Origin of the sequence: Thermoflexibacter ruber (assembly GCF_900113045.1) — a bacterium.
GTDB classification, from domain to species: Bacteria; Bacteroidota; Bacteroidia; order Cytophagales; family Thermoflexibacteraceae; genus Thermoflexibacter; species Thermoflexibacter ruber.
Genome location: NZ_FONY01000004.1, coordinates 1 through 57,671, shown reverse-complemented (window position 1 = coordinate 57,671; position 57,671 = coordinate 1). Strand labels below are relative to the sequence as shown.

Here is a 57,671-nt window from a genome sequence, read left to right as displayed (position 1 = left end):
TAAAAAAATCTCAATGAGATATGATTTATTCATCGGCTTCATTATCAGACAAATAGTATTTACAAAGCAATACAAAGCCGTAAAATTACGTATTTCATCTCACTATCAACTTTAATGTTTGTATTTAATTCTGTTAAAAACTTCTATGCAAGCTCTGCTGTTGTGGTAAGGGCATTTCCAAAGGGTAACTTTGTCGCCGTTTTTGTTATTGGCAGAGATGAACCATTCACCATTTTCTTTGTCAATCAAATTTTTCTTAGTAAATTCCCAAGAGGCGAGGGATTTGTCTAAAAAATGCTTAGCTCGGGTGATTTGCCAAGCACTGAAGAAACCCACCATAGCCTCTGCCTGTACCCACCAACTTTTGTCATCGTTGCGATGTCCTGTTTTGCGGTCAAGTTCATACTTCATGCTGCCGTCATTTTCTAAGCCCATAGCTGCCGCCAATGCCATTTGGGTACAGATTGGCTTTACTTTTTCTACCAATAATCTGTCCCCAAGTGCCTCTGCTGCCTCCAGCAACAGCCAAGAACACTCTATATCATGTCCGTAAGAGTCTATTTGGGAGGTAGGTGTCCATTTTTCATCAAAAAATAGCATGAGATGATGCGAACTTGGGTCTATGATATGAGATAAAAAATTGTCTATGAGGTGGTATAACTGCTTTTGCAAACCTTCCTCTTTCCAAACTTTATACAAATTGGTGTAGGCTTCTAAAATATGAAGATGCGTATTCATCGTCTTTTTTGCTCCACCACTGCTCAAATGTAGCTTGTCCGTAGCTTGCCAATCTCGGCTAAAAGCATCTATATAGCCCAAGTTTTCTTTGTCAAAACTGTATTTTTCCATGACTTGATAAATACCTAATGCCTTATCTAAGACTTCTTGCTTTTGCACTGCTTTGAAGTACTCGCTGAGGGCATACACCGCAAAGGAGTGAGCATACATTTGCTTGCTTGTGTCCAAAGGATTCCCTTGATTATCTACTGTCCAATATACTCCATGTAAATCCTTGTCTATAAAGTAGTTAATTAAGTTTTGGTAAGCAACTTCCGCTAAAGGCAAGTATTTGGCATATTGTTGCTTGTCAAAGTTGTAGGCAGCGGCAAAAGTCCATAAGATACGACTGCCCAAGACAGTGCCTTTGGGTGCATTGGGAATGACTTGATTATCTTTATTTACTCTGTGATGAAAGGTGTTATTTTTTTCGTCAAAGGTATTTTTTGCCCAATAAGTCAATATGTTGTCGAGTTCTTGGCGAACTTCTTTGGCATAGCGAGCAGACTTTGCTTGTGTTTCCATTTCCATATCTTGAATGATGAGTGATTAGCCAAATTTAGGGAAATATTTTTGAAAAACAATCTTACAAAAGTTGCTCACCTACCTTTGCTCTTTGCTTGTCCAAATCCGTACACACTCTATCTAATTTATGAACATTTTGTAAAAATCATCATAATGTAAGCTGTTGATTTTAAAAATTTTACGATTTTGGTATAGGATTAGTAAAAATAAATTCGTACACTACATAGGGGTAAAACTTCCCCAAGTTGTCTTAGGTACAAAATCAGAAAACTTAAACAGATTATTCACTTAAACCTTTTTTAAACAAATTAATTTATATGAAAACTATTCGTTTTTTTATGTTTGCTCGCATGTTTACTCTTTTGGGGCTTTTATCAGTAGTATTATTTTCTGGCTGCCAACGATTTGAAGATGTAGGTGCTTTCCAAGAAGAAAGAAAAACCTATGATTTGAGTGGTTTTACTAGAGTACATATCGGGAGTGGTTCTAAAGTTACTATCCAACAAGGAGCGGCTTATGGTGTATTTGTGAGAGGAGATAGTCGCAACTTAGATGACCTCAGAGTAAGGGTAGAAAATGGGATTTTGAAAGCCGACTACTATCCTCATAATCATAGGAATCGCCAGTATAGGACTGAATTTACTATCACTATGCCAACATTGGAGGGAGTTGATTTTTCAGGGGCAACTATTGCTGATGTAGGAGGTTTTGAAAATAGCCAAAAAATGTATGCACGTTTATCAGGTGCTTCAGAAGGAGTCCTTAGCATTAGAGCAAATGAGATTGAAATAGATTTGTCAGGTGCTTCACGTCTTTCTGGGGTAGGTGCTTCTCAAAAAATGAAGGCAGATATTTCAGGAGGAGCAGAGTTATCTTTCTTTGGCTTCTCAGTAGAGGAGGTACAAATTTCTGCTTCAGGTGGTAGCAATGCTAAAGTAAATGTAAGTAAAACCCTTCGTGCAGAAGCAAGTGGCGGTAGTCATATTCGCTACATTGGCAATCCTTCTTCTGTAAGCAATAATTCCTCTGGTGGGAGTAGTATCTCAAGAGAATAGGCAGTATCTGCTAAGTTCAAATGAAAAATACTGTGGTTGTAGAGTTTTTACTATGTGATTTTCAATATAATACCTTTGCAGCCTTAGATTTTTGATTTAGCTAAATTACTATGGCTGGTGTATGGAACACAGATAATACTGATGAGGCACAGATTTTTGGATAGTTTATTTAGTCAAAATCTGTTTAATCCCTATAATCTGTGTTCCAACAAACCAAGATAACTTTCTAAAAGTCCTCAAAATATGGTAAAACTTACAGAGTAAATAAGCAACAATCTTTTAATTCCCTGTAAATACATTAAGCCACCCTTTGCAAGTTTTTCCGTCGGGCGAACTGACTAAGTAATAATACACCCCTGCAATGCCTTCCCCTTTCCAATCATTTTGGTAGTTATCGCTTTTATAGACCAATTTTCCCCATCGGTTATAAATTTCTACTTTTAAGCCTAAAATAGGAGAATTGAAAAATAGGGTTTCATTTTTTCCATCGCCGTTGGGCGTAATTACGTTAGGAAAAATAAATTCCTCTATTGCTAAGTTCTGCACAAATTGGCTGGAGCATCTCCCCTCGCTGACAGTAAGTGTTACGCGATAGTTTCCGCTTTGAGTATATTTGAAAGGAGGTGGCTCTTTTCCTACAAAGGTTTGCCCATTGCCTAAGTTCCACACAAAGTTTGCCTCCTCAGGGCTGGTATTGACTAAGCGAACCGTAGGAAAAGGAGAACAAAAATCTTCATAATTGACGGCGAAACTTGCTGATGCAGGATTGATTACACGAACTAAAGTAGAAAGCTCCTGAACGCAACCTTCTCTGCGCGTAATACTTACCGTATAACGAGTGGTCTGTGTTGGGCGTGCTATAGGGTTGGCAATATTCGGATTACTTAGTCCTGTGGCTGGACTCCACCGATAGGCAATCCCTCCTGTTGCTACTAACTGCAAGCTTTCGTTGGTACAAAGTACGCTGTCTTTTGTTATGGTGGGCATGAGGTCTGCTAACACAGAAACATTTACCATTTGTGAAAATTGACTTACGCAGTTTGCTCTCCTTGCTGTCAAAGTGATTTGGTAAGTTCCACTTTCTTGGTATTTGAAAGGTGGAGGATTCTGCCCTGCAAAAGTTTGCCCATTACCAAAATTCCACTCGAAAGCAGTAGCATCTGTACTTGTGTTGGTAAGGCGGATAGTAGGGGAGGGGTCGCAAATATTCTCTGTATTGACCGTAAAGCTAGCAATAGGATTAGCCACTGTTACCGTTACAGCCGTATCCCTGCGACAGTTTTCTCTGTTAATGATAGTTACTTGGTAACGAGTGGTTTGGCTTGGCTGTGCTACTGGGTTTGCTATATTCGGATTACTCAGCCCTGTGGCAGGTTGCCAAATGTAGCTATTTCCTCCTGTTACATTCAGTTGCACGCTTTGCCCTCTGCATATAATCGTATCTCTGGTAATCGTAATAGGGGGTAAATCTGCTTGCACCACTATATTTACGTCCCGAGTAGCCCGATTCGTACAAGTACCTATCCTTGCTGTCAAGGAGATTTGGTAAAAACCACTTCTTGTATATTTGAATGGAGGAGGAGTTCGCCCTATAAAAGCCCTACCATCTCCCAAATCCCAAATATACTCCGTAGCATCTGGGCTGGTATTGGTAAGCCTCACTGTAGGAGAGTTATCGCAAAGGTCATCAAGGGCTAAGTTAAAACTTGCCACTGGATTAGCCACCGTAATTAGTACGGAAGTATCCTTAGAACAACCCTCTGGATTAGAAATAGTTACAGTGTAGCGTGTAGTTTGGGTAGGGTTGGCAATAGGATTAGCGATATTAGGATTACTTAAACTTGCCGCAGGTGTCCAACGATAGGTTGTGCCTCCTGAGGCTTGTAGTTGGATAGAGGTACCTCGGCAAAGAATAGTATCCCTGTTGATGGTGGCGTTTACCACAGGCAGAACGGTAATCGTATCATAAGCAAACAGGGTAGCACAAGTAAGTTTGCTACTTACTTTTTGCTGTACGATGTATCTCCCCGGTTGAGTAAAAGTATAAACAGGCTCGCTGACTTGGGTAACAAGCAAACCGTTACCGATATTCCACTCAATTTCTTGGGCATTAACGCTTCGGTTCTGGAAGCGAATACGCAAGGGGGCGCAACCGCTTCTTCTTTCCACACTTGTTGCCGCATCTAAGGGGCGCAACCCTGCTTGGAGAATTTCTATGTCTATTTTAAAAGCTGCATTATTACAGCCTTCGGTATCTCCACCTGTGGGAGCGGCATTATTTACCCTTGACCATGCACCCGGAGTAGTAAAAAAACGATTAGAGCGGCATACGCAAGCGGCGTGATACACTACTCCTTTTTTATCAAAGCGACAAGTTCCTCCGTCTATATGGTCGCCTTCGCCACCTACTCCTCCAAAAAATGTAGCATATAGCAAGGATTTTGCATCTTTTTCTATGAGCATCAAATGAAAATCTTGCCCATCGGTAGTTCTTCTTATGGCATCAGCAGTAGTAGGTAGCCCAACTGTGGTGCTATTTGCAGGGTAGCCAGCTTGCAAGTTTCCGCCCCAACCCGCTACATACATATTCCCACATTCATTCACCAAAAAGGCTGTCAAAGACAAATCAGGTGTTCGCCTTCCCGTACCAATAACCGTTGACCATAAAGAAGTGCTTAGATTAGGGTTTAATTTGTGAATAAACTGCCCACTATTGGCATTGCTGTAAACGCCTGCACTTACAGGGTACTGCCCCCTTGTATTTCCTAAGACATAGACATTATCCTCTTGGTCTAAGTCTAAGATAAAGGCTTGGTCATACTCTGATGTGCCTAAATATGAACCTGTTAAGAAAGTACCATTTGTAGTAAAGCGAGCTACGAATCCGTCAGAACTCCCACCTTGGAAAGTGGGTCGGAAAGAATTATTAGAAGTACGTAAGTTGTTGCTTGTAGTACTTCCGCAAACTAAAATTTCGTTTACCTTATTAATTTTGATAGAATAGCCTACGTCAAGTCCACTCCCTCCCCAATAGGTACTCCAAAGTAGGTTGTTCAGACCTTGACTTAGTTTAATAAAAACAGCGTCTTGTAAACCTGAGAGATTAGTTTGTGTAGCGGTTTGTAGAGGAAAATTAGTGGAGCGAGTAGTAGAAGCCACATACACGTTGTTAAGCGCATCTACATTGACCTCTCCTCTGAGTTCATCACCGTAGTTATGTACGAAAGCTGTTCCAAAAATATTTAATCCGTCGTTTCCTGAACCTCCTAAATAAGTGGAAGCCAGCAATGCGTTTCCATTGGTGCTTAGCGTACTCACAAAAATATCACTCCCATTATTGTAAGGAATCCCGCTAATTGCCTCAAAGCTGTTTGCTCCACTGCCTCCGTTATAAGTACGGTCAAAAGCCCCAACAGTAGTAGGGAAGTTGGTAGAGCTTGTCGTTCCCATGACTACTAATTGGTTTAAATTATTAACTACCAAGCTATGAGGAACTTCTGCAAATGAACCTCCTAAAAAAGTAGTATAAAGTTGGAGTGTACCTGTGGGGTTGTATTTAGAAATACCTACGTCTATTATTCCGCCAAAAAATCTTTGGAATGCCCCTACCGTAGTGGGGAAATTTGTCCCAAAAACTGTTCCTGCTGTGTAGAGGTTGCCTAAGGTATCATAGGTCGCTGTATTGCCCCAGTTGTTTGCTGTAGAGCCAGAGAAAGTAGAAAAAACTAATTGTGGGTCTATGACTAAAGGCAAATTTTTATTATAACTTCCCAACTCAAAGCTGACTACATTATTTTTCAATACGAACTTAGAGGGAATTTCTACTTTTTCTCCGTTGATGACTTGGTAAGTAAAAGGCTTTTTTTCACCGAAAACATGAATAGAAGTGGTGATTTCCAGATTTCCTTCTTCTGAAATACGCATTTGCTCTGCTCCTTCGTATTGCATTTGTATTAGGTTAGGATTTGCCCCTGCCTCCACTACAAACTCATACTTTAATCTCTGCCCTTGTGTAAACAATCTAAGATTAATTCCTTGATAAATAGATAGATAGTTTACCTCTTGGAAAGACTGCACATTGCTTGCCCACTTGCTTTCGTCTTCGCCTATAAAGTAGTTGCGAATCCCACTTATTTTCCCTTTTCCACTTACCATAGGTTGCGAACGAGCATTTAAAAATTTAACTGATACCCCATGAGCTTTGATATTGAACTTGCTCTCGTCAGCGTTATTACCTTCTACCCTTGCCTTAGTATTTTCATTGGTTTCTTTTTTCTTAGGGTGTCTGAGTTCGGATACGGCTTGGGCATCATAAAAGCCGTAATGCAAGCCATTTTTTTTCAAAAACAAAAAACCATCAGGAATATCAGCGCGGAAAAGCACTTCTTTTTCCCACTGATTTTTATTTTCTGTAAATTGGAATAAGGGTGCAGATGCTATTTGGGGGCTTTTAACACGCACTTGGGCAAAGGCACAGAAAGATGTTAAAAGCAAGAAAATCAGGATAATTCGCATGGCTTAGGAGAATGATAAATTGGATAATTTAATATACATATTTCATAAGCAAAGATACGAAAAGATTAAAAGACTTGGTTGCAAAGCAAAGAGATATTTGCAAGTATTTCTGGGTAAGAAGAAAATAGTTTTATTTTTATTCAACTTATTTTGTAAATTTATCGTTTAATAAAAGCGTATGAGAAAAAGTGCTAATATTTTACGGATTGTTTTGGGAACAGTAGTTTGTTTCTTCATTGTGCAGTTTGTACAAGTGCTTGCTTTTCATACATATACAAGTTCAGCAGTAGATAAGCAAACTTCAAAAGAAAGCCACCTCACAGTCCATTTAAGTCATATCTCTGGCTATGCCTTAGCACCTGAGAGTTCTTGTACTTTGGGTTATACTTTTTCCTCTCTCGCTAAAAGCCAGTCTAAGGTTTTCTTTTCTACTACCAAAATAAACGAGCAAGTACTTCATGCCTTGTATGTCCAGTACACTTTCTATGCTCGTAATCTCCTTATTTGTTTCCGTCCCACAGATATAATCTTTCCTTTTCACTATTTCTGGTAATCCATTTTAAATTCTCCTTAGGCTGCTTAACAGTCTAAACCTACGTCTGGGTATTGGCACAAGCTATATACCTTATTTTACTTATTTTTCTCACAATCAAAAAATTACTCATTTAAAATGGAATCAAATACCTTGATAGCAGGGCTTATTGCTTTGGCTATCTGCTTACTTCCTTTCGTGCTTGTTAGCAGGAATAGAAAAATCAAAGAAAGGCAACTTACTCAGGCACTTCAGGCTATTGCCTCGCAAAATTATGGACAAGTTGATGAATATGATGCTTGGGGAAATACCGCTATTGGCTTGGATAAAAAAGCTAATGCGATTATCTTTTACAAACATACAAAAGATGAGGTCATCTCTCATTATATTTCCCTTGCTGAGGTACAGGAATGTCAAGTGATGAATACACACAAAGTATTCCAAGAAAAAGAAAGTACCTATGAGGTTACTTATAAATTAGAGTTAGTATTTACCTTAGAAGACCCGAAACAAACTCCTATAACCTTAGAGTTTTACAATAAAGACCACGATAGTTCTACTCCTTCAGGAGAAATAGAAATAGTAGAAAAGTGGTTTCAAATAATACAACAAAAAGTAGAAGCTATTTAGACAAGTACAAAAACCTCTGGCTTGTAGAGATGAATGGCACAAGCCAGAGGTTTAGCACCAAGGCATGTACTTGCCTAAAACAATAAAATCATCTACTTGATAATTAATTTTATGCAAAAAATTCTTTTTTATCGGATAAATTACTAATTTTGCAGTCCTAAATCTGAAACTGAAATTTTAAATCTTATTCATTCATTTTACGCAAGATATGATAGTCATTAATATTAAGGAAAACGAATCTATTGATAAAGCATTAAAAAGGTTCAAAAAGAAATTTGAAAAGACAGGAGTGTTAAGAGAATTACGCGCAAGAACTGCTTACGAAAAACCTTCAGTAAGAGATAGAAATACACGCTTGCGTGCTATTTACAGACAAGCACTTCAAAGACAAGAAATGAAGTAAACTGAGGAGATTTGAGAGCAGATTAATGCTAATTTTTTTCTCAAAAATAATTTTTTCAAAAGCAAGGAGTAGGTTCAAAATTATTTGAATCTACTCTTTACTTTTGTTGAATCATTTATAAAATCTATTCGCCCCTATGGCAGAACTTATACAAATACACCCCGACAATCCAGACCGTAGAAAAATTAGTAGGGTAGTTGAGTGTTTGAAGGAAGGTGGAGTAATTATCTACCCGACAGATACAGTCTATGGTATTGGGTGCGATTTGTATAATCAGAAGGCAATAGAGCGTATTTGTCGCATTAAGGGGGTTAAGCCTGATAAAATGCACCTTTCGTTTATTTGCTACGACCTAAGCGACATCAGCCAATACGCCAAGCATATTAGTACACCTACTTTCCGTCTGATGAAAAAAGCCCTACCTGGTGCTTATACTTTTATTTTAGAATCAAGTAGCGAAGTCCCTAAGATACTGAATAATAAAAAGAAACAAGTAGGTATCCGCGTGCCAGCCCACGAAGTTCCTCGTCAGATTGTGAAAGAGTTAGGAAATCCCATTCTCACTACTTCAGTGAAAGACGAAGATGAGGTATTGGAATACATGACCGACCCTTCCCTTATAGATGATAAATATGGACATTTGGTAGATATTATCATAGACTCAGGCTACGGGGGAAATATCCCTTCCACCGTCATCTCTTGTATAGATGACAACTTTGAGGTAATCAGAGAAGGAGCGGGAGAAATAGAAAATTTGTTTTAATGTTAATTGTCCAAATTTATTTATGCTGTTGTCCGATATTTTCTTACAATACTACGAATCAATACCACAGCTCCCCAAACGATAAGTCCAGTCCCCCCTAATAGAACTAAGACAGCTAAAACCTCATTACCTGCACAAGCAATAGAACAAGAGAGTGCTGCTAACATCAGAAAGACTACAAGAGCCAAAAGAACAGATAAAATAATTAGAATGACTTTTGCACCTGAACCTTGTTTTTTCCAGTCTTGTAAAATTTGCTTGACTGTATTTTTGACAGCCTTTCTATATTCCTGCCGAATCTCACGCTTAGTAGCTTTTTTATTCACTTTGGCAGGGGATATGCTTGCTGCAACTACTTGATAATCATAGCTACTTGTTTGTTGTAATTCCCAAGAGGCGATGCGTTCAGGTAGGCGATTCCCTACAAAAACACAGATAAAAAAGCAAAGGCAGTAAATCAATGCTAACACAGTGGTACGCTTGCGATAGCTTAGATTGCGTTCAGGTAAATAAACCCAGAACAAGTAGGATATAGCACCTACTAAACCTGCTTCCCAAAACCAACTTAATTTCTCTACCTCAGCAAATAGGACTACTCCCAGCCCTATGCCTAAAAACACCAAGAAATGGCAAAGTATGATAATGCTAATACGACTAAGCCAAACATGGTTTTTTGCCCAGTATGATATTTTCTTCATATAGGTATGATATGTTTAAATGAATAAAAATAAAAAAGCGGATTGAGATTTTATTAAATCTAATCCGCTTTTTGTGTATTTCGTGTATTTAATTAGTTTCCTCTGCCACCTCTGCCACCTACGGAGCGGCTTCCACCGCCACCACCATAGGAACCGAAGCCGCTTGAACTGCTACCATAGCCACTATTCCCTGAAGAACCTCTAATGCTATTGTTATAAGAACCGCGATTATTGTAATCTACTGAACGCATTCCCCAATTAGAACCGTTAGCAGTGTTAGGAGTACCATAGAAGTAACTATTCGCTGTACCTCCTTTGTACTCTACTGCGTTGTAGTTGGCACTATTGCCTACACTTGAATTAGAGTAATTACCATAAGCACTGGAAGACCTAATGTAGCTTGCGTAATCTGCCCCACTTGTTGGACGAGTAGCAGAATTGGAAGTTACTGTACTTCTTGAAACGCTGTTTACTACATTTTGATATGGACTAAAGAACATATTTCTTCCCCAATACATACTATTCCAGTTGTTCCAACCCATACCCCAGCCCATGTTCCATCTGTTCCAGCTATTCATCATCCAAGGACTGTTCCACGCCATTCTGTTCATCATCCATGGGTCGTTCCACATCATGGAGTTCATCATCCAAGGGTCATTCCACATCCAAGGATTGTTCCACGCCATTCTGTTCATCATCCATGGGTCGTTCCACATCATGGAGTTCATCATCCAAGGGTCATTCCACATCCAAGGATGGTTCCACGCCATTCTATTCATCATCCATGGGTCGTTCCACATCATTGAAGGATTGCCCCACATCATACCTACGCCAAAAGAACTCATAAATGGATTGTTGAAAAATCCAAATCGGTTGTTTATTGCCGCATTATTGGCATAAAGACTATTGAAACTATAATCTCTTCTGTAATCTTTCCTAAAATAAGGAAGATTAGTAGTGTTTTGATTTGTATTTGCTTGGTAATCAGGATTAGCAAACTTAGAGCGCATAGATTCATCTTGCATCGCATCGCGCATGGTGATTGCATTCAACTTTGCTGTAGATGCTCTCTTTGCTACCATCTCAGACTCTCTATCCTTTGCAAAGAAATATAAGTCATCAGACTCCTGCGCCAAGATTACCCCTACACTCCATACAAAGAGCATAGCAAGTAGAAATAAAGAACGAAGACTTTTCATATTATTTATATTTTAACGTTTAACATACAATTTTAATACTCTTACTCTTATAACAAATACGTTGATATTTTAATTCAAGTTGCAAGCTATATAAAATTTTGTATTCTTACAAGTTATGATAAGATTTTTCTTATAGCCTCAATAATAGACAAATGTTGAGTCAAATAGTTGCCCAATCCGTCTAAATTAATTTGTTAAGTTTTGCTAAATTATTGTTAGGAAATATACAGAAGTAAATGGCATGAAAATTTGCTTAAAGTATTATTCTAATGAACTAAACCAGAAGTAAAATCTGTTACAGGTTTGTTTGTTTACTCAAAAAATACTTTTTTACATTTTATATTTACAGCTAATTTATTCTTAACCAAGATGATAAAAATCAATAAGGAGCAAATCATTGTGTTGCTCTTAGCCTGTATCAATTTTACCCACATCATGGACTTTATGATTATGATGCCCTTAGGTCCCCAATTGATGCGACTTTTTCAGATTTCTCCCCAAGAGTTTGGTCTAATTGTTTCTGCCTATACGTTTAGTGCTGGAATCTCAGGCTTTTTAGCGGCATTTTTCGTAGATAGGTTTGATAGAAAGCAGATTTTACTTTTTGCCTATACAGGTTTTGTATTAGGAACTTTTGCTTGTGCTTTTGCACCTACCTATCTTTTTTTGGTTATTGCAAGAGTACTTACAGGAATTTTTGGTGGGCTAATAGGAGCGCAGGTGTTTTCTATTATTGGGGACATCATTCCTTATGAACGCAGGGGGAGTGCTATGGGTAGCATTAGTGCTGCTTTTTCTATGGCTTCGGTGGTAGGCGTGCCTTTTAGCTTATATATCGCTGCCGAGTTTTCTTGGCACGCTCCTTTTGTGCTGATTGCTTCTTTGGGTGCATTGCTTATTCCATTTGTTTACAAAATTTTTCCCAAAATGGACAGCCACATACAGCAATCAACTAAAAATCAACCTTTTGCAGTAATAAAAAACATTGCCAAAGACTCCAATCAGCAGTTGGGTTTGCTCTTTGGGGTAATCTTGATGGTAGGGCATTTTTCTATTATTCCTTTTATTTCTCCTTATATGGTAGCAAATGTAGGTTTTTCAGAAAAAGAACTGACTTACATTTATTTTGTAGGGGGAGTATTGACTTTTTTTACTTCCCCATTCATTGGCAAACTTTCTGATAAATACGGAAAACTGAAGATTTTTACCTTGTTTGGTATTTTGGCTCTTATTCCTATCTTCCTGATAACCAATATGCCCAAAATTCCTATTCCGCTGGCTTTGGTAGTTACGGCTATGTTTTTTGTTTTTGCGAGCAGTCGTTTTATTCCTGCCAATGCTATGATTACGTCTTTGGTAAGCCCCCAACAAAGAGGAGGCTACATGAGTATCTCGTCCTCTTTGCAACAACTGGCTTCGGGGGGAGCGGCTTTCATAGCAGGTTTAATAGTAAGTAAATCAGCGAGTGGGGAGTTGCAAAATTATGAGTATGTGGGTTATATGGCGATTTTGGTAAGTATTGCTTGTGTTTTTGTTGCTCAAAAATTAAAGACAGCAGGTTTGCAAACTCAACCTTCATAATTTTTGGCATAATTTTCCTTTTAAAAAGACAACGCAAAAGTGCTTTTAACGTTTAAGTTATCAAATAGTTTCAACGCTAAACCCCTCTATGAAATATTTTGATAAACTTGACTGAGATTTGCTGATACTAAACGTCTGAATACTAAAAACATGAAAAAGCTTTCCTTAACCTATGCAAGTAGCTGTTTATTAGTTATATTTTTAGGCTTCCATACTTATATTTTTGCTCAAAAGAGCGAGGCAACGGGTAGTGAAGAAAGAACGCTCTCTCCTTACTTTGTGGTACTTACAGAAAATCCTGACATAGACCAAATGCCTTTGAAAAGTACTTCGGCTGAGGTAAATATTGCAGGGGTCATTGCCGATGTAAAAATGCGTCAGGTCTATATCAATACAGGCAAAAAGCCATTAGAGGCTTTGTATGTATTTCCTGCCTCTACGCGTGCCGCCGTGTATGCGATGCAGATGCAAGTAGGCAGAAGACTAATAGTGGCTAAAGTAGCTACCAAAGACCAAGCTCGCGAACGCTACGAGCAGGCAAAGGCACAGGGAAAAACAGCTTCTTTGTTAGAGCAGGAACGCCCTAATGTTTTTCAAATGAGCGTAGCTAATATCCAGCCCAATGATTCTATCATTGTTACGATGAGTTATACGGAACTCCTCGTCCCAGAGGACGGTATATATGAGTTTTCCTATCCTACCGTAGTTGCTCCTCGTTATTCTACTTCTATTGCCAGCTTTGCCAGAGCTAATGAGAAATGGATAGAACAGCCTTATGAGCAACAAGGGAAAGCCCCTTCTTATACTTTTGATATTAAAACGAGGATTAATGCAGGAATACCAATAGAGGAAGTGAGCTGTTCCTCTCACAAAACAGTGATTACCAATGAAAAAGATAATTCAAAACTCGTCAAATTAGACCCTGCTGAAAAATTAGGCGGGAATAGAGATTACATAGTCAGGTATAGATTGGCAGGAAATCATACCCAATCAGGTTTACTCACTTACGAAGGGAAAGATGAAAATTTCTTCTTACTCATGTTGCAACCACCTAAGCGAGTAGAGGAAACCCAAATTCCTCCAAGAGAATTTATTTTTCTTATAGATGCCTCTGCTTCTATGGAAGGTTTCCCTATCAATGTAACCAAGTCATTGATTACTAATCTTTTGAATGGATTGCGTCCTACTGACTATTTCAATATCATGCTTTTTGATAATACCCATAATTTTATCTCCCCTAAGCCTCTCGCAGCAAGCCAAGAAAATATAAAGACAGCACTGAATAAAATTATCTTGCGAAATGCTATTGGAGGTACGGACTTGCTTCCTGCGCTGAGGAGTGCTTTTAATCACAATAAGCAAACAGACATTGCTAAGACTTTTGTAGTGATTACTGACGGTTTCGTTTCTTTGGAAAAAGAGGCTTTTGACCTGATTCGCAACAACTTAGGCGAAGCAAATTTATTTTCTTTTGGTATAGGAACGAGTGTAAACCGCTATTTGATTGAGGGAATGGCACACATGGGCATGGGCGAGCCTTTTATTGCCACCAACGAAGCAGAGGCAGTAAAAGCGGCAGAAAAATTTAGAAAATATATTCAAACTCCTTTGCTTACCAATGTAAAGGTAGAATTTCAAGGATTGCAAACTTATGAGGTAGAGCCTCCTACTATTCCTGATGTATTGGCAGAGCGTCCTGTGCTTGTTTTTGGAAAATATAAAGGCAAATTGCAAGGAAGTATCAAGGTTACTGGAAAAACAGGAAAAGGAGATTTCGAGAGTGTAGTAAATACTGCCTTAGCAAGTACACAAAATAACCAAGCCTTGAGGTACTTATGGGCAAGGCAGAAAGTAAAAACCTTAGACGATTATAATGCAGTCAAGTTAAGTTGGGAGCAGGTAGAGCAGATACTCAACATCGGTTTAAAGTATCACTTACTTACTAATTACACCTCTTTTGTAGCCATAGATTCCACGATTAACCGACAAAAGCAAGTAGCTTCTGTCAATCAGGCGTTGCCTTTGCCACAAGGTGTAAGTAACTCTGCCATAGGTGCGCAGTATAGAACTAATATTGTGGAAGTATCTTCTACAAATTTGAATTACAACCAAAGCAAGTCAGGAGGGAATACCAAAAGAGGCTCAGACGGTATTCGCTACGCCCTGCCCGACCAAACCAAACTCTTAGGAGATTCTCTGGTACTTAGCTGGGATTTGGTAGAAGATGCCAGCTACAAAAATCAGATTGATAAATACGAAGTTCAGATTTATGACCTGACTGAGGAGTTACTCTTTAAACAAAGCACACCAGCCAAAGCACTGATTATCAATATCAATAAAGATAAATTAGCTATACATGAGCATTTTATCGTTAAAATTATTCCTTTGGACAAAGCAGGTAAGCCACTTATCAATGCGGACAACTCCGAAGGCATCTCCATACACAAACTGGAGGCAGGGCAGAAAAACTCTTTGCAAAGCGAAGTGAAAACTACTTTCAGTACCCAAAAATCTTGGGCAGATAAACTCTTTGAAGTAGCCAAATTCTTTGAAAGTCAGCAACTTTGGGTAGATGCCATGAATACCTACGAAACAGCAAGTCGCACCCTGAAAGACCGCCAAAAACTAAAAGCAGAAGTGCTGTATCAAGAATTTTTAGAAAGGAATAATATGAGTTTGAAGTAAGAAGTAACCAAAGGCTTCTCTCAAAGAAGCCTTTAACTTTTTTTATTCAAGAATAAAGCATAGATTTGTAAACTTACTTACTTAATATTTGTCCTTTAGGAGTAAAAGGTTGTAAAAATTTTGCTAAAACTGAAAAATAGTGATGGTAAAAAGAATTTTTATCTTATTGCTTGTCAGTGTAATTGTAAGTTTTTGTAGTAAAAAAACATACTCGCAAGAGCTTAATGCACTTCTATTTTCTATAGAAGATGAGATTAGATTAGGACAACAAGTAGCCAATGAAGTGGAAAAAGACCCTAAGAACAGGATTTTAGATGAGAAAAAATATCCGCAGGCGTATGCCCATTTGCGGAGAATTACCAATACAATTCTCAATTCGGGGCAGGTTCGCTACAAAGAACAATTCCCTTGGCAGGTAAAAATCATACATAATGATAGCGTTCTCAATGCTTTCTGCGCTCCGGGTGGTTTTATTTATGTCTATACAGGTATCATTAAGTTCTTGGACACGGAAGACCAGTTTGCAGGAGTCATGGCTCACGAGATAGCCCATGCAGACCGTCGCCATGCAACCAATAATTTGATGAAAATGTATGGATTGGGAATGTTGATGCAATTAGTCTTAGGGGAGAATAGTGGGAATATGATTGCACGAGTAGCTGCAAGTCTGTTAGGTTTAAATTTTAGCAGAAGCCATGAAAGAGAAGCAGATGATTATTCGGTGATTTACCTTTGTAATACTCCTTACCAAGCCTCTGGGGCAGCAGGATTTTTTGAAAAGCTACAAAGGAGTAATCAAGGGGCAAGAACGCCTGAGTTTTTAAGCACTCACCCCAACCCAGCCAATAGAATACAAAACATAAAAAATGCGGCTACGCAACGCAAGTGCAATCTGAAAGCATCAAATAATGCAAGCTATCAGGCTTTTAAAAATAGCTTACCAAGATAAGTTTTAGGAGGTAATCTCGCCCTCGACAAAATACATATTTATCTCTCCTTTGTGCTTAGCGGGAACTTTTCCGCGATAAGTACATACAAACTGATGTTTGACCCACTCATAAGTAGTTTGAGAAATATTTACTTTACCTATTTCCCCACTTGACTCCATGCGACTTGCCAAGTTCACTGTATCTCCCCAAATATCGTAAGCAAACTTATTCTTGCCAATGACTCCAGCCACCAAAGGTCCTGTATTGATACCTAAACGAAGTTCAAAGGTAGGTTCGCCTTGGAGCAGTCTTTCCAAGTTCCATTGTCGCATGAACTCTTGGATTTCCAAGCCTGCTCTGACGGCATCTATGGGGTTAGTGCTGTTTTCGTTAGGAATCCCGCCTGCGCACATATAGGCATCTCCTATGGTTTTGATTTTTTCTAAGTTATGCTTAGAGGCTATTTCGTCAAAGTTTTGGAAAAAAAAGTTGAGCCTATCCACGATTTCATGCGGAGATAAACGCTCTGCTATCTGGCTAAATCCCTTAAAATCAGTAAATAATACTGTTACCATGTCATAATGACGCGGAGCGGCGTACCCTTTTTCTTTGAGTTCCTCCGCCACTTCCTTAGGTAAGATATTGAGTAAGAGAGTTTCTGCTTTTTTCTTCTCCTCCTCAATCACTTTTTTCTGTTCCTCTATTTGTTTGTTCTTTTTTGCTAATTTTCTGTTAGCTATCTGTCTGCTTACTAAGGCAATAACAGCAATTCCTACAGCTAACAAACTTGCTACAATACCAAAATACAGGCGTTGATTTTTTTCTTCTTCTAACTGCACTATTTCTTGCTGTTTAGCGATAATATCTTTTTGCCATTTAGATTCAATTTCTTTCTGTTCCAACTCGCTGAGCGGCTTTTTTATGTCATTATTGACTAAGGATTTTTTTAATGTTTTAGAAGTAGCATTGATAAACTCTTGTTCTTGATAGACAAGCTGTTGAATTTGAGGTTTAGCCTTTGCCAAAGCCTCATCAAACTCTTTAGCTAAAATCTCCTCATCAAAGTCTATATCAGGATTGTATGCAATACTTGTCAGTCCTTCCTTTTTGATATTTTTCCACAAGGTTAGGTATTTTTTTACTTCTTGTATGTTGCCAAGCCTTATATAAGATATAATCAGGGCTTTGTAATGAGATAGTTCCTCGAAGCTATTCAAAGCATATTCTTCTGCATTCTCAAGCAATACTTGGCTATACGCAGGTACTTTGGCATAAAGTTTTGCCTCAAAATGATACTTGGCTAACTTTTTCAAAGTAGAAGCAATACCTACTGTATCTCGACTCTCTTGGTACAATTTACTGGCTGTCTGATAGTTTTTAATTTTTTTGGTCAAATCAATATGAGCAAGCAGAAAATCACCCTCTTTTTCGTAAGCCAAAGCAATAAGCCGTTTTTGCTTACTTTTCTCTGCATAGCCGATGGCATCTTTGAAGTAAGTTGCCGCCTGACTTGCTTGTCCTAATTCTTCATATATCTCTGCCAAAATCACCGAAGTTTGCGTAGCTTCTGCATACTGATTGTTTTTTACTTGTTGTGTAAGTGTAGCAAGTAATTGCTTTGCTTTATCTGTAAGAGCCTTTTTATCTACCTGAAAGCTAAAAGTGATAAAGGCGAAAAATATGATGATAAAGTAATAAAGTGATAAATTTTTTCTCATACAAGATTCATTTGTCTTGTAAAGATAAAACTTCTAATTAGATTACTTATTTTTAGGGAAGTTTTTTTGCTATGAAATGAATTTTTAAACTTAATGCGAGTAAATTTTTACTATCCAAGTAAATTTCTACTATATCTAAGGCATAAATTTTGAAATAGGGAATTTGTAAGGAATTAGCCTTAAAAGTAGTCAGCAATGACTATAAAAGAATCTGTTTGTAAGAAATTTTAAGGAATTTCTGTTTTTTTGAAACAAAAATTTGATATTTACAGTATTTAAGGCTAAATTAACAAAAATTTTTAATCAAGTTATTGTAATGAAAAGAGTTATTTTACATTCACTTTTATTCCTTTTGCCATTCTTAACCATGGCTCAGAGCGAGGTGGTTAAACTGACTGCAGAAGACGACAAGTTCTTTGAGGCACAACTCCCTTACCTCCAAAAATGGATGGACGAACACGAAATTGGTGCTGTTTTGAAAGCAGAAAAATTAGTAACTTTCTTAGATAAAAATACTGTTACAGTGTATTTGAGGATAAACTATCAAAATAGTGATTCTGCGGCAATTGCTTATGATAATTTGAAAGCCAACTTTGCAAAGATGAATACCCTGTCTTTGGAAACTTCTATTTTCAATAAAACTGCGCAACTTTTGGAAATCCCTGCTAATCAACTCATGGTGAATATTCTATCCAAAGATGAAGAAAGTAAAGATGTAAGGATTTCCCTTGTAGGAGATAAAATAGAAGCAAAAAATGTAGGAACACGAGCAGTTACTTCTAAAATAGATGTGAAAGTGCCTTTGCGTAAGCCTATCATTCCTGCAAGTAATCAGAAAAAATTTAAGAAACCTACTCCTCCTACAGCCGCTGACTTGCAAAAAGCAAAAGAACTCGAGGAGGCTTATATGCAAACAGTACTGAAAAAAATCAGACAGGAGTCAGAGAAGTATTTTACCGCTCCTAATAAAGGCGGAAAGTTTACTTATTTGGGTATTAGAGATGGAGCGTTGCGCTTTGAAGTAAGCGATATTCAAAGAGAAATTTTTAGAGATAAAGGCTCTTGGGCTCCTTATGAGATGATAACTTTTACAGTAGCTTGTGTGAAAGATAAGGAAGATATAAAAGTAGAGTTTACCATAGATGCTAAGAAAGGGGCGAGTTTCCCTTGGAAACCACGAGTAAGTGCTTTTATTCCTATAGACGATGACAAAGAGGGAAAATATAAAATGGAAATGTACGCGTATATTTATGGAGCCATGATAGAAAGATGGCTTGAAAATCTGAACTAAACATGAGAGAGTCTAAGTTAAAAAACGTCATTGCAATTTCTATTGCTACATCAAAGTTCTTAATTATTGTTTGGCTTTTGCTTTTGTTTTTAGCAGAGAGCTACTCTTTTGATGATTTCATTAGTATTATGAGTATTATTCTACCAGCTTTTTCTGTTCATGCTTCTGTGATTATCCGATATACAGTCATGCAACGGTACAAAAACCAAGCAGAAGACAGAGAAGTCAAAGCCTCTTTTCTCTATACTACTCTGGCGATGCTTTTCTTTTATACTTTGGCTATCATTGCTACCCTTGCCTATAGGCACGATGTGGGACCTGAGGCAATGGAAAATGTAAAAACTTCCTTAGGTTTAATAGAAACTGTATTTGGGGGATACTTAGGCTATGCCATTGCTAATTTATTTAGAATACAAGCAGAGATAGACCTTGGCTAAAAAAAGTAAACAGACTAAGCATTTTTAAACTTTACAAAAACTTCTAAACTATGAAAAAATTTGTCTTCATATTTTTACCTATGCTCCTTGCTAATTGGGCTTTTGCTCAGCAAAACCTAAGCACAGGAGGGGAGAACGAAAAACGTTTGGCTTTTATCATTGGCAATGCAAAGTACGATGCCCCCAATGCACTGCACAATTCTGTCAATGATGCCAGAAAAATGAAAGAAAACCTCATGAATCTCGGTTTTAAGGTAGTTTACTTAGAAGACGGAGATTTGAATGCTATTCAAAAGAGTTTCAGGGAGTTTAAAAATGAACTTAAAGACTACAATGTACGCTTATTCTACTATTCTGGACATGGCTTGCAGGTAAAAAATATCAACTACTTAGTCCCTATCAAAGCCAATCTTGAGGAAATGGCAACAGATGAAACTGCTATTGAATACGGTTGTTTTAAGGTAAATGATATTTTAGCTGCCATGAATGAAAAACAAGGCAATGTGAATATCATCATTTTAGATGCTTGCCGCGACAATCCTGTAGAGAAAGTAGCAGTTGCTACCAAAGGATTGAGCAAGAGCGTGGCTACTACACAAGGTTTAGCACCAGTAACTACTTCAGAAGGGACAGTAATATTATATGCTACTTCTGCGGGTAGAAAAGCCTCTGACGGCGAAGGAGATAATGGTTTGTTTACCTCTGAATTAATAAAGCAAATGAACAAGCCAAGAATAAGAATAGAAGATGTATTCAAAGAAGTAGGCAAAGAAGTGAGTTTAAAGTCTAAAGGGAAGCAACGTCCAGAGTTTAGTGGTACTTTTTATGGTGATTTCTTTTTCAAACCTGAAAAATACATGACCCCAGCCGAAAAAGAAGCAGAACGTTTGGAGAAAGAGAAGAAAGAAAAGGAAGAGCAAGCTAAAATAGAAGAAGCAAGAAAAAAAGCTTTGGAAGAAGCAAGAAAAGCAAATCAAGAAGAGTTAGCTCAAATACAAGCCCAAAAAGATAAGGAAAAAGCAGAGTTGGAGAAGAAAATGAAAGAAGAGTTGGCATTGGAAAAAGAGAAATTTGAGCGAGAAAAAAAGAAATTTGAGGAAGAAAGAGCCAGAGAACAAGAACGAATCAAGGCGGAGATAGAAAAACTAAAACAGGCAGAAAAAGAAAAATTGGCAGAGATAGAACGCAGAGAAAATGAAATCAAAGCCCAATTAGAAAAAGAAAAGGCAGAGGCTCTTAAAGAAGCCAACAGAAAACAAAAAGAACTGGAAGAAACCCAAAGGCAAGCAAAGGCTATAGAAGAAAAGTTACTCGCAGAGAAGAAGGCTTTGGAAGCTAATAGGCAAAAAGCAGACGAGGCACAGTTAAAGGCACAGCAACGCGTGGTTGATAGCATGGCTCAAGCGGCTGAGCGTCTAAGGTTCTTACAAAATGAATTTGCGCAACTTAGGCAAAAACAAGTAGCGGATAGCTTGGCTCGCATAGAGAGAGAAGCTAAGATGCAAAAAGAATTGGAGGAAGCAAGACAAAATATATCCTCCACTACAAACAATCAAATAGACCAATTGGACGCCGAGCAACAAGCCAAAGAAGAAGAATATAATAGAAGAATTCAATCTTTTGCCTCTGAAATAGCTAATAAGGAATTGCAGTTAGCCGCAAAGGAAAGGGAAGTAGCCGAGCAGAAAAGAGTCATTGATTCGTTGAGAGCCGCCAATGCCGCCTTGGTAGATGCTAAAAAAGTTAAGGAACTTAACCTAACCGAAGAAGAGAAAATAGACATTAATAAGGAAAATGAGTGGAAGGACTTTGGCAAATATAGAAACTTTTTTGAAATGGACGGTCATCGCTTTGGTTACAGTATAGACAGGAACAATGAGTTCAGCTATAACATAGATGTTACCAGAGAGGTTTTCCAAGATGACATCAATGAGTCTGTCCACGTGTACGTAAGTCGTATCTCCATAGACGATATGTCCGATAAAAATATCTCTATGAAACTTCTATACAGTGAGTACAGAGATAACCATTACATGAATTACGGCTGGGTAACTACAGCATCGTCTTACGTTGAGGCAAAGTTTGATTTGGAAAATAAGATAGTAAAGTTCACTCCTGTCAGTAAAATAGGTATGTTGCGCAATCAAGGGCAAGATTTTATCAATGAACTTGCACTGGAAAATAGCCAACTTTCTATTAGGAATGCTATAGTCATCACTATCAAGTACTTTATGCGTCATTATACGCGTGCCACAAAGTATAGTAGATAACAAAACAAAGTACAGCAGATAAAGAAAAATAACGCCTTCTACTTTAATAGTAAAAGGCGTTGTTTTTTCTAATTCCTAAAAATTCTCATGCCATTTCCTCCCATTTGTTTCATCTGCTCCTCTACCATTTTCCTAAACTCTTCTTGGGTAATTTTTTTACCTTCGGTAGGAATCTTGATGTCCCCCTTTTTCAATTTTTTGAACTCAATATTGCTTGCCGTAGTTACTATTTCTCCGTCATTAATATCTACTTGCAGGACTAAGCCCATAAGCGAGTTGTAGTTATCAGGACCTGCCGAAACGGGAATTTGCTCTGTAAACCAAGCCACAATGTTCATCTTGCGTTCCTCATTGGTGAAAGTAGCTTTCTTACAAACGTAGCCTTTGATTTCTTTGGTTTCCTCATCGCTAATTTTCCAAGCATTAGGCTTGATTTCTCCTTCCAACAGGAACTTTTTGGTCATGAACTCCCTCATTTCTACCTTTTTGTTCTCTGCAAAGTTGAAGTAAAGTTCGTTTTGAGGCATCATAAATCTCATTCTCATCGCTCCGCCATTGGCATTAACCTCCTCGTCCTCGTCTTCCTCTACGTTTTTGAAAAGGGACTCATTCTGATTGAAAATTAACTCCATTTTGGTAGTACGAAACTCTGGAATCATTGCTTTCATTTCTTGGCGGTCAGCAGGTATGCGTCTGTGCATGTTCACCTTGACCTCATACAAAACGATGCCTTCATTTTTTTGTGCAAAAGCAACTGCACTTGTCAGAATTAAAATTAAAAAAATTAGTTTTTTCATTGTTTTTATAAAATTTAAGTAAATGAATTAACTTATGTATGTAATGAATTATCTCCTATAGATTCTCAAGCAAATTTACTCTAAAACCTCTGACGCTAAGGTTAATGTAGCTTGAAAAGCTGTTAAGAGATGTTAAGCAAGGCAAATAAAGTGAGAAGATATGAATAATTTTGCACTATGAAAAAGCCAAAGAAACATATTTTGTCTATTTTTTTGATGCTTAGCAGCATTATGTTGCTCTTAGTATTCCAATATTTTTGGCTAAAAAAAGTCTATGAAGATGAAAAAAATACTTTGCAAAAGCAAATAGACCTTACTTTCCGAACCGTGATGATGGCAATGCAAGATTCGTTATTCCAAAAAAATGTCAAGGCAGTAGGTGATAGCAATTTCAAATTTAATTTTTTCAGACCCTTTGAGCATTTTCGCAATCCTGCATTTTTTCAGAAAGATAGCACAAAACACAAAGATAGACACATACACATTCAAAGCCATTTACTTCAACACGTAAATAAGTTAGTGCATGCCCAAAAAGGAAAAACAACTTCCTCACAAAGCAATCAACAAAGTAAATCCAAAGATACTTTAATTATTTCAGAAGAATCTAATATTCAAGTTTTTATTACTTCGGACAAGCCACAAGATTCTCTTAACACTATTTTGAGAAAGATAGCCACAGACAGACCGCCTGAGATACAGTCTAAAAGTTTTATTATTCGCTTAGGTAATGATACGCTTGCTCATACCTCTATCATGGCTAATTATCAGAAGGCACTGTTAGAGGCAAATATAGACTTACCTTTCCAACTGCAAGTATTGAATCGCCAACAGGAAAGAGAAAACTTTTTTTCAAGAAAAACGCATGAAGGGCTGGAGAGAGGCATACTCTCCGCTCCATTTTTTACTATACCCTCCTCACCTGTATATCAAGCCTATTTCCCTGATTCACAGATATTTATTTTATGGAAAATGTTACCCCAATTTGTCTTTTCTTTCTTGTTGGTTTTGCTGACTTCGGGGGCTTTTTATTTGATTTATCACAATTTGCAGAAACAGGAAAAATTGATTGCTTTGAAAAATGATTTTATCAGCAATGTAACTCACGAACTCAAAACACCTGTTACTACGGTAAGTGTAGCTATTGAGGCTTTGCAAAACTTCAATGCCTTGCAGAACCCTACGCTAACAAAGGAATACTTAGAAATTTCTCAAAATGAGCTAAATAGATTGGCAATGCTGGTGGATAAAATCATGAAGATGGCAAGTTTTGAAAGCAAAGGCATAGAACTCAAACTTAGCACCATTAACTTACCGCAACTTGTTAATCAGATTTTGAAGTCTATGAAGTTGCAATTTGAGAAGTACAAAGCAGAAGTCAGTTTTGAAGTCAATCTACAAAATGAATCAAAGAATTTCTTTATTCAGGCAGACGAGGTACACCTTACCAATGTGATTTACAACCTTTTAGATAATGCTTTGAAATACAGCAAAGAAAATCCAAACATATTCATTCAACTCACAGATTTAGGAGATAAAGTACAGCTCGCAGTCAAAGATAAGGGCATAGGTATTGCCTCAGAGTATAAGGATAAAATTTTTGAAAAATTCTTCCGCGTACCTACGGGCAACATTCACAACATCAAAGGTTATGGGCTTGGGCTTAGCTATGTTGCCAGTGTAATCCAACAGCACGGAGGCAAGGTAGAAGTAGAGAGTAGGGTAGGGGAGGGTAGCTGTTTTAAAATAGAACTGAAAAAATAATTACTTAAAAAACATAACCTAATGCAATATCATGCAGACTAATTACAATACAGAACAAATTAATCATCTCATTCGCCATCGTCGTTCTACTTTTCCCCGCCAATACTCTGGCGAAAAGGTAGAGAAGGCTATCATAGAACAAATTTTGGAAAATGCCAACTGGGCACCTACACACGGCAAAACAGAACCTTGGCGTTTTTTTGTCTTTACAGGCGAAGGACTACAAAAATTTGCTGATTTTCAGGCAGAAATGTATCAAAAATTTACCCCTTTGGAAAAATTTAGCCCTGAGAAATACGAGAAAATGAAACAAGACCCCTTGAAAGCCTCTCACATCATAGGGATTGCTATGAAAAGGCAAAAAGAAGGAAAAATCCCTGAAATAGAGGAAGTAGAGGCAGTTGCCTGTGCCGTCCAAAATATGTACCTGACAGCTACTGCCTATGGCTTAGGGGCATATTGGAGCACTGGGGGCGTAACTTATATGGAAGAAGCAAAAGAGTTTTTTGGCTTAGGCGAAAAAGATAAACTGTTGGGTTTCTTTTATATAGGGAAAATTGCTACACCTTCGCCTGACGGAGAGCGTTTCCCTATTAGCGAGAAAGTAAGTTGGATAGAAAACTAAATTTCCTGAATTTTTACTTTATCAAACTTCTGTATTTACTCGAGTTAGTGGGGTCTATGGAAACTAACAAGTCCACTGCCTGTTTGATAGTAGAGGGGTCGCCCTCTGAAAAGATATTAAGTAACTCATCTGACTTAGCATCAAAGAAGGCATTAATTAGAATAGCATTAGGGCGTACTTGATTGACTTGTTTGATTTTCTGCAAGACCTCTACTATTTTTTTTCTACTTCCTTCAGGGTCTTTAGTAAAATTGTCCATCGCTAAGCGGTGATACTGGTACATTCCCTCTCGGAAGGGGCTAAATTGTGGATTATTGAGGTTTTCAGAGAGCCAATATCTGTTTCTGGTATCACCAGCACTCCAGCCTGCATAGTTAGCCTGTTGAGAATTGTTTAAAATATTCAAAATTCTCGGCAAGACCACATTACCTCCTAAGTTAGCAAAACTGTCATAATCCATAGCCAAAATGACATAAGCATAATAAGCAAGCATGGCGGTTAGATTGGTAGTGTTGGCATTTTCAGCAAAAATCAAAGGTTGTGAAGGCTGATACTCAAAAGCAAAACTCCTGTCAAAAAAGGTAAGCAAAGGAGATTCTAAGTCCGTTCCGTAAATAGGACGGCTGGACTGAATCTGAACAGTAGCCGTATATCTCCCTTGGGTTACATCAGAGTCGCCCCCTAAAGTGATGAAAATATTGCATTTTATCCTTTCAAACTCTCTGTATTTGTCGGTAGTCCACTCAGTAGTATTCATGAACTGCGAAATCGCATCTCGCATCTGCGTAATGATTTGACGCTCTTGTGTGGCTACTTGCTGGTCATTGATAATGACGTTGCACCTAAGTTCTTGTGCCTTAGAGATACTTAGAGAAAATAGGCACAGCAAACAGATAATAATATAAAAATTAGCAACAAATCGGTTCATTTTTTTAACAATTAAATTTTTTCCAATTTACTTTCTACTTTCTTGGAGCGTAACTCTTGAAGCCTTGCATACCCCACCTATAGGCGGATTAAACTTGCGAATAGTAATTTCAACTTGCTCTACTTGAGGAAATTGTGAAAATACACGTCGCATAATTTTCTGTGCAATGTGTTCCAATAACAAAGAAGAAACAGCCATTTCCTCTTTGACTATTTCATAAAGCGTACCATAATTGACCGTATATTTGATTTTATCTTCTTCTGCGGCTTTTCTAAAATCCACTTGTACGCTAATATCCACCCCGTAGCGATTCCCAATAATGCGTTCCTCAGGGTGAAAACCATGATAAGCAAAAAACTCTAAACCTTCTAAGGCAATTATTCCCACGTTTTCGAATTAAGTGATTTTTGGGCTTAAAAATAATTTTATTTAGGGAATAAATGATAAGAAATTAGAAAATTATATATTTGCTCTCCAATAAACAACCAACCATACAAAACATAAGCAAACAACAAAATTATCAAAACCAAACTTAAACCAAACTTATCTAATCATGGCATTTATTCAAAACATTGTTGCCCGTCAGATTTTAGATTCACGAGGCAATCCTACCGTAGAAGTAGATGTACTTACTGAAAATGGACATAGAGGTAGAGCCGCCGTACCTTCTGGTGCTTCTACAGGCAAGCACGAAGCCGTAGAACTCAGAGATAACGATAAAAAAGTATTCATGGGCAAAGGCGTACTCCAAGCAGTCAATAATGTCAATGAAATCATCGCAGAGGAGCTAATTGGCTATTCTGTTTTTGAGCAGAACTTGATTGACAAAATCATGATAGAATTAGACGGGACGCATAACAAAGGAAAATTGGGGGCTAATGCTATCTTAGGGGTTTCGCTTGCTGTAGCCAAAGCGGCAGCTATGGAAGCAAGGTTGCCTTTGTACAAATACATCGGAGGGGTCAATGCCAATACGCTTCCCGTACCTATGATGAACATTTTGAACGGAGGTAGCCATGCAGACAATGGTATTGATTTCCAAGAATTTATGGTAATGCCTGTCAAAGCTGAGAGCTTCAGAGAGTCTTTGAGAATAGGAACAGAAATTTTCCACAACCTCAAAAGTGTACTCAAAGCCAAAGGCTTGTCCACTAACGTAGGCGACGAGGGAGGTTTTGCTCCTAACATCAAATCTAATGTTGAAGCGATTGAGGTAGTACTACAATCCATAGAAAAAGCAGGTTACAAAGCAGGAGAAGACGTTTTCATTGCCTTAGACCCTGCGGCTTCTGAGTTTTTTGATGAGGAAGCGGGAGTTTACCATTTCAAAAAATCTACAGGCGATAAACTCTCTCCCGTAGAAATGGCGAATTATTGGGCAAACTGGTGCAAGCAATACCCCATCATTTCTATAGAGGATGGCATGGCAGAGGACGATTGGAAAGGTTGGAAAGAATTGACAGATTTAGTCGGAAAAAAAATACAATTAGTGGGAGATGACCTATTTGTAACCAATGTAAAACGCTTGCAAGAAGGCATAGACAAAGGCATAGGCAATGCGATTTTGGTGAAAGTAAACCAAATAGGCTCTTTAACAGAAACCATTGATACTGTAAACTTGGCAAAACGCAATGCCTACAAAAGCATTATGTCGCACCGCTCTGGCGAAACAGAAGACAGCACGATTGCGGACTTAGCCGTAGCCTTGAATACAGGACAAATCAAAACAGGTTCTGCTTCTCGTTCTGACCGCATGGCAAAATATAACCAACTTCTTCGCATCGAGGAGGAGTTAGGCGAAATGGCTTACTTTCCCGGGATAAAGTTTTAAGAGTAAAAAGCTAATTTCATTAAAATTAGCTAAATTCATTTTCCAAGTATGCTAAATAGAGGCATACTTGGATTTTTTTTAGTTTTGCGTGCTTATACAAATCTTATTTATATAGTTTACGTTAATATGTATAAACTTTTGCTTTCAAAAAGTTAGTTTGACATTATTTATCTAAAAGTTAGAATTTTTATGAAAACCAAGATTTTATTTGCTTTTTTATCTTTATCCCTCTTAGTAGCCAGTGCAGAAGCACAAAATTATGTTTTTAAGGTATTAGGTGCTAAAGGGCGCATTACTGTAAACAATCTTCCTGTCAAGGTAGGTAGCCAAGTTGCCGCCAATCAGGTAATTAAAATAGTAGGCGCAAATGCTTACCTCAATCTTTCCCACAAATCGCTCAAACGGGTCATAGAACTTACCCAGCCCGGTGCTTACAAAGTCCAAGAATTAGAAAATCAAATCAAACTATCCAATGAAGCATCATTGGAAGACAAATACTATGACTGGGTGACTGATAAAATCATGAATGATAAAGATATGAAGATTTCAAGTAGAACGCGCTTCCGACACATGAATAAAACAGGTTCGGTAGTTAGAGGACACAATATAGTAACTACTTCGCTCGTAGTGAAAGAAAATAAAACCCATATCTTAGGGGAAAAATGTCTTATTCGCTGGGAACTTGTAGAGGACTCGCCCTTTAAAAAAGACCTAAGTGCCTACAAAGTAATATTTTACAACATAGCTGAGGATATTATTCATGAGCAAGTAGTTTCTCAAGAAGCCATAGAAATAGATTTTAGTCAAGGCAAATTAGCCCAAGAAAATATGTTGCTAATGAAAATCGTCCCTCTGGACAAAAATGGAAAATATTTGGTCAGCCCTAAAAGTATTGATGGTGAGATGCTTGCTAAATTAGACGAACAAAAGCGGAAGGAAATTATGCAAGATTTAAACAGGATTAGGAATGGGAAAAATAACAACACCGCCTTTGGCAAGCTTCTCGAAGCTCGCTTTTTAGAGGAGCACGAACTCTACGGAGAAGCGATGTATGCCTACGAAAATGCCTTAAAACTTTCCTTTGAGGCAGAAACTTACTCAAAACTGTACGACTACTTTTATGAAAGAATCTTTGTAAACAAAGAAGCAGGTAAAAGTGATAATTAAGGCAGTTCTGTATTTTTACTTATTTTAAAATTAAGTACTCCTACTCAATCATTTTAAGCAAATAATGCTATTGGTTATCAATCAAAAACCTTATAATTTTGTGACATCAATAGAAACAAAAACGGTTTCGCCGTCATAAAAATATTGATAAAAATATTTATTAAGGGGGTAAATTTGAAACAATTAATGACTCAGTCCTTGCTTTTTGAGCAAGGACTGTTTTTTTGCCTATTCAACTGCTACCTTTCTGCTTTTCCCTTTGTCATCAAAAATCTCTATATCAATTACTTCCTTGCTAATTTTCAACACTCTTGAGGATTGCGAAAGATAAGTATTACCAAAATAAAACTCTTGTTTGCACTTTTGTCCATTTTTCAATGTGAGCATTGCATATTTTTCATTAGGCAAAGCAGGAATAATTTTTTGAGCATTAATAATTTGATTTCCAAGTGCTTTTATGCCTTCTGAGTTGATAGCGATGAGATGAACTAACTTCTGTCCTGATACTATCTCTGCCATGCCTTTGGCATCACCCTTTACTAAAAAGCCACTATCTTTGTTAGGCACAGCCTTAAAACTTCCCTTGCCATCTCCTTGTAAATAAACACCATAAGAGGCATCATAACGTCCCCAATTCACCTCAGGAGCGTAGGAGTTGCCGACCATGAGTACGTCTAAGTTGCCATCATTGTTATAATCTCCTACTGTCATGCCAAAAATAGGAGCAAACTGCGTTTCTATAGGCAAAGGGCGAATATCAAATTTTCCATTCCCTTGATTTTCAATGAAAGAAGTAGAAAAATAGTTCGCTCTTACTACGTAAGTATCTTTCAGTTCTTCCTTGCTAAAAACTTTTTCAAACGGGGCTGTGGCATAGTCTATGTAGTTAGGAAAGCGTCTGCGCATCACTATCATTTGCTCTAAAAAGTTGTCCCTTGGGTGAGTAAGGTAGTTATTACCGTCTTCGTAATAGTGGCAAAGCATGGCATCTATCATTCCATTTTTGTCAAAATCTTTAGCATAAACGCAAACAGGCTCACTATCAGAGGCTTTGAACTTAGAGTTAAGACCTAAGTTCCCAGCGATGTAGTCTATGTCGCCATCATTGTCGAAGTCCCCTGCGACTATGCTATTCCACCAACCAACTTTGTTAGGAATCTGGACTCTGGAATCTTTAATTAAATTTCCTTGATTATTTCTGAAAAAGGTGATGGGCATAAACTCTCCAACTATCACCAAATCAGTCTGATTGTCATTGTCAAAGTCTGTCCAAAGTGCCGAGGTTACCATGCCTATATGAGCAAGTTCTTGGGGAGTAATGTCCGTAAATTTGACTTTATTGCCTTCGGTATCGTTCCTTAGCAAATAACTTCGAGGGGCAAGGGGGTATTGGTTAGGGATTACTCTACCGCCCACGAATAAATCCAAATCTCCGTCTTGGTCAAAATCGCAAGCAACTACGCAAGAGCCACTACTTTTCAATTCTGGTAAAGCATTTTCTGCCAAAGAAAAGTTGCCTTGCCCATCATTCAAATACAATCTATCTTGGTAATAATCAGTATCTTTTGCTCTTTCACTTCCCCCACTAACTACGTACAAGTCTAAATCTTTGTCATTATCCGCATCAAAAAGTAATACGCCTAAATCTTCGTGCAGTGTATCGAGAGTTAATTTTTTTTCTTGGAATTGTCCTAATTTGTTTTGGATAAAAAATGAGCCACTCATGCCGTATGCTCCACCTGCATAAAAATCGTCTAAGCCATCGCCGTTGATGTCGCCTATTGCTATGCCAAAGCCATTTTGAGAAAACTTGTGAGGGATAGTAAACTGTTGCTTGAAATCTATGTGTTCGGTTTCTCTATGCTCGAAATTGACTAAGTGAGGGATATTTTGAAAAAGTAGAATAGTAGAAGACTGTACGGCTTGATTATCAGGTATTTTTTGTGCATTTTTATACTCTAATAATAAAGTTTGGTTGGGTTGTATGTTTTCTACTACTTGGTATTTTCCATCTGTCCAAGTAATTTTTACGTAGTCTATTTTTTGCTTTTTGCCCAAGCCAAAGTGTAACAGATGCTCCACCGAAGATTGAAAACCTCTGACAGGACTTTGCTCTTGGTATTGCATTTTTCCCTCTGCCCAGACCTCAATCTTTGCTCCTATGCCAAATCGGTTTTGCTCACTTCCTGAGAGCTTTATTTTTAAGTAATTATTTCCCAATAGCTTATCTGCATTGTTTTGAAAAACTAAAGCAGGTTCGTCTATATCGTTCACTACCAAATCCAAATCGCCGTCATTGTCCAAATCCACATATACTCCGCCGTTTGAATAGGACGGAACGTCTAACCCCCAAGTTTTTGACACATTTTCAAAAGTCAAATCTCCTTTGTTGCGATACATATAATTAGGGATACGTACCTCTGGAATGAGTTTGAGCATTTCCTTTTTCTTGTTGCGTTTGAACTCATCAGAGCCAAACTGCACATTGAGTTGGGAGTAGGTAATGTAGTCTAAATCAGTAATATCCTTCCTATAACCGTTGGTAACATATAGGTCTTTCCAGCCGTCATTGTCATAATCAGCAAACAGTGCCGCCCAACTCCAATCGGTTTTTTCTACTCCTGCCAACTGCCCTATTTCGCTAAAAGTTTCATTTCCATTGTTAAGTTGAAGCGTATTTCGCACAAATTGAGGCTGATAGTTTAAAAACTTTCCTGTCATCATGGAATAACGGTCATAGTTGGCATTCATCATCATCATTTTTTGGCGTTTGTTGTCCTCTGGAAGCATATCCAAAACTACGATGTCTGTCCAACCGTCATTGTTGTAATCGGCTACATCTGCTCCCATGCCGTTATATGCTTGGTGCATGAGGCAGTCAGCGATGCGATTGGTAAAAGTTCCGTTTCCATTGTTAATATACATTAAATCATTGGTAATAAAGTCGTTAGATACATAAATATCTTCCCATCCGTCTTTATTCAAATCTGAAATCACTACACCTAAGCCATAACCGTCAAAAACAATTCCTGCCTCTTTGGAAACTTCCTTGAAAATAGGGTGTCCATTGGCTGCTATGCCTTCATTGCGGTAAAGTTTATCGCTATTCGGGGCAGTGCCGTCAGTAACTTTGGGACGAAGGCGGTTATGACTTTCCTTTTCTAACCAGTTGTTTAGCAAGTACATATCCAAATCTCCGTCTTTGTCATAATCAAAAAATGCCGCTTGGGTAGAATAAGAAGTATCCGCTAAGTTGTATTCGCTTGCCATTTCCTTGAAAACAGGGATTCCGCCTTTTACGCCTTGGTTGATAAACAGCAAGTTAGCATTGCTTTTGTTCCAAAGGTTATTATAAGCCACACATACATAAATGTCCAATAAGCCATCAGCATTTACATCAGCCACAGAAACTCCCGTAGCCCAACGGTCAGTTTTTACGCCTGCTTTTTCTGTGATGTCCTCAAACTTGAAATTTCCTTTGTTCAGATAAAGCCTACTCGATACTTGGTTGCCTGAAAAGAAAATATCAGGGAGATTATCTCCATTAAAATCGCCGACGCCTACCCCTGCTCCGTTATACATATACATGAAATACAGCACATTAAGGGTATCGTCAGGGGTAATATGGTTGGCAAAGTCAATCCCCGTTTCGCTTGGAGTAAGTTGGGTAAAAAGCGTATTAGAGGGTTTGTTTTGGCAAGAAAAAAATAAACAAACACTAATAAAAAGACACAAAAGAATTGATAATAAGGAATTTGCTTGTTTCATATTTACCTTCGTTATGTTGAATTTAGGCTACTGTTTTACTCTCAAAAGGAAAGCAAAACGTGAATTGTACTCTCTATAGAGAACAAATTAGTAAAAAAATAACTAATGAACAAGCATTTATTTTCCTAATACAGACTTAACTTTCTTTTTTCATTTCTTCTAAGTAACTAATTAATTCTTGGATACTTGGACTATGCCCGTTCTGAATGTAAGCACCAGAGGTAGCCATGCCCAACAAGGCACATTGATTGAGTTCAAAACCTGCCAATACACCCAAACAATAGCCTGCATTGAGATTATCACCTCCTCCCGTAAGGACTTTAGGCTGGGTAACTTCTCTGCCTTTGATTTCTTGCAAGCCATTTTTATCGCAAACAAGGGTGTAGGTAGTAGGGTGAACCAGCAAATGCTGGATTTGTAAGGTATGGTAAATAAAATGGGTAATTTCCTTCAAGTCCTGTTCATTGGCTTCTGAGGCAGTCAAGGGCAAACCTTTCAGTGCTAACCAAACTTTTCTTGTTTCATTTTCATTCATGCCAAGTGTAACAGTACCTAAGTTAGCAAACTCGCTGATAAGGTCTAATACTTGTCTGATGTCATCTGGGGATTTTTTGCTGGGGTCGCAAAGGTCAAATAAGAAATGCTTGTCGGGCTTGCCCAAAGGTCTGACGACTTCTGCCAAAATACCTCTCCAAATATCTGTAGCTTGGGGGAGATTGACCCAATCTACTAAGGCAACTACTTGACTTTTAGCAATGCAAGTATAAAATTTATCTATGCCTATGATGCTTTTTAGATAGTTCCAGTTTACTCGCTCAAACGTTCCCAAATCTGAAAACATGAGTTTGCCATCGCCGAACTCCATAGCGTGAGTAACTCCAGACATGCCAAAAGTAACAAGCTCACAAAGAGGGTGCATAGACTTGAATTCTGCGTGCAACTGTGGGAAGCCCATTGCCCCGAAACAATAGTTTTTAATCCCTAAACTTGCTAAGGCATTCGCTAAGATAGGCGCATTTCCCCCTATCTTGATTTCTTGGGTGCTGACCTCCAACTGTCCGCTCTTACCTGCTAAAGTCTGCAAGTGTTTAGACAAATCGGTAATAGTCTCGAAATAAGTAGATTTTCCCGTAGAGTCTTTGCTCTTGACTACGTGTTGGATATAGTCTAAGTAGCCGTCAAAACCCACAAACATTTGGTAAGGCAATGCTTGGGTAACCAAAGTAGAGAGTTTATCTATGGTTTGCTGAATCAATGACATAATGAATCTATTAAATGAATGAGTAATGTTACTAAAAAGTCATGGGTTTTCGCAAAAAAGTCTTTTACTTTTTTATTCATTTAAGCGAAAAATAAGCTACTCTCCAAAAGTCTTGCTCAAATCCAGAATTTGTACCCTACTATTTCTATCTATTTTGAACTTTCTAATGCGAAAAAATTTGGTAGTCTGCCCCAAAGCGACTGCACTCAAGCCGATAATCGCTTGTTCTTTGGGGTCGTAAAGGGCATTGCCGACTAAGGGGTGAACTGCCGCAGAAAATAAAAAACCCCCTCCTATAAAATTCAACCCCCCTCTGACCAAATTTGTCCAACGCCTATCAAAGTAAAAAGTATCAAACTCTCTCAGATAAATTTTCATGCGTGCATCGACCAGCATAATACTCGAGTCTTGGAGATTAAGTTCCTCGATATAATCGTTAAAAATAAGATTATCCTTCTTTAATCGGAATCGGATAGGGTCGCCTACGGTAAGGTAAACACGAGCAGGGCTATATTTGTCCAAAACCAAATATTTTTTGGGTTGCAATCTTTTTTGTCCTAAAATTTGTTCAGGTAGTAAAAAAGAAAAAAGCAAAAATAAAACAGAAAAAAATACTAACTTTTTCGTAATCAAGAGTAATAAGATTTTAAAATGATTGACATTTGCAAGTTTTTGCAATTAAATGAAGGACTTGCAAAGTTCAAAGCATGAGTAAGCTAAATTTTGTTGTAAATTTTGTTAATAGGTCGAGAGTTTATTTTAAAACATAGTAAAATTATGAATAAGCTACTGAAAAACAGCACTGTATATATCATTTTTTTTCTTTTTTCATTCCAATCCTTCGCCCAAGAAGTCCTTTTGCCTACTTCACATTACAAATATCAAGTAGTACAAGGCATTTGTGAGAAAATCGCAAGAGTGCGTGATTTTGAACGTATCGTTCCCGAACTCAAAATGTTTGCCCGCCAAAACAAAACCCAAGTCATTGCCCAGTTTGTCGCTGTCAATGGGCATCAGATAGTATATGTAGATGAAAAACTCTATGACCTTTGTACGAAGTTTGGAGCAGATTCGTTGAACGCCTTGGCGTGTATTATTGGGCATGAGTTAGCCCATTACACCCAAAATCACCAATATAGAGAAGGTTTTTTCGCAGGACTAATGCCTACCAGTAATGTGGTTTCGCCCTCAAAAAATACCAAAAAAAGTAGCAAAGAACACAAACTCAAATTAGAGGAAGAAGCTGATTATTATGGACTTTTACAAGGGTATTTAGCAGGTTTTGATACCTACCGCCTCCTCCCTAACGTACTGAGCAAAATCTATGAGGAGTACAAGCTCAACGAAAAATTAGAAGGCTACCCTACCAAAATAGAGCGCATTCAGTCTGCGGAAATGACGGCTAAGGAAATCAAAACCTTGATTCCTATATTTCATGCGGGGAAGTTTTTATACCTTTCCAAAAACTATGAAGATGCCATAGTTTGTTTTGAGCATATCGCTAATAGTTTCACTGACAGAGATATAGCTAATAATTTGGGAGTATCTGCCTTAGCACAAGCCATCAGCCTCATGGAAAAAGAAGAGGTCTATTTTGCTTATCCTTGTGAGTTTGATGCAGCAGGTAGGCTCTTAGGCTCTACTACACGTAGTGCTTCCACGGGAGGAAATAAGAAAGATAAAAAGCAACAAATCAAAGACTTGCTGAAGAAAGCGCAACAGCATTTAGACCAAGTAATAAAAATGGACAAGACTTATAGCCCTGCCCATATCAACTTGGCTTGCAAATATTCTTTGGAAGGAAATCACGCTTACGCTATAGGCATTATCAATGATTTGGAAAATAAATTAGCCGATAACCCTATGACAAGGGGAGGACTGCCTGCCAATGCACACCTGATTAGAGGCATTGCTTTTGCTAAGAATAAACAAATGCCACAAGCCAAAGCAGATTTTGAAGCCGCAGAGAGGAAAAATGCTTACATGGCAGATTACAACTTGGCACTATACCAAAAACTTAATCAGTCTTTTATCGAAAAACTCCTCGATTTCAGCAGTCTTGGCGAGTGGATTACTGAGTTTATTGCTGAAAATAAAAAAGATAAAAGCAAATTTATTCCTGCACATATCGAGAAAATTGGCAACTTAATGCCTCAGCAACTTCTGCAAGAAAAATTTGTGGAAAATGCTACTATTCAAAATCAAGGAAGGTCACTTACTGTTTATGCTACTTACGAAGAAGATTTTAGCAAAATAAAGATTCGTCTTTTTGATAAAAATATATACCTTGTCGTGGCAGGTCAGTCTTATAAGGGCAAAACCTCCCAAGGATTGGGCATAGGTACAGACAAGGAAAAACTCCTATCCACCTACGGAACTCCCTCTTACATCAAATCGGGTAGTAATTCAGAGTATTATTTTTACGAAAAAGCCAAAATGATGGTAGAAGTCAGCGAAGGGAAAATCAAAAATTGGCTATTATATTACATTGAGATACGAAGTGAAAATTAGCAAAATAAAAATTTTAGCCGACTCCTTGTTTTTTAGTTAAATTATTGATTATTTGTAAAAGTATTTATTGAAATAATATTTACTTTTGTATTACAAAAAATAAATTTACGGTTATGTCGGTACAAAAACAAGTATTAGTCGCTGAGGACAGCTCTGTAATTCAGAATATTACTAAAAAAGTGCTTCAATTCCAAAACTATAACATTACTGCGGTCAAAAATGGCTTACAGGTTTTGGAAATCATGGAAAAAAACGATTTTGATATAATTCTCATGGATATCAATATGCCGGGTATGGACGGAATGGAGTGCGCCCGACAAATTCGCAAACTCTCTGACGAGAAAAAATCTTCCGTTCCTATTGTAGCTATTACAGGGAACGCCAAGAACTATACCTTAGAGGATTTTCGCGAGGCAGGTATCAATGAGTATCTCCAAAAACCCTTAAATTTTGATGCACTGGTAGAAACAGTAAAAAGGCTTACTCAATAAAAACATATCTCAAAATCTAAGCAAAACATGAGAAGGCTCAAGTAGTCCTTGTCATGTTTTTTATATTTATTAGGCTATGATTAAAAATACCTCTATATTTCTCAGCAAAGTAGAAGATATTTTTTCTGAAGCGGGGTACACATTACGTTATGAAAAAGGCAACTTCAAGGCGGGTTACTGCTTACTCAAAGACACTAAAGTAGTGATTGTAAATAAGTATTTCAATACAGAAAACCGCATTCATTGTTTGATTGATTTAATAAAAGCCTTAGAAATAGACCCCAAGCGACTTTCTGAAAAAAGTCAAAAACTACTCAATGAAATATTTAATTAGTTTTTTTAGCTTTGTGCAGAAAATTAATGTAAAAGTATAGTGCAAACCACTTTCGTATCCAATATCACTCAGCTGACCACCGAAGCAGTAGATTTGCTAAAAAGTCTGATTGCTACGCCTTCTTTTAGCAAAGAAGAAGATAAAACCGCAGATTTGATAGCCAACTACCTCATATCCAAAAATATACAAATACATCGTCAGCTTAACAATGTATGGGCTTTTTCCACCAATTTTCAGGAAAATAAGCCTACTATCTTGCTCAATTCGCACCATGATACCGTCAAACCCAATAAAAGCTATACTTTAGACCCCTTTACCCCTACGGAAAAAGACGGAAAACTATACGGCTTAGGAAGCAACGATGCTGGAGGTGCATTAGTATCCTTGATAGCTACCTTCTTGTATTACAATAAGATACAAGATAAACCCTTTAATTTAATCATCGCCGCAACCGCAGAGGAAGAAATCAGTGGACGAAATGGAGTAGAATTAGTACTACCCAATTTCGGAAAAATAGATTTAGCAATAGTAGGAGAACCTACGCAAATGCAGTTGGCAGTGGCAGAAAAAGGCTTGATGGTGATTGACTGTACAGTCAAAGGTAGGGCAGGACATGCTGCCCGCAATGAAGGAGAAAATGCTATCTATAAGGCACTGAAAGACATAGATTGGTTCAGGAATTATCGATTCCCCAAAGTTTCTGAAATGCTCGGCGACGTAAAAATGACAGTAACCATTATCAATGCAGGCAGTCAGCACAATGTAGTCCCTGATATTTGCACTTTTACGGTAGATATTCGTCCTACTGATGTCTATAAAAACGCAGAAATTTTAGAAATCGTCAAGCAAAATGTAAGTTGCGAAGTTCAGGAACGCTCTATCCGCCTCAATGCCTCCAGCATACCGATTACTCACCCCATCGTACAGCAAGGAATCCGCTTAGGGAGAACTTATTATGCTTCTCCCACTACTTCTGACCAAGCCCTCATGCCTTTTGATTCTATCAAAATAGGCCCAGGCGACTCTGCTCGCTCCCATACTGCTGACGAGTACATCTACTTAGAGGAAGTAAAAGAAGGTATAGAGTTGTATATCAAGCTATTAGACGGTCTGGTTTTATAGATGTTATCTGCTTCCAAAAATCTTACTACCTATCCGCACCATAGTACTGCCTTGCTCAATAGCAAGCAGGTAATCTCCACTCATACCCATAGAAATCTCTTGTAAATCAATATTTTCACTCTGATAATTTTGCTGAATATTATCAAAAATATTTTTGAGATTTTTAAATTCTTGACGAACTTGGTCAAAATTATCTGTATTGCTTGCCATACCCATCAGCCCTTTGATACATATATTTTTTAGGTTCTTTAATTCTTGGCTATCAAGGATGGCTATAAGTTCTTCTTGGCTAAGTCCAAATTTAGTTTCCTCCTGAGCAATATATATTTGGAGTAGGCAGTTAATAATCCGATTAAATTTTTTCCCTTGCTTATCTATCTCTTGCAAAAGTTTTAAACTATCTACCGAATGAATCAAATATACAAAAGGAGCGATGTATTTGACTTTGTTGGTCTGCAAATGTCCAATCAGATGCCAATGAATGTCTTTGGGCAGAGCCTCATATTTAGGTAGCATTTCTTGTACTTTGTTTTCCCCAAAATCTCTTAAACCTGCTTGATAGGCTTCTAAAAGCATGGCTACGGGTTTGGTTTTAGTAACAGCTATCAACTTGACTTTGGAGAAAGGGGCTAATTCGGCTTGAATAGCTTTAATATTTTCAGAAAGCATTTTATAGTTAATTCTTGGATAGAAAAATAGATTATACGATTATGTACAAAAGCATTTATGGAAATTTTATTCATCAAAAAGCCATGCCTTACAAGGTTGGTCAAACTTTGTAAGGCTAAATGACTATTTTTGAAAAACTGATTTTTTAGCTTACTACAATGTCTTGTAAAGTATCATCAAAAGTAACTCGCTTGCCTGTATGCAAAGCCATAGTAGTCATTATAGTAGCAATAGAATGACAATAACCAGCCCTTACACTTGCGTTGGGTTCTTTTCTACTCCTTACACACTCCATCCAGTTTCTAATATGAGCCGATGTCAGCGGGTCGCCGCCTGTGTTAGCCCCAGTGGCTACTTTTTCGCTTTCTGAGGCTAAGGACATCTCTGGTAAGAGGTTTGCTTGCATACCCATTTCTTTGGCAAAGTGCGCTTGTAGCCCTCCTTCTGGAGTAACTTTGTTTGTATCCAAATTAATCATACCCGCATTAGAAAAGTACAATTCTTTGATTCCGCCCGCCTCATTGTGCATACGAGAAGTATAAAGCACTTGGAAACCTTTGGAAAGGTCATTTTTAGGACCATAATCAAATACAGCTGTCAGCGTATCTGCATTCACTCTGCCGTCTTTCCACATATAAATCCCGCCGTTAGCTACGACACTTCTTGGGAACTCATAGCCACTAAACCAATGTACCGTATCTATCTGATGGCACATCCATTGGCTTGGAATACCAGAAGAATAGGGATAGAATAATCTGTATTCTAAGTATTTGCGAGGATCCCACTCCACTTGTGGACGATTGAGCAAAAAGCGTTGCCAATCCGTATCCTCTTGTCGAATTTCTTTAACTAATTGCGGTCTTCGCCAGCGTCCCGGCTGATTGACGTTCCAACACATTTCCACCATTGTAATATCTCCGAACTTGCCCGAGGTAATAAACTCGTATGCTTTTTGGTAATTACCCCCGCTGCGGCGTTGGGTCCCAATTTGTACGATTCTTTTAGATTGACGCACAGCCTTGTAAGCCCTGCGGTTGTCTTCCATAGTTTCTGCAAAAGGCTTTTCTATGTATGCATCTTTCCCTGCTTCTACTGCTTCTATGCAGTGCAAGGCATGTTGAAAGTCTGCTGTCCCTACAATGACCGCATCAAACTGTCCTTTTTCGTATAACTCTTCATTATTTCTTGCTTTAAAAATATCTTTCTTTCCTGTTTTTTCTCCGATAAATGCTGCTCCTTCCTCTCTGCGTCTGTTCCAAATATCAGATAAAGCGACTATTTCAAAATTCAATTCCTTGTGATGATTCAAGAATGAAGGAATTAAAGACTGACGCACTCGGTCAGAAAAACCTACAATACCTACTCTAATTCTATCATTTGCCCCTAAGATACTCGCATAACTCTTGGCACTCATCGCCATAGCAAAACCTGCGGTAAGCACACTGCTTTTTTTGATAAAATCTCTCCTTGAGTTTTCCATATTTACATATTTTTATCGTTTGAAAAGTAAGAAATGACTATTTATGAACAATCGTTTGTGTAAATTTAGCAAGGATTAATCAAAATTAAGGAAAATCCACTCACAAATTGTTTAACAATAGAGAAAACAGTATGTTATTTTATTGATATTCAAGAAAAGCAGTTCTCTAACCGTAGCACCGATTTTCCAAAATCGGACATTATTTTAATCAAATAAAAAGTTGAGTTACTTTCTTATGAAGATAATCAAACATATCTATTTTCAAATAAAAATTATTGGACTTATTGCTTTGCTGATATGTCAAAATGACAAAATTTACGCTCAACAAAATACGGAAAAACAAGGGTTAAATGCACTATTTCAGAAAGATTTTACTACTGCCGAGCGTATTTTTAAGCAACTATTGGCAAGCGATAGTAATAACCTAACCGCACATTTGGGCATGAGCCATGTTTACTACGAGCAGGAACAGGTTTTAAAGCAAAAGCAACAATATCAAGTCAAATACTTGAATTTTGAATCCTATTTTGCATTACTTCGCAAAGCCTACCTTCATGCAAACAGAGGAGCAGAACTTTTCAAACAACTTAGTGATAGTGAAAAAGATAAAGTAAAAAAAATGCTCAACTTGACCGCTGATGCCATACAAACTCAGCAAAAAAGCAAAATCCCACAAGAAGCCTACAGTCTTTTGACGAATGCTCCTTATCGTTTATCTTATCAAAAGCTCTATGAATCAAATATTTACAACCGATATACCGAAACTGATACACTCATTGCTTTGCGAGAAGCCCTACTGCAACAGTGCGCAGATTTTGCCAAAGATTACCCTACATCGCCTTACCTAAAAAATGTCAAAGAGTATCGCCGAGAGATATTGAGAGATTATACTAATTTGCTTTCTCTAAGGCAGTTTGGCGATAGAAGTGGAAGCACCTACGAAAAATTTTGCCACTTAATAACAACAGATTTTGATTCTACGGAGTTGAAACACATCATACCTAATTTTTACGGAGCAGAGTTTGGCTTCAATGCCAAAAACTATCTCTCGCACCCTAACTTTCTCAAACTGCAATCTTTGGCTAAAAAATATCAAGTACATGTAAATCAGCTACTTTGCGAACTAAATCTGCATCATGCAGGATTCGGAGAAAGCAAAGCCCAACTGTACGATGACTTTATTTACACTTTTGCACCCCAAGATATTGCACTTGTGGCAGTACAGAAAATAGCTCATCAATATATCCAACAGAAAAATTGGGAAAAAGCCATTACCATTTTTGAGAAGTACAAGTCTTTGTTTGCCAACACAGACCTTTCCAAAAAGTATCCTAATTATTCTTTTGTAGTAAATACAAAGTTTGATTTTGATAAAATGATAGCTTTACTTTCTGATAAAGAAGAAGATAGAAAATTAGTAAATTTAGGCTTAGGGGTAAATTCTAAAGCGAAAGAATACAGCCCTGTATTGAGTTTGGACGGAAGTACTTTGTACTTTGCAAGGAAAGGAGCAAATACAGGTGAAGATATTTATGCAGCTGAATATCAGAATGAAACGTGGCAAGCCGCTTTTCCTCTTAGCCCCAAAGTCAATACTAAAACTCACGAAGTCCCTTTGAATTTGAGTAGTGATGGCAACACGCTTTTTATTTATGGAAACTATACGGAAATACCTGAATTTTTTTATGTGAAAGAAAAATTTTTAGGAAAAGGAGATTTATATTTTGTTGAAAAAAAGGGAGTAAGCAGTGGGCAAATTCTTTGGGATAGAATGCAGGTGTTACCAGAGCCTATCAATTCTCCCAACTACGAAGCAGGTTTTTCTATGACTACTGACGGCAAAGCAGTATTTTTCAGTTCAGATAGGAAGGGTGGGGTAGGGGAGTACCTACCAAACTATCACCCTGACTTTCTGTACTATCATGGCTCTGGAGAGTTCAACATAGACATTTATGTATGTGAGAAAAAAGAAAATGGCTGGTCTGAGCCTATCAATTTAGGCGAAACTATCAACACGCCGTTTGCAGAAATGAACCCTTACCTCCACCCTGACGGAAAAACTTTGTATTTCTGTTCTGATGGACACTATGGCTTAGGAGGTTATGATATTTTTATGTCTAAACGCTTAGATGAAAATTCTTGGGCAAAATGGAGCGAGCCGATTAATCTTGGGAAAGTGATAAATACACCTTTTAACGATAACTTTTTTATCACGGCAGATGGCTCAACCGCTCTTATTGCTACTACTCAGCCTACGGACAATTTTGGTCAATCTGATATTTACCAAATCACTGTACCAGAAAAGGCACGACCAGAACCTGTAAAACTCATTAAAGGGAAATTGTTGAGTCCAGATAGACAGGTAGTTAAATCGCTCATCAGATGGGAAGAAGTAGGCAACTCTAAGAATAATGGTATCGTGCAAACCAAAGAAGATGGAGAATTTTCTTTTCTTTTGAAAGGAAGGAAAAAGTACATTTATTATCCTGAGAGTGAGCAAGTTTTTGGAAGTTCGGTAGAAGTAGATTTGACGGCAAAGAACGAGAAAAATACCAATTTGGAAACTAATATTACAGTAGGGACGATTGATGAAAATAAGACTAATCACTTGCCTTTTACTTTACCCACCTTGCATTTTGATTATAATAAAGCGATTATTCGCTCAGAATCTTTTTTTGATTTAGATAGATTGGCTGTTTTTCTGCAAAAAAATCCTTCTGCAAAATTGACCATTGAGGGGCATACTGACAGCGACGGAAATGATACCTTCAATTTGGATTTGTCTAAAAGGAGAGCCGAAGCAGTAAGGCAGTACTTGATTGACAAGAACTGTAAAAACACAATCACTGCCGTAGGTTTAGGAGAAACCAAGGCAAAGGCAAGCAATACCTCTGAGCAGGGGAAGCAACAGAACCGCAGAGTAGAGTTTACCATATACTTTTAATAATAGTGCTGATTTTAGGTATTAAATTTGAGAATTACTATATTTGTAGCTGATAATATGAATGTTAAATATCATTAAACTATGAAGAAGTACTTACTTTTGTTAATTTGCTTATGCTATGGCGTATTGGGTTTTGCCCAAAATAATACCACTAATATTAGCAATGAAAATGTGCCAATATTATCTTTTCACGAGAAAGAATACGATTTTGGGGACATCAAACAAGGTGATGTGGTGGAACATACTTTTTCTTTTAAAAATACAGGGAAAACGCCTCTTATCATTGCCAATGTACAAACTACTTGTGGATGCACCGCCACCAAATGGACAAACCAACCCATTCCTCCTGATGCAGAGGGTAGTATCACAGTACAGTTCAATACCTCAGGGAAGCAAGGCATACAAAACAAGGTGATTACAATAAAATCTAACGCTAATAATCAGATAGAAAGAGTGATTATCAAAGCCAATATTCTTCTGAAAGAAAATTAAATCTACACGTTTCCAAGTCCGAATGTGGCTGGCTAAATACTTTTTTCGATAATTTTTTTTAGTTTTTTTTGAAGTTAAAAAAAAAGCGTGTAATTTTGCACACGTTTTTGAGAGAGGGAGTATTTAGCCTCTTTCAAATTTAGAAAAAGATAGGTTAATTTTTACATTTGGGGAGATTCCAGAGCGGCCAAATGGGACGGACTGTAAATCCGTTGTTGTAATGACTTCGAAGGTTCGAATCCTTCTCTCCCCACCATCTGCACACAAGCGGGAGTAGCTCAGTTGGTAGAGCGACAGCCTTCCAAGCTGTAGGTCGCGGGTTCGAGCCTCGTCTCCCGCTCTTATTTTTCTTAAAGCCGATGTAGCTCAGTGGTAGAGCACTTCATTGGTAATGAAGAGGTCGTGAGTTCAATTCTCATCATCGGCTCAAGAATCCAAAAGTGTGTAGTTGATTTTATAAGCAAAGCATTATTTAGAAAATTTCAAACATTATTAGTTTTAAAAATGGCAAAAGAAGTATTTGACCGTTCCAAGCCTCACGTAAACGTTGGTACTATTGGTCACGTTGACCATGGTAAAACCACTTTGACTGCGGCAATCACTACAGTATTAGCGAACAAAGGTTTGGCTGAGAAGAGAGATTTTTCTTCTATTGATAATGCCCCAGAGGAAAGAGAAAGAGGTATTACAATCAATACCGCACACGTAGAATATCAAACAGACAAAAGACACTATGCACACGTGGATTGCCCTGGTCACGCTGACTATGTGAAAAACATGGTTACAGGTGCGGCTCAAATGGACGGTGCTATCATCGTAGTTGCGGCTACTGATGGTCCTATGCCTCAAACTCGTGAGCATATTCTTTTAGCACGCCAAGTAGGTGTTCCTGCACTTGTAGTGTTTATGAATAAGGTGGACATGGTAGATGACCCTGAGTTGTTGGATTTGGTAGAGATGGAAATGAGAGAATTGCTCTCATACTATAAGTTTGACGGCGATAATATACCAATCATTCGTGGTTCTGCTTTAGGTGCATTGAACGGTGAACCTAAATGGGTTAAAACTGTAGAAGAGTTAATGGACGCTGTTGATGAGTACATTCCATTGCCCGCTCGTTTGATTGACCAACCATTCTTGATGCCTGTAGAAGACGTATTCTCTATCACTGGTCGTGGTACTGTAGCTACTGGTCGTATTGAAAGAGGTATCATCAACTCTGGTGATGCTGTAGATATTATCGGTATGGGAGCGCAGGGTCTTAAATCTACTGTAACAGGGGTAGAAATGTTCCGTAAGATTTTGGACAGAGGTGAAGCAGGTGATAACGTAGGTTTATTGCTCAGAGGTATTGACAAAGAACAAATCCGTAGAGGTATGGTTATTTGCAAGCCCGGTAGCGTAAAACCACATACAGAATTTAAGGCAGAGGTTTACGTATTGTCTAAAGAAGAAGGTGGTCGTCATACTCCATTCTTCAACGGATATAACCCTCAGTTCTATTTCAGAACTACTGACGTAACAGGTACTATTAGCTTGCCAAGTGGAGTAGAAATGGTTATGCCCGGTGATAACATCACTATTACTGTAAAACTTCAGAAAGAAATCGCCATGGAGAAAGGTCTTCGTTTTGCGATTCGTGAAGGAGGTCGTACAGTAGGTGCTGGTCAGGTTACTGAAATCCTTGTTTAATTTTCGTTTATTTGGAAAAATTAAATTAGCAATATGAGAAAAGGCTTGCCTAAATGGTAAGCCTTTTTGTTTTGAAATTAGCTTGTGTTATTTATACTCATTCTAAATTAGAAAAGCTAAGAAAGGAGAACTTTATTTGTAAGTTTTTACTTTATAACTTTGTATCTGATAAGTATTTGTTGGCATTCAAAGTATTTTTAGGAATGGAATTTAACTTTAAAGCAATTGCCCTTTCATACAAAACTGCTTCTTTGGAAACCAGAGAGGAAGTAGCCCTTAATGAAAGTCAAATTAGAAACTTATTAGCTAAAATTTCTGAGATAATAGGCATCAGCGAAGCTTTAGTTATTTCTACGTGCAACCGTACAGAAATTTATTACTCCTCAGAACAAGATAAATCAGAAGAATTAGTCAAACTTATGGGCATTGTCAAAGGTATGATGCACATAAGTTCTTATTTGCCTTATTTTGAGGTAATTAATAATCCCCAAGAAGCAGTAAAGCGTCTGTTTAGAGTAAGTGTAGGTTTAGAATCACAAGTAATAGGAGATTTGCAGATTATTAATCAGGTTAAAAATGCCTACCAATATACTGCCGATGCTAATTTGGCAGGTGCTTTTTTGCATAGACTTTTGCATACTATCTTCTTTACGAACAAAAGAATAGTGCAAGAAACTATGTTTCGCACAGGCGCAGCTTCTGTATCCTACGCCACAGTAGAGATGATAGAGGAGTTGGCGGCACAGTTAGCAGACCCCAAAGTATTGGTCATAGGTTTAGGAGAAATAGGAAGTGATGTAGCACGTAATTTTCAAAATACTTCTATTGAGAAAATCTTTTTGATGAATCGCACTGCTCAAAAAGCAGAAGATTTAGCAAAAGAGCTTGGTTATCAAGCTATCCCTATGGAGCAGGCGCATCAGTCTATCCAAGAGGCAGATTTTATCGTGTGTGCTGTTCAGCGCAATGAGCCGTTCATCACCAAAGAATTAGTAGCTCAAATGAACATTCTCTCTTTCAAATATTTCTTTGACCTCTCAGTACCTCGCAGTATAGAGCCAGAGATAGAACAAGTAAATGGTGCTTTGCTCTACAATATCGACATGATTAATAATCGTTTAGATGAAACTCTCCAACGCCGTAAAGAGGCTATCCCACAGGTAGAAGCTATCGTAAACCAATCTATTCACGAGTTTGAGAACTGGACGAAGGAGATGATAGTATCTCCTGTTATCCAAAAGCTAAAAAACTTGTTAGAGCAAATTAGACAAGAGGAACTGGGAAGATACGTGAAACAGTTAGATGCCGAAGAAGTAGAAAAGATAGACCGTATCACTAAAAGCATGATGCAAAAAATTATAAAAATGCCTGTTTTGCAGTTGAAAGCAGCTTGTAAACGAGGCGAAGCGGAATCTTTGGCGGAGGTGTTGAGTGATTTGTTTGACTTAGAAAAACAAGCAGAGGCTACTCGAGCAATCTAATGCAAATACTTAGCGACTTACATCTTTCGTATTGCACTAATATTCACAGTGGAGAAAGCTGGCAAGAAGTTTTTGCCAACTTAAAATCACATATCCTTCCAATCAAACAGCATCTCGCTCCTACTTTACCTTTTGGCATTGGCTTGCGTCTTTCTGACTTAGCAAGTAAAGAAATTTTATCAGATAATCAACTACTTATCTTTAAAGAGTGGTTACAGGAACATAACTGCTATGTATTTACGATGAATGGTTTTCCTTTTGGAAATTTTCATCGGCAAAAAGTAAAAGATGCTGTTCACTTTCCCGACTGGACAAGTACAGAGCGATTGGCTTACACCATGAGGCTTTTTGATATTTTGGCAGAAATTCTACCTCTTGGTATAGAAGGGGGAATCTCAACCTCTCCAATTTCTTATAAACTATGGTGGAGGAGTGAACAAGAAAAGCAAAAGGTAATGCAAAAAGCGACTGAACATATATTAAAAGTAGTAGCACATCTGTTCAGAATTAGAGAAAAAACAGGAAAAACCTTACACTTAGATATTGAGCCAGAACCAGACGGAATGTTGGAAAATACCCAAGAAACGGTTACTTATTTCAAAGAATATCTACTCTCACAAGGGGTAAAATACCTGTCTAATGACTTGAAAATTAGTGAAAAGCAGGCAGAACAACTGATTCTTACACATATACAAGTATGTTATGATATTTGCCACTTTGCAGTAGAATATGAAAACCACGAAGAAGCCTTACAAACATTTGAAAAAGAAGGTATTAAAATAGGTAAGTTCCAGATTAGTGCGGCTTTAAAAGCTGACTTACCCAGAGAAAAATCAACAAGAGAGGCTATATTCGAGGAATTTGAAGTATTTAATGAATCGGTATATTTGCATCAAGTCATAGCCAAAAAATCAGATAATCAGCTATTTAATTTTAATGATTTGCCTTTGGCATTAGCAAAAGCCAAAGGAGAGGAGTTTGTGGAGTGGCGAACTCATTTTCATGTGCCTATCTTCTTAGAAAAATATAACCTGCTCCAATCTACCCAATCAGATATAGTAAATATACTGCAAATTTTGAAAGAAAAGCCTCAGATAACCAAACACTTAGAAATAGAAACTTATACTTGGGAAGTATTGCCCAAAGATATGAGAGAAAGCCTTACTACTTCTATACAAAGAGAATTGGAATGGGTAATGAAGCAAATGCAATAACTCATTCACATATTTTACACTCTAAGCAACTTTTTTGCAGTTTTTTCATCTTCTTAATAAAGTAAAAATCTCAAATCATTTTAGCAACTTCTTTTGTTTATTTAAAAACTTAAAACTTTACTACATGAAAACTCATATCTTAGCTACACTTTCAAAAGGCAAAGTAGCAAAATCTTGCTATTTATTGTTTCCATCTATTATTTTGTTCTTATTTCAAAATCAATTATTTGCTCAGAAAATCAAAGGGAAAATTACTGACGAAAATCAGCAAGGGCTTCCTTTTGTATCTGTCTATGTAGAAGGAACTACCATTGGTACGACAAGTAATGCCGAAGGTCAATACTTTCTGGAATTAGACAAGGGAAATTATACTATTGTTTTTCGCCATTTGGGCTATGAAACACAAACTAAGCAGGTTAGCATGAGTGGCAAAGACATAGAAATAAACGTAGAAATGAAAATGCAAACCGTTCAGTTAAAAGAAGTTACTGTATCTTCCAAAGATGAAGACCCTGCTTATGCTATTATTAGGCAAGCCCAAGCCAAACGCAAGTTTTACCTGAACCAAGTCAGTAAATACGAGGCAAGTGTTTATATGAAAGCCTCTTATTATGTAAAAAACGCCCCAAAGAAAATTTTAGGCAAGGAAATAGTAATAGTAGGTTTGGATAAAGACCGCAATGGAATCGTATATCTCTCAGAATCAATGTCTAAGTATTACTACCAAGCCCCCAACAAAAGCAAGGAAATCATGCTCTCCTCTAAGGTAAGCGGAACAGAAATAGGTTTCAGTTGGAACAGGGCAGATAACTTGAATTGGAATTTTTATGAAAGTAGTGTTAATTCTATTGGCGACCGCAATTTTATTTCGCCTATTGCCCCGACTGCTATGCTCTATTACAAATACAAACTCATAGGTGAATACCAAGACAAAGGAGTAACAGTCAATAAGATACAGGTTATCCCGCGAACCAAAGGGGCACCGCTTTATCACGGCTTTATCCATATCCAAGAGGATACTTGGCGAATCCACAGCACAGACCTTTACCTCACAGGCGACTCAGGTATTGACTATTTGGATACTGCAAGGATTAAGCAAGTTTTCGTTCCTGTAACCGATTCGGTTTGGATGAAAAGTTCGCAAGTTTTTGAGTTTAAGTTTAGTGTAGGAGCTTTGGGTATCAAAGTGCAAGGTGGGGGAACTTACATGGGTGTATTTTCTAATTATAGCCTTGAGCCTAAGTTTTACAGCAATCCGCAACCAACAATCAATAATCAAGCATCAAAAAATGAACAATTAGCAACTAACAATAAAAAATCCACCACAAACAACAAACAAAAACATCAACCACCAACCAATAACAATCAACCACTAACCAATAAAAAACAAGAAGAAAGGATAAAGAAAACTGAAGAAAGGGAAACTAAAAAGTTCTTTGGAAGCGAGGTACAAATTATTCAAGCTGATGCCAATAAACGAACCCAATCCTATTGGGATAGCATTCGTCCTGTACCACTAACAGAAATGGAAATCAAAGACTACAACCTAAAAGACAGCATTAAAGCCATCAAAGACACGAGGGCTTACAAAGATTCCATTGATAAGATTCGCAATAAATTCAAGCCAATTAACTTGCTGACGGGTTATTATTACCGCAATACTTATCGGAAAACCTCTTGGGCAATTGACCCTCCTATCAATAATATCCAATTCAATACCGTAGAGGGCTGGGTAGGCGAGTTGAGCGGTCGTTGGACTTTTTACAATGATACGACTTACAAAAGAACCAATATCAATGGAGCGGTGCGTTATGGGTTCTCAAGCGAAAAACTGTATGGAAAATTGGGCTTTTCGCATCGTTGGGACTTAATAAGTCGTAGTAATTTTACTTTTGAGGCGGGGCATTATGTAAGCCAATTCAATGCTAATGAGCCTATTACCTTTTTACAAAATACCATGTATTCGTTGTGGGCGGAGCAGAACTTTATGAAAATCTACGAGAAAAGCTATGTAAATATAGACTATTTCCAAGAGGTAGCCAATGGACTTTTTGGTAGGATTAATGTAGAGTTTGCCCAAAGGAATCCTTTGCAAAATGCTGAAAATCTGCCTACTCAGTTCAGGGTAAATCGCCAAGACCGAGAGTTCACCTCCAATGACCCTTTGAACCCTGATAATAATGGTAATTCTTTTGAAGGACACAATGCCGTAGTAATTGGGCTTGGTTTTACTTATCGTCCTGCCCAAAAATACATGACTCGTCCCAATATGAAAGCAATTTTGCGCTCACCTTACCCCACTTTGGGCTTTTTATACCGCAAGGGCATGGGGGGAACAGACTTTGATTTTGTGCGGTTAAGCGTGTATGATGATGTCAATATCGGCATTGTGGGGAGTAGCTCTTATGACCTTTCCGTAGGTGGTTTCCTCAATAAAAACAAGGTACAATTCATGGATTACAAGCACTTTATGACTACGCAAGTCCTTTTTGCACCCAGCACTTTCCGTAGTTTTTGGAATCTGCCCTATTATACTTACAGCACAACTGATACTTATTTTGAAGGGCATTTTGAGCATCATTTCAACGGATTCCTCACTAATTCTATTCCACTATTTAAAAAACTAAATTGGCACTTGGTTGGTGGCTTGCACGTGCTTTATACTGACCAGAGCAAGGAATACATAGAACTAACCGTAGGCATGGAAAATATCTTTAAGATTTTACGAGTCGACTTTGTAAGTTCCTATCAACGAGGGCAGGCAGTGGGAACGGCGTTTAGGTTTAGGATAGGGTTTAATTAAAGCCTATGGCGTGCTTTACAACTTTACGGCTAAAAATAGAATATCATCTCTCTGCTCAGCATCTTTTTGGTAGTCTTCTAATTCCTTCAAGAAAAACTCATGCTGAGTAGGGAAAGGTAAGAAAGCACCTTGGCTAAGCATTGCTTTAAATCGCTGACTGCCAAATCTTTGTCTTTCTTGATTGATAGAATCCATCCAGCCGTCTGTAGTGAGATAAAGTATGGTATCTTTTTCTAATACTAATTCCTTTTGTTGGTACTTTACGTCAATTTTATGTCCTATGGAAGTATGGTCAAGCCTAATTTCTTGCAAGCTATCTTTGAAGTAGAGCAGAGGTCTTTTCGCTCCTGCAAATTTTAAGTGGATTTTATCGTTGTCTGTGTATCGCATGACGCACAGGGCGATGTCCATGCCATCTTGGAAGTGCTTGTCCCTTCTGTTCAGAGAGGTCATGATTCTTTGATTAAGTTCATTCAAAATGTGGGCAGGCTCGTGAATGTGCTTACTTTCTATTATCTCTCTGAGCAAAGTATTGCCAATCATGGACATAAATGCTCCCGGCACTCCATGCCCGGTACAGTCCACTACCGCCAAAAATTTCTTAATAGTTCCTTGTTGCTGGTTTACAGTTTCTTGTTGTAATAATTGGTCATTGGTCGTTGTATTTACTTCAAAATACCAATAAAAATCTCCACTAACTACATCTTTGGGCTTGTATATGATAAAATGCTCTTGGAAAGCACTGGCTAAAGTATCTTCGTGAGGGAGAATTGCTTGTTGTATGCGTTCTGCATACCGAATGCTGTCTTGTACTTTGGTATTTTGGTAATGCAGTTGAGCAAAAGCGTTTTCTAACTGCTCTTTTTGGGCTTTGAGTTCCTCTTGATTTGCCTCTAACTCCTCCATATTTTGACGCAGTTCTTCCTCACTCGCTTGTAGTTCTTCATTTTTCGTTTTGATGGCTTCATTGGCTTGTTGGAGTGCCTTAGTTCGCTCTACTACCAATCGTTCCAATTTAATATTTTGCTTTTCTAATGCCTTTACTCTGAGGCGATTATAGGTAATAATGCTTACTCCAATAATTAAAAATACTATCGTCCTGAACCACCAAGTTTCCCACCAAGGGGGTAGAACGATAATTTTTAGGCTCGTACCTTCTTCATTCCAAAGTCCGTCATTATTGCTGGCTTTGACGCTAAATATATAAGTTCCTGCATTCAGGCTCGTATAGGTAGCAGAGCGTTGATTACCTACCTCATTCCACTCTTTTTCAAGTGGTTCTAACTTGTAGGCATACTGATTTTTATTGCTTAAAGTAAAATTCAAAGCCACAAAGTCAAGTGAAAAAACAGCATGCTCATGGCTTAGCGTGATTTCTTTAGTTTGACTAATGTGCTGTTTTAGCAAAGAATCGTAATCGCCAATATTGACGGGTTTGTTAAAAATTTTTAGTCCTGTGATGAGAACTTTGGGCAGGTAAGGATTGTCTTTGATGCTATCGGGATAAAATGCGTTAAATCCTTCTACCCCTCCAAAAAATAGTTGTCCGTCTTTGGCTTTGAAGCGGGAGTCTGCCTTGAACTGATTGCTTTGCAAGCCGTCGCTCTCATCGTAATTCCTACATTTTTTAGTTTCAGGATTAAAGCAACAAAGTCCCAGATTGGTGCTTAGCCATAGGTTGCCTTTGTTGTCCTCTAAAATACTGTTTATTGCGTTATTAGGCAATCCATCTTGGGTAGTATATCTTAAAAATTTTCCATTGGGGAGCATTTGGTTGAGTCCGTCTGCCGTTCCTACCCAAAGTCTGCCTTTGCTATCTTCTAATACACATTTTATGTAGCTGTTACTGAGGCTATTAGTATCTTCCTCTTGGTGTGTGTAGCGAGTAAATTTTTGAGTAGCATAGTCAAAGTGGTTTAGCCCTCCTGTACTTCCTACCCATAAGTTACCTTTACTGTCCTCATAAATAGACATGAGGTAATTTCCACTGATAGAATTGGGATTGCTTGGGTCGTTGGCGTAAGCCTTGAAAATAGGGGGATTTTCTGATTCCATTACTATCATTCCCCCGAAAGAAGCCATAAAAAACTGCTTGTTTTTAGTACTTTGGACAATTTCAAAGATGTTAGGATTGTTGAGTTGCCTTTCACTTTGATAGCCAACTTCGTAGGAGAAAAATGTTTTTTTGCTTTCATCAAACAAACTCAACCCGCCTCCCCAAGTACCTACCCATATTCTTTGTTGCAAATCTTCATAGACTGCTAAAACAGGGTCATTAGGTAGAGAATTTTTTTGCTTAGGGTCATGATGGTAGTAATAGGTCTTATTTCCAGCTTTGACTACTAATCCGCCCTCTGTACCTATCCAGAGGCGATTTTTGCTATCTTTGAGGAGGGCATTTACTGTTTTGTTTTTAAGTATTACATCTGGTTTACTGAATTTTTCTTTGTGAGGGTCAGCAATGCTGATACCACTCGAGAACGTACCTACCCATATCCTATTTTGCTTATCTACATGAATAGCCCACACAGAGTTATCGCTCAGGCTTTCTGGATTGTTCTCATCATGCAAATAGTGGGTAAACCGCATCGTACTCAAATCTAACTTGCTCAATCCCCCGTTTTCAGAGGAAAATAAGATGTCTTTCCCCCAGCCGTGAATTACTCTAACAGGTGCAGTTAAAAGGCTTTTTCCTTTATCCACTCCCTGCTTAAAATGGGTGAAAGAAAAATTTTGGAGGTCAAATCTATCTAAGCCATGCGAAGTCCCTATCCAAATCTTCCCCTCCATATCCTTGAAAATAGACATGATATTATTGTTACAAAGGCTGTTTTCATTTTTCTCCTCATGTAAAAAGTGTTTGAATTGGTTAGTTTTTACATCTAAAAGAAAAAAACCATCGCCGTCAGTAGCCACAAAAAACTGATGAGTATCGATTTGAATAAAGGAAACAATATTGACATTAGTAAAAGAGGGTAGTGCAATAAATTCACCTGTTTGGCGATTTTGTTTGTATAATGAATTTCCTAACGATGCCCAAAAGTTTTTCTCACTATCTTCATAAAAATAAGTACTATAATTACTACCTCCTTTAATATTGATGCGGTTAAATCGGTTGAGTTTGGCATTGTAGCTGAGTATGCCACCACTTTCAGTAGCGACCCAGATAGTACCATAACTATCTTCATATAAGTAGTTGATGTAATTACTGGTAAGGCTGTAAGGATTTTGGGTTTCGTGGCGGTACACCTCAAAGGTATAACCATTGTAGCGGTTCAATCCGTCTTGTGTACCTACCCACATAAAGCCCTGACTATCTTGCAAGAAGCAGGTAACAGAATTTGTAGAAAGTCCCTGCTTAACGTTCAGATGCCAGAACTTCACAATTTGCCCTTGTGCAAATACAAAAATTAGAAGTTGGAAGCATATCAGCAGTATAAACTTTCGCATGGTGGATAGGTGTTCTTTGGATTAAGGATACTAAGGGATATGCGTTGAAGCAACAGATACTTTCAAAGCAATATTAATGAATTGTAAAACAAAAAAAAATTTTATACTCTGTAAATTTTTAAAATTTACACCGCAAACGATACCAATTACCTTAATAATCTTAAATTGAGCTTATGAATGATTAAAAGCAGTCTTACTGTTGCTTTTTCTTGATTTCATCTATTTGCTTAGCGATTTGTTCTGCTTCGGCTACTTTTTGGTCGCCTGCGGCTCTGTTGGTCTGCCAAAGTTGGTGGGCTTCTTTCATAAGCCTTGCATACTTTTTGCTGAGTTTTTCTATTTCGCTTTCTTTCTTGAACAGTCCAAACATGTTTTATTCAATTTTAAGTATAAAACAGTATGTAGGCATTTTTGTTTGATAGCCCTAAGCCAAATTACCAACTTTTTATAGTTTTTCAAAGAATAAATTTATCATGTATAATTTAAGGCACGGTAGATTTGATTTGTATTTTGTTATTTTTACTTTTGTTGCTGATTGATGCTTAGTAAGCCATAGACGTATGATTAAAATTAGCGTAGCAGAGCCCAAAGACTACCTCACTATCCAGCAAATAGCACATCAGACTTGGTATGCAACTTTTGGAAAAATTCTCTCTGAGGAGCAGATTGACTATATGTTGGGAATGATGTACAGCCTAAAAGCTATAGAGGAACAGATAGAGCAAAAAGGACATATTTTTCTCTTAGCTAAAGACGAAGAGAGCTACTTAGGCTATGCTTCTTATGAAACAAGCTATCAAGAAAGAGAAACGACTAAAATCCATAAGATTTATGTCTTGCCTACAGCACAAGGAAAGGGAGTAGGCAAGATTTTAATGGATAGCATAGAAAAAATAGCTAAAGAAAAAGGAAACAAAACTCTTTCTCTTAATGTAAATAGATACAATCCTGCCATCAATTTTTATGAGAAAATAGGTTTTAAAATACTGAAGGAAGAGGACATTGACATAGGTAAGGGCTTTTTGATGCAAGATTTTATTATGGAAAAAAATATTTAATACGCATTTAAAATGAAAGAAGAAGAAGAAAATAATCAACAAATCACCATAGAACTCTCTGACGAAGTTGCGGAGGGAGTATATGCTAACCTTGCAATGATAGCTCACTCCAATAGCGAGTTTGTCATAGACTTTATCCGCCTTATGCCTGGCGTTCCCAAAGCTAAGGTAAAAGCACGTATCGTACTTACGCCTGAGCATACCAAACGTCTTTTGTTAGCCTTGAAAGAAAACGTAGAAAAGTACGAAGCCACTTTTGGAAAAATTAAGTACGTGGAGGAGGCTACACGCTTCCCTATGAATTTTGGAGGAACGATAGGAGAGGCTTAGGGCTGCTCTGCTTGATATATAGTATCCTGAATTTCATGGACTATTGCATCTAACTTTTGAGTGGTTTTCTCTAACATATCTATACAGGCTTGCTTTTCTTCTGCATTAGAGGTAACTTTAATGACGTTCATCAGTCCTAAAATAGTGGCTACAGGTGCTCTCAAGCGATGAGAGTTGATGAAGGCATACTCTAAGAGTTTTTTGTTCTGTGCTTCTAAGGCAGCAGTGTGTTCTTTTACTTTCTCTTCTAAGAAATTATTAATTTGGGTAATTTCTTCGTTAAGCTGTCTGAGGTTTTCTGCTTGAACAGTAATTTGTTCTTTTTGCTGCTCGAGAATGAGGTTCTTTTTGGTAATTTCTTCATTTTTGTAGGAAATCTCCTCGTTGATTTCCTGAAGTTTTTGGGCTTGCTGAGAGATTTCTTCCATTTGGCGATGAATTTCCTCTTGTTTTTCTAAAATTTCCCTTCGTTGTTCTCGCAAAGAAATAACTGTTTGGTTAAAAGACTCAGCTAAAATCCCTATCTCATCTTTACTTTTTACATCTACTTGTACGTGCAAATCCCCTCTGCTAAGTTGGGTAGTCCCTATTAAAAGTTTCAAAATAGGCTTTGAAATTCTATGGGCAATAAAAAATGAAGTAATAGCAATAAGTAAACATACTACGCCTAATATTCTAACAGAACGCCAAGCAAACTCATCTACTGACTTTAAAGCTTCTTTTGCATCTATTTCCGTAACGATTATCCATTCTACGTCTTGGACTGTTAGGGGAGAGTAGGAAATAAGCACCTCCTGCGCCCTATAGTCTTTGGTAAGTGCTACTCCTGTCTGGTTAGCTAACGCCTTTCTTATTACTTCATTATCAATAGTTTGGAAAAGAATAGTTGTTTCATGAAACTTCATTAGTGCCAAAGAGGTACTGTCAGTACCAATTTTTTCCATTTGCTCAAGAAAAGTTTTTGGGGATTCCAAAATAAAACGAGAGTTGGTACGCATCTTATAGTCGCTGCCTACGATGTAACACTCTCCTGTTTCTCGCAGTCCTCTTTCTTTCCAAATCTTATCATTAGTGGTAATTCTATCTATTTTATCTATGGGAATTTGGAAGATAAGGGTGCCTATACCGATTGTGCTAGTTTGGAATTTTCAGTAAAAAAGGTTATCTCTAAGGTGCAACCATAAAAAGAGATAACCTATGCACCAAATCGCAATTGATTCAGTATTCAAAGATAATATAAAAGAGTTAAATTTATCAGATTTTCTGACCCTTACTTTTTTCATTATAGATGAAATTTACAAAGAAGTCGGTCAGTTAGTTGAACGTTCGGGACCTAAACCAACTTTTTCGGATAGTGAAGTGATTTGTCTAAATCTTGTCGGTCAAATGGTTTGCGATTCTGAGAAGGCTTGGTATAAAATAGTCAAGAAGAACTACTTAGCATTATTTCCTAA

At 37.7% G+C, this 57,671-nt stretch carries 45 protein-coding genes and 3 tRNA genes (1 of these 48 running past the window's edge); 31 read left to right on the top strand and 17 right to left on the bottom strand.

Going from position 1 to position 57,671, the window contains the following annotated elements:
• Together BM141_RS03095 and BM141_RS03090 are read right to left on the bottom strand one after the other, a co-directional pair.
• On the bottom strand, nt 1-33 hold the 5' portion of the coding sequence (locus BM141_RS03095) for an acyl-CoA reductase (protein ID WP_091539857.1). 975 nt of this gene lie to the left of the window's left edge; only the first 33 of its 1,008 coding nucleotides appear in the window; it begins with the start codon at nt 31-33; the stop codon falls past the left edge of the window.
• 78 nt (nt 34-111) lie between these two features.
• Nucleotides 112-1,308, bottom strand: coding sequence for an AGE family epimerase/isomerase (locus BM141_RS03090; RefSeq protein ID WP_221407621.1), 1,197 nt, complete (start codon nt 1,306-1,308; stop codon nt 112-114).
• A gap of 311 nt (nt 1,309-1,619) precedes the next feature.
• On the opposite strand from BM141_RS03090, the gene BM141_RS03085 reads away from it, so the two are divergent.
• A complete protein-coding gene (locus BM141_RS03085) occupies nt 1,620-2,357 on the top strand; it encodes a head GIN domain-containing protein (RefSeq protein WP_091539853.1) in 738 nt (245 codons plus the stop codon).
• Between the two features lie 279 nt (nt 2,358-2,636).
• On the opposite strand, the gene BM141_RS03080 is transcribed toward BM141_RS03085, so the two are convergent.
• On the bottom strand, nt 2,637-6,872 hold the full coding sequence (locus BM141_RS03080; RefSeq protein WP_091539850.1) for a DUF7948 domain-containing protein: 4,236 nt from the start codon (nt 6,870-6,872) through the stop codon (nt 2,637-2,639).
• Nucleotides 6,873-7,050: 178 nt separating this feature from the next.
• Between BM141_RS03080 and BM141_RS03075 the strand changes: the two genes are divergently transcribed.
• The 4 genes from BM141_RS03075 (at nt 7,051) to BM141_RS03060 (ending at nt 9,200) form a co-directional block, all read left to right on the top strand.
• Complete coding sequence (locus tag BM141_RS03075) at nt 7,051-7,425, top strand: hypothetical protein (protein ID WP_091539846.1); 375 nt, start codon at nt 7,051-7,053, stop codon at nt 7,423-7,425.
• Nucleotides 7,426-7,542: 117 nt separating this feature from the next.
• Nucleotides 7,543-8,034, top strand: a complete 492-nt coding sequence (locus BM141_RS03070) for a hypothetical protein (RefSeq protein ID WP_091539843.1) — start codon at nt 7,543-7,545, stop codon at nt 8,032-8,034.
• Nucleotides 8,035-8,242: 208 nt separating this feature from the next.
• Complete coding sequence (gene rpsU, locus BM141_RS03065) at nt 8,243-8,437, top strand: 30S ribosomal protein S21 (protein ID WP_091539839.1); 195 nt, start codon at nt 8,243-8,245, stop codon at nt 8,435-8,437.
• Between the two features lie 136 nt (nt 8,438-8,573).
• Nucleotides 8,574-9,200: an L-threonylcarbamoyladenylate synthase gene (locus BM141_RS03060; protein WP_091539835.1), complete on the top strand. Its 627-nt coding sequence runs from the start codon at nt 8,574-8,576 to the stop codon at nt 9,198-9,200.
• Nucleotides 9,201-9,220: 20 nt separating this feature from the next.
• Here BM141_RS03060 and BM141_RS03055 read toward each other — a convergent pair whose 3' ends face one another.
• The gene (locus tag BM141_RS03055) at nt 9,221-9,898 is read right to left on the bottom strand and encodes a hypothetical protein (RefSeq protein ID WP_091539831.1); all 678 of its coding nucleotides are present in this window, start codon (nt 9,896-9,898) and stop codon (nt 9,221-9,223) included.
• Between the two features lie 92 nt (nt 9,899-9,990).
• Complete coding sequence (locus BM141_RS03050) at nt 9,991-11,097, bottom strand: hypothetical protein (protein WP_143090779.1); 1,107 nt, start codon at nt 11,095-11,097, stop codon at nt 9,991-9,993.
• Between the two features lie 369 nt (nt 11,098-11,466).
• On the opposite strand from BM141_RS03050, the gene BM141_RS03045 reads away from it, so the two are divergent.
• From BM141_RS03045 to BM141_RS03035, 3 genes are all read left to right on the top strand, one after another.
• A complete protein-coding gene (locus BM141_RS03045) occupies nt 11,467-12,678 on the top strand; it encodes an MFS transporter (protein ID WP_091539825.1) in 1,212 nt (403 codons plus the stop codon).
• A 150-nt stretch (nt 12,679-12,828) separates the two neighbouring features.
• Nucleotides 12,829-15,363: a VIT domain-containing protein gene (locus BM141_RS03040; RefSeq protein WP_091539821.1), complete on the top strand. Its 2,535-nt coding sequence runs from the start codon at nt 12,829-12,831 to the stop codon at nt 15,361-15,363.
• Between the two features lie 142 nt (nt 15,364-15,505).
• The gene (locus BM141_RS03035) at nt 15,506-16,312 is read left to right on the top strand and encodes a M48 family metalloprotease (protein WP_245763969.1); all 807 of its coding nucleotides are present in this window, start codon (nt 15,506-15,508) and stop codon (nt 16,310-16,312) included.
• Nucleotides 16,313-16,315: 3 nt separating this feature from the next.
• Here BM141_RS03035 and BM141_RS03030 read toward each other — a convergent pair whose 3' ends face one another.
• Nucleotides 16,316-18,010, bottom strand: a complete 1,695-nt coding sequence (locus BM141_RS03030; RefSeq protein ID WP_091539814.1) for an adenylate/guanylate cyclase domain-containing protein — start codon at nt 18,008-18,010, stop codon at nt 16,316-16,318.
• Nucleotides 18,011-18,377: 367 nt separating this feature from the next.
• On the opposite strand from BM141_RS03030, the gene BM141_RS03025 reads away from it, so the two are divergent.
• From BM141_RS03025 to BM141_RS03015, 3 genes are read left to right on the top strand one after another with little or no spacing between them, the layout of a single operon-like run.
• On the top strand, nt 18,378-19,301 hold the full coding sequence (locus BM141_RS03025) for a hypothetical protein (protein ID WP_091539812.1): 924 nt from the start codon (nt 18,378-18,380) through the stop codon (nt 19,299-19,301).
• Nucleotides 19,302-19,303: 2 nt separating this feature from the next.
• On the top strand, nt 19,304-19,738 hold the full coding sequence (locus BM141_RS03020) for a hypothetical protein (protein WP_091539808.1): 435 nt from the start codon (nt 19,304-19,306) through the stop codon (nt 19,736-19,738).
• Between the two features lie 50 nt (nt 19,739-19,788).
• Nucleotides 19,789-22,008, top strand: a complete 2,220-nt coding sequence (locus BM141_RS03015; protein WP_091539806.1) for a caspase family protein — start codon at nt 19,789-19,791, stop codon at nt 22,006-22,008.
• 68 nt (nt 22,009-22,076) lie between these two features.
• Here BM141_RS03015 and BM141_RS03010 read toward each other — a convergent pair whose 3' ends face one another.
• Nucleotides 22,077-22,805 carry a GLPGLI family protein gene (locus tag BM141_RS03010; protein WP_091539803.1) on the bottom strand — a complete coding sequence of 243 codons (729 nt, stop codon included), beginning with the start codon at nt 22,803-22,805 and terminating at the stop codon, nt 22,077-22,079.
• Between the two features lie 177 nt (nt 22,806-22,982).
• Between BM141_RS03010 and BM141_RS03005 the strand changes: the two genes are divergently transcribed.
• Together BM141_RS03005 and BM141_RS03000 are read left to right on the top strand one after the other, a co-directional pair.
• Nucleotides 22,983-24,566, top strand: a complete 1,584-nt coding sequence (locus BM141_RS03005; RefSeq protein ID WP_091539800.1) for a sensor histidine kinase — start codon at nt 22,983-22,985, stop codon at nt 24,564-24,566.
• A gap of 31 nt (nt 24,567-24,597) precedes the next feature.
• A complete protein-coding gene (locus BM141_RS03000; RefSeq protein ID WP_177217248.1) occupies nt 24,598-25,191 on the top strand; it encodes a nitroreductase family protein in 594 nt (197 codons plus the stop codon).
• A 13-nt stretch (nt 25,192-25,204) separates the two neighbouring features.
• Here the strand turns inward: BM141_RS03000 and porD are convergent, their stop codons facing one another.
• Nucleotides 25,205-26,119, bottom strand: coding sequence for a type IX secretion system protein PorD (gene porD / locus BM141_RS02995; RefSeq protein ID WP_091539792.1), 915 nt, complete (start codon nt 26,117-26,119; stop codon nt 25,205-25,207).
• A 27-nt stretch (nt 26,120-26,146) separates the two neighbouring features.
• On the bottom strand, nt 26,147-26,506 hold the full coding sequence (gene folB, locus BM141_RS02990; RefSeq protein ID WP_091539788.1) for a dihydroneopterin aldolase: 360 nt from the start codon (nt 26,504-26,506) through the stop codon (nt 26,147-26,149).
• Between the two features lie 166 nt (nt 26,507-26,672).
• On the opposite strand from folB, the gene eno reads away from it, so the two are divergent.
• Both eno and BM141_RS02980 read left to right on the top strand, forming a co-directional pair.
• Nucleotides 26,673-27,950, top strand: coding sequence for a phosphopyruvate hydratase (eno, locus tag BM141_RS02985; RefSeq protein ID WP_091539785.1), 1,278 nt, complete (start codon nt 26,673-26,675; stop codon nt 27,948-27,950).
• A gap of 189 nt (nt 27,951-28,139) precedes the next feature.
• Nucleotides 28,140-29,117, top strand: coding sequence for a hypothetical protein (locus BM141_RS02980; protein ID WP_091539782.1), 978 nt, complete (start codon nt 28,140-28,142; stop codon nt 29,115-29,117).
• 228 nt (nt 29,118-29,345) lie between these two features.
• Here the strand turns inward: BM141_RS02980 and BM141_RS02975 are convergent, their stop codons facing one another.
• The 3 genes from BM141_RS02975 to BM141_RS02965 form a co-directional block, all read right to left on the bottom strand.
• Nucleotides 29,346-32,885 (bottom strand): VCBS repeat-containing protein, encoded by a 3,540-nt coding sequence (locus tag BM141_RS02975; RefSeq protein WP_091539777.1) that lies wholly within the window; start codon nt 32,883-32,885, stop codon nt 29,346-29,348.
• A 136-nt stretch (nt 32,886-33,021) separates the two neighbouring features.
• Nucleotides 33,022-34,146: a hypothetical protein gene (locus tag BM141_RS02970; protein WP_091539774.1), complete on the bottom strand. Its 1,125-nt coding sequence runs from the start codon at nt 34,144-34,146 to the stop codon at nt 33,022-33,024.
• Nucleotides 34,147-34,242: 96 nt separating this feature from the next.
• On the bottom strand, nt 34,243-34,668 hold the full coding sequence (locus BM141_RS02965) for a hypothetical protein (RefSeq protein ID WP_143090778.1): 426 nt from the start codon (nt 34,666-34,668) through the stop codon (nt 34,243-34,245).
• Between the two features lie 255 nt (nt 34,669-34,923).
• Here BM141_RS02965 and BM141_RS02960 point away from each other — a divergent pair, with 255 nt between their 5' ends.
• The 4 genes from BM141_RS02960 to BM141_RS02945 all read left to right on the top strand — a co-directional run bounded on the left by BM141_RS02960 (nt 34,924) and on the right by BM141_RS02945 (nt 38,604).
• The gene (locus BM141_RS02960) at nt 34,924-36,657 is read left to right on the top strand and encodes a M48 family metalloprotease (RefSeq protein WP_091539767.1); all 1,734 of its coding nucleotides are present in this window, start codon (nt 34,924-34,926) and stop codon (nt 36,655-36,657) included.
• Between the two features lie 113 nt (nt 36,658-36,770).
• Entirely contained in the window at nt 36,771-37,148 is a 378-nt protein-coding gene (locus BM141_RS02955; protein ID WP_091539763.1) for a response regulator, read from the top strand.
• Between the two features lie 76 nt (nt 37,149-37,224).
• Entirely contained in the window at nt 37,225-37,482 is a 258-nt protein-coding gene (locus BM141_RS02950; protein ID WP_091539760.1) for a hypothetical protein, read from the top strand.
• 39 nt (nt 37,483-37,521) lie between these two features.
• A complete protein-coding gene (locus tag BM141_RS02945; protein ID WP_394331670.1) occupies nt 37,522-38,604 on the top strand; it encodes a M20 family metallo-hydrolase in 1,083 nt (360 codons plus the stop codon).
• A 3-nt stretch (nt 38,605-38,607) separates the two neighbouring features.
• On the opposite strand, the gene BM141_RS02940 is transcribed toward BM141_RS02945, so the two are convergent.
• Complete coding sequence (locus BM141_RS02940) at nt 38,608-39,273, bottom strand: YggS family pyridoxal phosphate-dependent enzyme (RefSeq protein ID WP_091539753.1); 666 nt, start codon at nt 39,271-39,273, stop codon at nt 38,608-38,610.
• A gap of 145 nt (nt 39,274-39,418) precedes the next feature.
• Nucleotides 39,419-40,753, bottom strand: coding sequence for a Gfo/Idh/MocA family protein (locus BM141_RS02935; protein WP_091539750.1), 1,335 nt, complete (start codon nt 40,751-40,753; stop codon nt 39,419-39,421).
• A gap of 235 nt (nt 40,754-40,988) precedes the next feature.
• Between BM141_RS02935 and BM141_RS02930 the strand changes: the two genes are divergently transcribed.
• The 9 genes from BM141_RS02930 to BM141_RS02890 all read left to right on the top strand — a co-directional run bounded on the left by BM141_RS02930 (nt 40,989) and on the right by BM141_RS02890 (nt 51,379).
• Nucleotides 40,989-43,697, top strand: a complete 2,709-nt coding sequence (locus BM141_RS02930; protein WP_091539747.1) for an OmpA family protein — start codon at nt 40,989-40,991, stop codon at nt 43,695-43,697.
• Between the two features lie 81 nt (nt 43,698-43,778).
• Nucleotides 43,779-44,189 (top strand): DUF1573 domain-containing protein, encoded by a 411-nt coding sequence (locus BM141_RS02925; protein WP_091539744.1) that lies wholly within the window; start codon nt 43,779-43,781, stop codon nt 44,187-44,189.
• Between the two features lie 169 nt (nt 44,190-44,358).
• A tRNA-Tyr gene (locus tag BM141_RS02920) sits at nt 44,359-44,445 on the top strand.
• 11 nt (nt 44,446-44,456) lie between these two features.
• A tRNA-Gly gene (locus tag BM141_RS02915) sits at nt 44,457-44,529 on the top strand.
• A gap of 15 nt (nt 44,530-44,544) precedes the next feature.
• Nucleotides 44,545-44,616: transfer RNA gene (locus tag BM141_RS02910), tRNA-Thr, on the top strand.
• 77 nt (nt 44,617-44,693) lie between these two features.
• Nucleotides 44,694-45,881, top strand: a complete 1,188-nt coding sequence (tuf, locus tag BM141_RS02905; protein WP_091539740.1) for an elongation factor Tu — start codon at nt 44,694-44,696, stop codon at nt 45,879-45,881.
• Nucleotides 45,882-46,084: 203 nt separating this feature from the next.
• Complete coding sequence (gene hemA, locus BM141_RS02900) at nt 46,085-47,362, top strand: glutamyl-tRNA reductase (RefSeq protein ID WP_091540238.1); 1,278 nt, start codon at nt 46,085-46,087, stop codon at nt 47,360-47,362.
• A complete protein-coding gene (gene eboE / locus BM141_RS02895; RefSeq protein ID WP_091539737.1) occupies nt 47,362-48,576 on the top strand; it encodes a metabolite traffic protein EboE in 1,215 nt (404 codons plus the stop codon). The genes hemA and eboE overlap by 1 nt, the downstream gene beginning before the upstream one ends.
• A gap of 124 nt (nt 48,577-48,700) precedes the next feature.
• Complete coding sequence (locus tag BM141_RS02890) at nt 48,701-51,379, top strand: DUF5686 and carboxypeptidase regulatory-like domain-containing protein (protein ID WP_091539734.1); 2,679 nt, start codon at nt 48,701-48,703, stop codon at nt 51,377-51,379.
• Nucleotides 51,380-51,394: 15 nt separating this feature from the next.
• On the opposite strand, the gene BM141_RS02885 is transcribed toward BM141_RS02890, so the two are convergent.
• Nucleotides 51,395-54,829, bottom strand: a complete 3,435-nt coding sequence (locus BM141_RS02885) for a ligand-binding sensor domain-containing protein (protein ID WP_091539730.1) — start codon at nt 54,827-54,829, stop codon at nt 51,395-51,397.
• Between the two features lie 193 nt (nt 54,830-55,022).
• Complete coding sequence (locus BM141_RS22515; protein WP_143090777.1) at nt 55,023-55,199, bottom strand: Lacal_2735 family protein; 177 nt, start codon at nt 55,197-55,199, stop codon at nt 55,023-55,025.
• A 190-nt stretch (nt 55,200-55,389) separates the two neighbouring features.
• Between BM141_RS22515 and BM141_RS02880 the strand changes: the two genes are divergently transcribed.
• Nucleotides 55,390-55,887: a GNAT family N-acetyltransferase gene (locus BM141_RS02880; RefSeq protein ID WP_091539725.1), complete on the top strand. Its 498-nt coding sequence runs from the start codon at nt 55,390-55,392 to the stop codon at nt 55,885-55,887.
• A gap of 12 nt (nt 55,888-55,899) precedes the next feature.
• Complete coding sequence (locus tag BM141_RS02875; protein WP_091539723.1) at nt 55,900-56,217, top strand: DUF3467 domain-containing protein; 318 nt, start codon at nt 55,900-55,902, stop codon at nt 56,215-56,217.
• Here BM141_RS02875 and BM141_RS02870 read toward each other — a convergent pair.
• A complete protein-coding gene (locus tag BM141_RS02870; protein ID WP_177217247.1) occupies nt 56,214-57,161 on the bottom strand; it encodes a HAMP domain-containing protein in 948 nt (315 codons plus the stop codon). The genes BM141_RS02875 and BM141_RS02870 overlap by 4 nt on opposite strands.
• Before the next feature lie 253 nt (nt 57,162-57,414).
• Here BM141_RS02870 and BM141_RS02865 point away from each other — a divergent pair.
• A partial coding sequence (locus tag BM141_RS02865) for a hypothetical protein (protein WP_091549353.1) occupies nt 57,415-57,671 on the top strand: 257 nt, incomplete at its 3' end.

Bases quoted from the DNA above. Each gene is read 5' to 3' on its own strand.
- BM141_RS03090 (WP_221407621.1), bottom strand. From the start codon at position 1,308: ATGGAAATGGAAACACAAGCAAAGTCTGCTCGCTATGCCAAAGAAGTT.
- BM141_RS03085 (WP_091539853.1), top strand. From the start codon at position 1,620: ATGAAAACTATTCGTTTTTTTATGTTTGCTCGCATGTTTACTCTTTTG.
- BM141_RS03080 (WP_091539850.1), bottom strand. From the start codon at position 6,872: ATGCGAATTATCCTGATTTTCTTGCTTTTAACATCTTTCTGTGCCTTT.
- BM141_RS03075 (WP_091539846.1), top strand. From the start codon at position 7,051: ATGAGAAAAAGTGCTAATATTTTACGGATTGTTTTGGGAACAGTAGTT.
- BM141_RS03070 (WP_091539843.1), top strand. From the start codon at position 7,543: ATGGAATCAAATACCTTGATAGCAGGGCTTATTGCTTTGGCTATCTGC.
- rpsU (WP_091539839.1), top strand. From the start codon at position 8,243: ATGATAGTCATTAATATTAAGGAAAACGAATCTATTGATAAAGCATTA.
- BM141_RS03060 (WP_091539835.1), top strand. From the start codon at position 8,574: ATGGCAGAACTTATACAAATACACCCCGACAATCCAGACCGTAGAAAA.
- BM141_RS03055 (WP_091539831.1), bottom strand. From the start codon at position 9,898: ATGAAGAAAATATCATACTGGGCAAAAAACCATGTTTGGCTTAGTCGT.
- BM141_RS03050 (WP_143090779.1), bottom strand. From the start codon at position 11,097: ATGAAAAGTCTTCGTTCTTTATTTCTACTTGCTATGCTCTTTGTATGG.
- BM141_RS03045 (WP_091539825.1), top strand. From the start codon at position 11,467: ATGATAAAAATCAATAAGGAGCAAATCATTGTGTTGCTCTTAGCCTGT.
- BM141_RS03040 (WP_091539821.1), top strand. From the start codon at position 12,829: ATGAAAAAGCTTTCCTTAACCTATGCAAGTAGCTGTTTATTAGTTATA.
- BM141_RS03035 (WP_245763969.1), top strand. From the start codon at position 15,506: ATGGTAAAAAGAATTTTTATCTTATTGCTTGTCAGTGTAATTGTAAGT.
- BM141_RS03030 (WP_091539814.1), bottom strand. From the start codon at position 18,010: ATGAGAAAAAATTTATCACTTTATTACTTTATCATCATATTTTTCGCC.
- BM141_RS03025 (WP_091539812.1), top strand. From the start codon at position 18,378: ATGGCTCAGAGCGAGGTGGTTAAACTGACTGCAGAAGACGACAAGTTC.
- BM141_RS03020 (WP_091539808.1), top strand. From the start codon at position 19,304: ATGAGAGAGTCTAAGTTAAAAAACGTCATTGCAATTTCTATTGCTACA.
- BM141_RS03015 (WP_091539806.1), top strand. From the start codon at position 19,789: ATGAAAAAATTTGTCTTCATATTTTTACCTATGCTCCTTGCTAATTGG.
- BM141_RS03010 (WP_091539803.1), bottom strand. From the start codon at position 22,805: ATGAAAAAACTAATTTTTTTAATTTTAATTCTGACAAGTGCAGTTGCT.
- BM141_RS03005 (WP_091539800.1), top strand. From the start codon at position 22,983: ATGAAAAAGCCAAAGAAACATATTTTGTCTATTTTTTTGATGCTTAGC.
- BM141_RS03000 (WP_177217248.1), top strand. From the start codon at position 24,598: ATGCAGACTAATTACAATACAGAACAAATTAATCATCTCATTCGCCAT.
- porD (WP_091539792.1), bottom strand. From the start codon at position 26,119: ATGAACCGATTTGTTGCTAATTTTTATATTATTATCTGTTTGCTGTGC.
- eno (WP_091539785.1), top strand. From the start codon at position 26,673: ATGGCATTTATTCAAAACATTGTTGCCCGTCAGATTTTAGATTCACGA.
- BM141_RS02980 (WP_091539782.1), top strand. From the start codon at position 28,140: ATGAAAACCAAGATTTTATTTGCTTTTTTATCTTTATCCCTCTTAGTA.
- BM141_RS02975 (WP_091539777.1), bottom strand. From the start codon at position 32,885: ATGAAACAAGCAAATTCCTTATTATCAATTCTTTTGTGTCTTTTTATT.
- BM141_RS02970 (WP_091539774.1), bottom strand. From the start codon at position 34,146: ATGTCATTGATTCAGCAAACCATAGATAAACTCTCTACTTTGGTTACC.
- BM141_RS02960 (WP_091539767.1), top strand. From the start codon at position 34,924: ATGAATAAGCTACTGAAAAACAGCACTGTATATATCATTTTTTTTCTT.
- BM141_RS02955 (WP_091539763.1), top strand. From the start codon at position 36,771: ATGTCGGTACAAAAACAAGTATTAGTCGCTGAGGACAGCTCTGTAATT.
- BM141_RS02950 (WP_091539760.1), top strand. From the start codon at position 37,225: ATGATTAAAAATACCTCTATATTTCTCAGCAAAGTAGAAGATATTTTT.
- BM141_RS02940 (WP_091539753.1), bottom strand. From the start codon at position 39,273: ATGCTTTCTGAAAATATTAAAGCTATTCAAGCCGAATTAGCCCCTTTC.
- BM141_RS02935 (WP_091539750.1), bottom strand. From the start codon at position 40,753: ATGGAAAACTCAAGGAGAGATTTTATCAAAAAAAGCAGTGTGCTTACC.
- BM141_RS02930 (WP_091539747.1), top strand. From the start codon at position 40,989: ATGAAGATAATCAAACATATCTATTTTCAAATAAAAATTATTGGACTT.
- BM141_RS02925 (WP_091539744.1), top strand. From the start codon at position 43,779: ATGAAGAAGTACTTACTTTTGTTAATTTGCTTATGCTATGGCGTATTG.
- tuf (WP_091539740.1), top strand. From the start codon at position 44,694: ATGGCAAAAGAAGTATTTGACCGTTCCAAGCCTCACGTAAACGTTGGT.
- hemA (WP_091540238.1), top strand. From the start codon at position 46,085: ATGGAATTTAACTTTAAAGCAATTGCCCTTTCATACAAAACTGCTTCT.
- eboE (WP_091539737.1), top strand. From the start codon at position 47,362: ATGCAAATACTTAGCGACTTACATCTTTCGTATTGCACTAATATTCAC.
- BM141_RS02890 (WP_091539734.1), top strand. From the start codon at position 48,701: ATGAAAACTCATATCTTAGCTACACTTTCAAAAGGCAAAGTAGCAAAA.
- BM141_RS02885 (WP_091539730.1), bottom strand. From the start codon at position 54,829: ATGCGAAAGTTTATACTGCTGATATGCTTCCAACTTCTAATTTTTGTA.
- BM141_RS22515 (WP_143090777.1), bottom strand. From the start codon at position 55,199: ATGTTTGGACTGTTCAAGAAAGAAAGCGAAATAGAAAAACTCAGCAAA.
- BM141_RS02880 (WP_091539725.1), top strand. From the start codon at position 55,390: ATGATTAAAATTAGCGTAGCAGAGCCCAAAGACTACCTCACTATCCAG.
- BM141_RS02875 (WP_091539723.1), top strand. From the start codon at position 55,900: ATGAAAGAAGAAGAAGAAAATAATCAACAAATCACCATAGAACTCTCT.
- BM141_RS02870 (WP_177217247.1), bottom strand. From the start codon at position 57,161: ATGGAAAAAATTGGTACTGACAGTACCTCTTTGGCACTAATGAAGTTT.